Below are 53,676 nucleotides of genomic sequence, written 5' to 3'. Positions count from 1 at the left end.
CTCGGCCTGGGCGGGCTTGGCCAGCCGCTGGCTGAGCGCGGGCGCCCAGGGCCAGCGCAGCCGGAACAACGACTGCACTGCGTTCCAGGCGCCTTCGCGCTCGGGCCAATCGCCTTCGGTGACCGCCAGCAGCTTCGCCGCCGCGGCGCGCAGGAAGGGGGCGATGTCGGCGTCATTCATGGGCGCTTCGAGCCCGGAGGCGCGCGCCAGCCCCTTGGGCGTGGGCACCATGAAGCGTGCGGGATGGAGAAAGGCGAACAGCTCGAGCAGATCGAGGCCGGACAGATCGGCATAGCCGAGCCGCTGGCCGATCAGCGGGGCGTTGAGCAGGATCACCGGCGTATCGGCGGCGATGCGGATCGCCTCGCCCCGGCTGATCGCGCGGCAATCGCCATCGGGCGTCGCGATCCAGACGCCGCCATGGCTGGCGTGGAGGGCGGGATAGGGCAGGGTCATTGCGCGCCCGGCCGCAACACGGCGAGGAAGCGATCGGCATCGGGCAGGCCGCGCAGATCCTCGTGGCGCACGTCATCCCTGGTGCGGATGGTGAGCGCGACCCAGGCGCGGCGGCCTTTGCGCTCGACGATCGCGGCCTCGATCAGCTCGCCAAAGGCGAGATCGCGGTAGAAGCGCCCGGACAGGGGAACCGCCCAGGCGATGCGGCGATCGGTCACCACCACCGTGCCGAACAGGTCGAAGAACCAGGCGCGCAGCCGCTCATGAAAGACAGCGAGCACATAGAGCGCGAGATAGCCGAACAGGCAGAATGTCATGCAGGAGAAGAACAGGCCGACGATCACCATGGGCTCCGCGCTCCAGATCATCCATTGCGCGCCAAGGAAGAAGAGCAGCGGCAGGCAAACCGCGAACAGCAGGAAGGCACGGCTGGTATCGAACGAGGCGAGGCCGGGCCGCCCGCGCCATCGCACCGACTCGCCGGGGAGGAGCGTGTCGATTTCGGCGGGCTGCTCGATCGCATCGAGCGCACCGCATTCGACGCCTAGCCCGCGCAACGCGGTCAGCACCCGAGCGGCGTCGCGGCTGCCGAGCAGCATGAGAATCCGCTGCCGGTTGCTGCCGACAATGCGCACCCGGTGCCAGGCGCCATAGCCGTGCACGATGACACGGCGGATATCGGCGATCGCGATCCGATCGGTCATGCCATCGAAACGGCTTTCCGCCGCCTGCCCATCGACGCGGTAGAGCTGGTTGCCACTCCGTACGATCGTCAACAGGATCGCCCCAAGGGCAAGCCCCAGGACCAGCAGGACGAGCCCAATGGCACCCCAGCTGACCGCGGCGGCGGTTTGATCGTCGAGCGGGAAGCTTTGCCCGCCGATCTGCAACTGCGAAGTGCCGGGAATCCGCGGCATGAGCCCGGCAGCCAGCCAGCCGCCGGCGAACAGCCCCAGCGCGATGAACGGCGGCAACCAGAACGCCAGCGCGGCGCTGCGCGAGCTGTGCCCCTCCCAAAGGGCCGGCCTGGGCAGATCGTCGCCATGGCTGGCCGGAAGGGCGGGTTGCGCGGTCATGTACGCCTTTCGTTCTAGCGCCGCTTGCCCGGCAAAGTGAAGGGAGCGGAGCACATTCTTTTCACCCGCGCGCGAAGACGAGCGGGGGGCGGGGTGCGCGCGTGGGCGCATTCCAGTAAACGCCCGGATAACTTCAAATATTTCACCCGTCAGTTCCATATGGGACTGCGGGCTTGCTCCCAATTTCCTCTAGTCATCGACAGTCGCAAATCGCCGGAGATCTCGATCCCGGCAGCCCCACAAAAGAAAAGATTCAACCATCCTTTCATCGTGGAGACTTGTCATGCCTGATACACTTCCAGCATTCCCGACCATCGACAGCCTGAACTGGTCGCCGCCTTCGCAGACCGACCCCGTCGAAATGGTCCGGTCCACGCGCAACCTGATCATCTATGCAGATGCGGACAACGCCAACTACCAGGACAATGTCTGGGACCAGGAAAGCGGCGACGGCGCGCCACGGCTCAACAATTGGTGGGACGGCAGCGCGCCGGTGGCCCGCCAGTTCGTGCTGCGCAAATATTGGAAGATGGTGCCCGGCACCTTCACCCATCTCTCCCCCGGCACCCAGCTGCAGAAGAGCTGGGAATATGACCATGGCATCTCGACCACCGACACCGAATCGATCACCGCGCAGATGGGCTTTTCGGGCGGCGGGCTCAGCGCCAGCCTGAGCGCGACGCTTTCGCATTCGGTGACGATCAACGACCTGCAAAAGACCACCACCCAGTTCACCATCCAGCCGCCCGCCTCGGGCACCCGGGTGTGGCTGCTATGGGACCTGATGTACCAGTTCATGATCGTCCGCAGCGACAGCAACGACCCGATCCCGCAGGGTACCTATCGCGGCGACGTCGATTTCAGCAACGACGACCATTATTCCGGCGCCTATCTCAACTATCGCTGGACGAACCTGACCGTGTCGGCGGGCATATTGTGCCCGCAGGACCGGGTCTTCGCCTGAAGGCGCTTCCGGCCTCTTCCCTAGCGGAGAGGCCGGATTTGCAGCCTCGTGCTCCCAGGAAACTTGCAAAAACCCGCCCGTTCGCGCACGCGCGACCCATCATGACAGACGATGCTATCCTGCGCGCAGCTGCGCTCGAGTCCAAGGCCTGGCCCTACGAAGAAGCGCGCAAGCTGGTGAAACGCTATCCGCAGGGCAAGCCCGACGGTTCGCCCGTGCTGTTCGAGACCGGCTACGGCCCCTCGGGCCTGCCGCATATCGGCACCTTCCAGGAAGTGCTGCGCACCACCATGGTGCGCCACGCCTATGAGGAGATGACCGGCAACAAGACGCGGCTGATCGCGTTCAGCGACGACATGGACGGCCTGCGCAAGGTGCCGGACAATGTGCCGAACCAGGCGCTGCTCGCCGAGCATCTCGGCAAGCCGCTGTCGCGCATCCCGGATCCGTTCGAGAAGTTCGAAAGCTTCGCCGCGCACAACAACTCGATGCTGCGCGAATTCCTCGATCGCTTCGGCTTCGAGTATGAATTCGCGTCCTCGACCGACTATTATGGCTCGGGCCGCTTCGACGAGACGCTGCGCAAGGTGCTGCGCAACTACCAGGCGATCATGGACGTGATGCTGCCGACGCTGCGCGCCGAGCGCCAGGCGACCTATTCGCCGGTGCTGCCGGTGAGCCCGAAAAGCGGCGTCGTGCTGCAGGTGCCGGTGGAAGTGATCGATGCCGAGGCCGGCATCATCCGCTTCGAGGATGAAGGCGAGACGATCGAGCAGTCGATCTTCGGCGGCCAGGCCAAGCTTCAGTGGAAGCCCGACTGGGGCATGCGCTGGGCGGCTCTCGGCGTTGATTATGAGATGTACGGCAAGGATCTGATCGACAGCGGCGTGCAGAGCGGCAAGATCACCCAGGTGCTGGGCGGCAGGCGCCCCGAGGGGCTGATCTACGAGCTGTTCCTCGACGCCAAGGGCGAGAAGATCTCCAAGTCGAAGGGCAACGGTCTCTCCATTGAGGAATGGCTGACCTACGGGCCGGACGAGAGCCTGGCCTTCTACATCTATCGCGAGCCCAAGAAGGCGAAGTCGCTGCACCTGGGGCTGATCCCGCGCGCGATCGAGGAATATTGGCAGTTCCGCGCCAACTATCCGACCCAGGAGATCGCGCAGAAGCTGGGCAACCCGGTCCACCATATCCATGGAGGCAAGGTGCCGGCCGAAACGCTGCCGGTGACCTTCGGGCTGCTGCTCAACCTGGTCAGCCTGCCGGGCGTGGGCAATCGCGAGACGATCTGGGGCTTCCTGCGCCGCTATTCGCCGGACCTGTCGCCGGAGAGCCATCCCGAGCTCGACCGTATGGTCGGCTATGCGATCCGCTACGCGAAGGACTTCGTCGAGCCTACGCTGCTGCGCCGCGCGCCGAGCGAAGCCGAAGCGGGTGCGCTGCGCCAGCTCGACGCGCAGCTTGCCGAACTGCCCGAGGACGCCTCGGCCGAGGATATCCAGAACATCGTCTACGAGATCGGCAAGACCGATGCGTTCGAGAACCTCCGCGACTGGTTCAAGGCGCTCTACGAGACGCTGCTGGGCAGCGAGCAGGGGCCGCGCATGGGCAGCTTCATCGCGCTCTACGGGATCGAGAACAGCCGCAAGCTGATCACCGAGGCGCTGGACAAGGCATGATCCGCATCGCCGCCGCCACACGCGCCTTCATTGCGAGCGAGGCGGCGGGCGGCGTGGTGCTGATGGCGGCATCGGCGTGCGCGCTGATCGTCGCCAATTCGCCGCTGGCAGCGGATTATTTCCATGTGCTCCACGTGGAACTGGGGCCGCTCAGCCTGCATGGCTGGGTGAACGACGCGCTGATGGCGGTGTTCTTCCTGCTCGTTGGCCTGGAGATCAAGGCGGAGATCACTGAGGGCCAGCTCGCCAGTTGGTCACAGCGCACCCTGCCGGTGATCGCGGCGGCTAGCGGCATGGCAGTGCCGGCGCTGGTCTATATCGCCGTCACGGCCTCCACGCCCGGACTGACGCGCGGCTGGGCGATTCCGGCGGCAACCGACATCGCCTTTGCGATGGGGCTGCTCGGGCTGCTCGGCAAGCGCGCGCCGGCATCGCTCAAGCTCCTGCTCACCACCATCGCGATCGTCGACGACATGGGCGCGGTGATCATCATCGCGCTGGCCTATACCGCCAAGCTCAACCTAGTCGCGCTGGCCGGCGCGGGCGTGCTGCTGGCGGCGATGCTCGCCTGCAGCCGCATGCGGGTGACACGGCTCGGGCCCTATCTGGTGCTGGCGGTGCTGCTGTGGCTCTGCGTCTTCGCCTCCGGCGTGCATGCGACCATCGCGGGCGTGGCGGCGGCGCTGGCGATCCCCCGCGCCGCCGGACTGAAGCTCGAACATGCGCTCAACCCCTGGGTGGCGTTCGGAATCGTGCCGCTGTTCGGCTTCGCCAATGCGGGCGTGGCGCTGCCCGGATGGGAGGCACTGCTGGCGCCGCTGCCGCTCGCCGTCGCGCTCGGGCTGTTCGCCGGCAAGCAGGTCGGCGTGTTCGGAAGCATATGGCTGGCGGTGAAGGCCGGCATCGCCCCGAAGCCACATGCGCGCTGGGGGCAAATCTATGGCATGGCGCTGCTCGCCGGCATCGGCTTCACGATGAGCCTGTTCATCGGCGGGCTGGCCTTCCCGGGCAACGCCGTGCTGACCGACCAGGTGAAGATCGGCGTGCTCGCCGGATCGCTCCTGTCGGCGCTGGCCGGTTACCTGGTCCTGCGCTCGACCAGCACCGCTACCACCAGCACCATGAACCCGCCGAGCGAGAGCAGCGCACCGACCCAGCCGGTCGACGTCCAGCCATAGCCGGCGGCGATCGCAAGGCCGCCCAGCCAGGGGCCGAGCGCATTGGCGGTGTTGAAAGCGGAGTGGTTGAGCGAAGCTGCGAGCCCCTGGGCTTCGCCGGCCACGTCCATCAACCGGGTCTGCAGCACCGCGCCGAGCGCGCCGAGGAACCCGATCGCGAAGATATCGAGCGCGATGCTCCATAGCTGATGCGCGGCGAGCGGATAGAAGGCGAGCGCAACCGCGCTGCCGAGCAGCAGCACCGCGGCAGTGGGCATCAGCGCCCGGTCGGCGAACTTGGGCACGATGATGCTGCCCAGCGTCGCGCCCATGCCGAAGATCGCCAGCACCAGTGGGATCATCGCCGGCGACGCCTTGGTCACCTCGAGCATGGTCGAAGCGACATAGGTGTAGACGCAGAACATGCCGCCAAAACCGATCGCGCTGATGCCGAGCGTGAGCCACACTTGGCCATTGGCGAGCGCGCCGAGCTCCTTGAGCGGGCTCGCGCCATGCTGGGGCGGATCGCGCGGGGCGAGCGCCGCGACCAGCACCACCGTCGCCAGTGCCAGCACGCCGACCACGACAAAGCCCCAGCGCCAGCCGACTGCCTGGCCCAGCCAGTTGGCGAGCGGCACGCCGAGGATCGTCGCCACCGTGAGGCCGAGCATCATCCTGCCAACTGCCTGCGACCGCTTGTTCATCGGCACCAGCGAAGCGGCGACCAGTGCGGCGATGCCGAAATAGGCACCGTGCGGCAGGCCGGAGAGGAAGCGGAACAGCAGCAGCCAGTGATAATTGGGCGCCGCCGCGCTCAGCGTGTTGAACAGGGCGAAGGCGCCCATCAGCAGGAGCAGCGTGAAACGGCGCGACAGCTTGGCCGCACCCACCGCAATCAGCGGCGCGCCAACCACCACGCCCAGCGCATAGGCGCTGATGACATGGCCGGCCGAAGGCGCGTCGATGCCGAGCCCCTGCGCCATGTACGGCACCAGGCTCATCGTTGCGAACTCGGTGGTGCCGATGGCAAAGCCGCCCATCGCGAGCGCGAAATGGACGAGGCCGACATTATGGGTCGGTGCGCTGGTGCTGGTGGGGGCGTGCATTGGCGCCCAAGTGGCCATGCTGCACTGCAGCGTCAATGCCTGTAGGGCGCAACATACGAATGCAGAAGCTGCATTCAGCCTTTGAAGCAGTTCTCCCTGTGCCAGCCAAGGAACAAAGGATGCGGATGATCGGCCGCCCGTGCAGGCAGCCGCGCGCGCCCGGAGCGGTTGAGCAAGGCCGCGATGCTATCCCGATCGTTGACGTGACGCGAGACCAGGATCGAGAGATCGTCAGCCAGCGAAAGCAGCCCGCGATCGAACATCCAGTGCACCGTCCCGGACAAGGCGAGCCCATTGGAGACGATGTCCGGGCCATTGGCCTCGACCGGGCGAATATGTGCAGCTTCTGCTTCGGCGCGGCCGCCGCCATTGATTAGCTTCAGACCGGTCAGCGCACAGCGTGCGTCATAGGCATCGAGCACGGTACGTCGGAAAGCACGGTCCCGCAGCGGCCGCGAGACCAGTTGCTGGATCCGTTCACGCTCTTCGAAATGAAAGACCGGTCCTTCTTCGCGCACCCGATTTGCGGGCTCATCCCGGCGCGGCAGCAACGCGTCCTCGTCATGCAGCCCGAGATTGATGATCCGGATGAAATCCTGGGTCGAGATCGGACGTACCGCGGCCTGGGTTCGGCCGGAATTCTTCTGCGCATCGTTAAGCACGCCTCGCTCGACCACGACGCCATCGATCTTGAATGGCACCGGCGTGCTGAACTGTATGAAATCCCCCTCGGCGATCATCGCATAATACATGCCCGCCTGCTCGGGGTCGGGCACGATCGAGGCCACACGGGCCATCGCCCAATAGCCTCGCGTGCGCTTCACCTTCACCGGTTCGTAATAGAGGATCCAGTCGCCAATACAGGCCTGTGCCCGCCCGAGATACTGCTTGGGAAAATGATAGCGGATTGCTGGCGTGTCCCGATAATTCGAGTCTTCGCGGTGAATGAACACGCCGTTAGCCATACGTAATGACTATCGGGCCAGATCGGCCATTGGCAAGCGATCCGAAAGACTAGCTAGCCGAACATCCCCTCGCCAAGCTTGCCCTATAAGGAAGGGTAACTGCGAAAAATACAGGTGCGCCGTGCGCTTGAGAGGCGCAGGCGCGTTGGCGGACGATGACTGAAACTGGCGGCTATTCCCGTGGCACTCCCGGATACAGGCGCCTGACGCTCGCGATGCTGTTCGCCGGCTTCTCGACCTTCTCGCTGCTCTATTCCGCCCAGCCGCTGCTGCCGCTGTTCGCCAGCGAATTCCATCTGAGCGCCGAGGCCGCCAGCCTCGCCATCTCGCTCGCGACCGGACCGCTCGCGGTGGCGATCGTCGTTGCCGGCATGCTCTCCGATAAGCTCGGGCGGAGGCCGCTGATGGTAGGCGCGATGTTCGGCGCGGGGTTGCTGACCATGCTGACCGGCCTGGCGCCGGGCTGGGACGCGCTGCTGGCCTTGCGCTTCCTCACCGGTATCGCGCTGGCCGGCATGCCGGCGGTCGCCATGGCCTATGTCAGCGAGGAGATCGAGCCGCGCTCGGTGGGGCCGGCAATGGGCCTCTATATCGCGGGCAGCGGGATCGGCGGCATGGCCGGACGCCTGGGCGTGAGCCTCATCACCGAACTGGTCGACTGGCGCTGGGGGCTGATCGGAGTGGGGCTGGCCGGGCTGGCAATGGCCGAGGGCTTTCGCCGTCTCGCCCCGCGCTCCCGCCGCTTCGTGGCGCAGGAAGTCCATCCCAGCGCCGTGATCGCCGCCGGAGGTGGCCTGTTCCGCGACCGCGCCATGCCTTTGCTCTATGCCGAGGCGTTCCTGCTGATGGGCGTGTTCGTCACCATCTACAATTATGTCGGCTTCCGCCTGCTCGCGCCGCCCTTCGGGCTGAGCCATGCGGCGATCGGCGCGATCTTCCTGCTCTATCTGCTCGGCTCGGTAAGCTCGACCTGGTTCGGACATTTGGCAGAGAAGCGCGGACGCCGGCTGATCTTCTGGATCCCGACTGCGATGCTGCTGGTCGGCGTGGCGCTGACTGCCTCGACCTGGCTGGCCCTGGTGGTGGCGGGGATCGGCATCGTCACTATCGGCTTTTTCGGCGCCCATTCGATCGCCTCGAGCTGGGTCGGCAGGCGCGCGCGGGCCAGCCGGGGGCAAGCAGCGGCCTTCTACCTGTTCTTCTATTATCTGGGATCGAGCGTGCTCGGCTCGGCGGGAGGCTTTGCCTGGACCGGCTGGGGCTGGGGCGGCGTTGCCCTCTATTGCGGGGTGCTGACCGTGCTCGCGCTGGCCATTGCTGCCAAGCTCTCGACCATCCCACCGCTGCCGTTGCCCGAGGTCACGCCGCCGCGAGCGATGGGAACGGACTAGGCATCGAAATCCCCTTCCGCCTTCAACACCACCAGCGGCTCCAGGCACGCCGAAGGATTGCCGCCTTCTCGGCCGATCTCGCGCGAAAGGCAGGCACCGGCAGCCTGCACCAACCTGATCCGCTCGGCATAGCGCCGCGCCTCGCAGATCGCCGCGAAGCTGCCCGATGACGGACCATTGGCACCGGTCATGACCCCGACCAGCCCGCATTCGCGCTGGATATAGCCACGCCAGCCGGCGAGCAGCGCGGCGACGCTTTCGGCGGGAAAGGCATCGCCGTGCGAGGGCGGAAGCTGCGCGACCTGGCGCAGCAGCACGGCATCGGCGCGATCGAGTTGTTTCGCCGCCTTCACCGCCTCCATCTGGTCGCGGCGCAATTCGTCGATCGACTGGGCCCGCACCGGCAGGACCGGGAACAGCGCCAGAGCAGCAAGCAGGGGAGCAAGTCGTCCTATCATGGGGGACGACTATGCCGGGACCTGAACAAAACAAAAGGGGGCGTTCCGGCGAGGAACACCCCCTATATTGTTCGCCCGAGAAGGGATCAGAGCTTCTCGGTCAGCTCCGGGACGATCTTGAACAGGTCGCCGACCAGGCCGATGTCCGCGACCTGGAAGATCGGGGCATCCTCGTCCTTGTTGATCGCGATGATCGTCTTGGAGTCCTTCATGCCAGCGAGGTGCTGGATCGCACCCGAGATGCCGATCGCGACATAGACTTCCGGAGCGACGATCTTGCCGGTCTGGCCGACCTGATAGTCGTTCGGGGCGTAGCCCGCGTCCACCGCGGCGCGCGAGGCGCCGACGGCGGCGCCGAGCTTGTCCGCCAGCGGATCGATCTGCGCGTGGAACTGCTCCGACGAGCCGAGCGCGCGGCCGCCCGAGACGATCACCTTGGCGCTGGTCAGCTCCGGACGCTCCGACTTGGCGATCTCGGCACCCGCGAAGGTGGAGAGGCCCTTGTCGCCTTCGCCCGATACGGCTTCGATCGCGCCCGAACCGCCGGTGGCCGCCGCCTTGGGGAAGGCGGTGCCGCGCACGGTGATCACCAGCTTCTTGTCGCTGGTCTGCACGGTGGCGATCGCGTTGCCGGCATAGATCGGGCGCGTGAAGGTGTCGGCACCCTCGACCGAGAGGATATCCGAGATCTGCATCACGTCGAGCGCGGCAGCCACGCGCGGCGCGATGTTCTTGCCGGTGGTGGTCGCCGGGAAGAGGACCGCGTCGTGCGTGCCCATCAGCGACACGATCAGCGGCGCGATGTTCTCTGCCAGGAAATGCTCATAAGCCGCGTCATCGGCGACATGGACCTTGCCCACGCCTTCGATCGCCGCCGCCGCCTGGGCAACGCCATCGACGCCCTTGCCGGCGACGAGGAGATGGACTTCACCGAGCTTCGCCGCAGCGGTGACCGCCGAGAGGGTGGCGTCCTTCAGGCTCTGATTGTCGTGCTCGACCCAAACCAGCGTCTTCATTTCGCGACTCCCAGACCCTTGAGCTTTTCGACCAGCTCGTCGACCGAGCCCACCTTGATGCCGGCCGTGCGCTTGGCCGGCTCGACGACCTTGAGCGTCTTGAGGCGCGGGGTGACATCGACGCCGTAATCCGCGACGGTCTTCTTCGCGACCGGCTTGGACTTGGCCTTCATGATGTTCGGCAGCGTGGCGTAGCGCGGCTCGTTGAGGCGAAGATCGGTGGTGACGATCGCCGGCAGCTTGAGATCCACGGTCTCGAGGCCACCATCGACTTCGCGGGTGACCTGTATGCCGTTGCCGCCCAGCTCGACCTTCGAGGCGAAGGTGCCCTGGGGCCAGCCGAGCAGCGCGGCGAGCATCTGGCCGGTCTGGTTGCTGTCGTCGTCGATCGCCTGCTTGCCGAGGATGATCAGCCCGGGCTGCTCTTCTTCGGCGACCTTGGCGAGGAGCTTGGCGACGGCCAGCGGCTCGATTTCGTCATCGGTCTGGATCAGGATGCCGCGATCGGCGCCCATGGCGCGTGCGGTGAGCAGCACATCGGTCTCCGCCTTGGCGACGCCGATGGTGACGACGACCACCTCGGTCGCGGCGCCCTTTTCCTTGAGGCGCACGGCTTCCTCGATCGCGATCTCGTCGAACGGGTTCATGCTCATCTTGACGTTGGCGAGATCGACCCCCGTCCCATCCGCCTTCACGCGGGGCTTCACATTGTAGTCAAGCACGCGCTTGACCGGCACCAGAACTTTCATCGAAATCCTCTCCATCGCTGGAAGAACGGCAATGCCAACCGCTAATGCCCGAGATTCCGGCCAAGTCCACCCCAAACAGTGATAGGGCATACCCAATCATCGAAAAATCGGTGCGGATGGCCGTTTTGCCGAGGCACCGCGAGTTCACCCGAAATTCAGACGCGAACATGCAGCTTCGTGAAGAAAGGGAGAGGACAGATGGGGAAGTACCAGCTGATCATCGGAGCAGCGCTGGCCGCAAGCGTCGCCACCGCGCCCGCGCTTGCGCAGGATGCGCCGGTTTCCGCCAAGGAGAAGAAGCCGCCCGCAACCATCGCCAGGCCGGGCGGCGCGGTCTCGTCGAGCTATGCGCGCTGCGCGCCCGGCAGCCCGATCGGCGGCATCGTGGTGAAGGGCGGGGTGAACCCGACCAGGCGGGAGGGCGCGGCCGAGCCGGAATGCCAGTCCACGACGGGCGGCGAAGCGGTGGAGGGCCGAGCCTATACCGGCGGCCGGCGCAACGAGGACGCGCCCGCAGCTGCGGTTGAGGCGACGGCGGCCGGGGACATGCCTGCGCGCCTGTCGATGACGCCGACCACGGCCAAGGCGGTCACGCCATCCGCGCCGGCGGGCAAGAGCATCAGCGAGAAGGGCTTGCCCGCATCGAAGCCGCACTGAACGAAAAGGGCGGGAGAGACCCGGTCTCTCCCGCCCCTTCGATCCAGGACGACTGTCAGCCAGTCAGGTCGCTCAGGCGGCGACCTTCTTGACCTCGGCCACGATCTTCTTGGCGGCGTCGCCCAGATCGTTGGCGGGGACGATCGCAAGGCCCGAATTGGCCAGGATGTCCTTGCCCTGCTGGACGTTGGTGCCCTCGAGGCGCACGACCAGCGGTACCGAGAGGTTCACTTCCTTCGCCGCGGCGACAATGCCCTCGGCGATGATGTCGCAGCGCATGATGCCGCCGAAGATGTTGACCAGGATGCCCTTCACCGCCGGATCGCTCAGGATGATCTTGAACGCCGCGGTGACCTTCTCCTTGTTGGCGCCACCGCCCACGTCGAGGAAGTTGGCCGGGAACATGCCGTTGAGCTTGATGATGTCCATCGTGGCCATCGCCAGGCCAGCGCCGTTGACCATGCAGCCGATGTCGCCGTCGAGCTTGATGTAGGCGAGGTCGTACTTCGACGCCTCGAGCTCCATCGGATCCTCTTCCGACTCGTCGCGCAGCTCGGCGAGGTCCTTGTGGCGGAACATCGCGTTCGAATCGAAGCCGACCTTGGCGTCGAGGACGAGGAGGTTGCCCTGCTCGGTCAGCGCGAGCGGGTTGACTTCGATCTGCGCGGCATCGGTCGCCAGGAAGGCGGCGAACAGCGACGACGCGACCTTGGCGGCCTGCTTGCCCTGATCGCCGGTCAGGCCCAGCGCGGCAGCGACGGCGCGGCCGTGGTGCGGCATGAAGCCGGTCGCGGGATCGACGTCGAAAGTGTGGATCTTCTCGGGAGTCGAATGCGCGACTTCCTCGATGTCCATGCCGCCCTCGGTCGAGACGACAAAGGCGACGCGGCCGGTGACGCGGTCGACGAGGAGCGCGAGGTAGAACTCCTTCGCGATGTCGGCGCCGTCGGTGATGTAGAGGCGGTTGACCTGCTTGCCATGCTCACCGGTCTGGATCGTCACCAGCGTGTTGCCGAGCATGTCGGTCGCGTGGGCACGGACCTCGTCCAGCGAGAAGGCGAGGCGGACGCCGCCCTTCGCATCGGGGCCGAGCTCCTTGAACTTGCCCTTGCCGCGGCCGCCGGCATGGATCTGCGACTTCACGACGAAGAGCGGTCCGGGCAGCTTCTTGGCGGCCTCGACGGCCTCCTCGACGGTGAACGCGGCGAAGCCGGCAGCGATCGGCGCGCCATACTTGGCGAGCAGTTCCTTGGCCTGATATTCATGGATGTTCATGGGACGCGCCCTCGTCTTTTGTGGCGGGAAGGAGTTTGCGGGTGCCTTAAGCACGGCGCGCGCGCGAATCCAAATCTTTTCGCAGTAAATGCGATTGCGACAAACTTGCAATAAGTCGTCGTAAAGCCGGTATGGCGGGAAGTGCCGCCCACCGCTAGGGAATCGCCATGACCCTCGTCCTTGCCGCCGCACTGCTGTCTCGCCCTCTGCCGAACCTGGTGTTGCCCATCAGGCGCTCGACCGGCTCATCGGGTGCTGGGACGCGCCGGGCGAAGTGATGGGCAAGCGCGTCGCGACTCGGGTGCGGGCCGCGTGGCGGCTGGGCGGGCGCTACCTGCTGCTGGAATCGCACGGCCTCGATCCGGCCGATCCCTATGACGCGGCGATCATGATCGGTGACCATGACGGGGACAGGCTAAGCGCGTGGTGGATGGACAGTTTCGGCGCGGGCTACAGCGCCGCCGGCAAGGGCCAGGCCGACAAGGCCGGCGCCATCGCGATCGACTATGCCTATCCCGATGCGCTCTACGCCAATCGGCTGACGCCGCAGGGCAAGGGCTGGCGCTGGACGATCACCGAGCGCAAGCTCGACGGCAGCGAGAAGCCCTTTGCCAGCTATACGCTGAGCCCGGCCAAATGCGACGGCACGGCCTTCGCCTTCTGAGCCGGAACGCCTATCTAATGCTCATGTCGCCCTGGATCGGCCTTGCCCTGTTCCTTGCCACGCTCGCCGGGATGGAGCTGTTCGCCTGGGCGATGCACCGCTGGGTGATGCACGGGCCGGGCTGGTTCCTGCACGAGAGCCACCACCGTGCCCGCACCGGCTGGTTCGAGTGGAACGACCTCTACGCGGTGATCTTCGCGGTGCCCTCGATCATCCTGATCTATGGCGGCGTACAGGCGGGCTGGTGGCTTGGTTCCACGTGGATCGGTGCCGGAATCGCCGGCTATGGCGCGATCTATTTCGGCTTCCACGACGTGATCGTCCACCAGCGGGTGCGCCATCGCTATGTCCCGCGCTCGCGCTACATGAAGCGGATCGTCCAGGCGCACCGACTGCATCACGCGGTCGAATCCAGGCAAGGCGCGGTCAGCTTCGGCTTCCTCTGGGCCGCGCCCGCCGACGAGCTGAAGCGCCAGCTCAAGGCTCGTGGCAGTTCGGCCCGCATCCGCACGAACCCGGATTGACGACTCATCCAGTGCCGGACACATGCTTGTGTCCATGGAGCATCTGAACCTCCCCGAGTCCGAATGGCGCAAGCGCCTCAACCCGGAACAGTTTCACGTGCTGCGAGAGGCCGGGACCGAACCCGCCTTTTCCGGCCGCTTTACCGACAACAAGGCCGATGGCCTGTATCTCTGTGCCGGCTGCAAGCTCGAGTTGTTCGACAGCGCCGACAAATATGATTCGGGATCGGGCTGGCCCAGCTTCACCCGGCCGCTCGATTCGGAGAACGTCACCGAGCATGCCGATGTCAGCCATGGCATGCGCCGCGTCGAACTGCGCTGCGCCCGTTGCGACGGGCATCAGGGCCATGTCTTTCCCGACGGGCCGCCGCCGACCGGCCTGCGCTACTGCATCAACTCGGCCAGCCTCGATTTTCGTTCACGTGGTGGCAACCACAATGCCGCTAGCGACCGGGCTTGAGCGCCTGATCCTTGTGAGCGGGCCGAATAGGGCTTAATCGCACTCCCCCGATGCCATCGAAAAACCTGCCAGCCGTGATCCGCACGCCCAAATGGCGTGACCTTGCCTTCTGGAAGCGCCTTGCCTTCTGGACTCTGATCAGCGGGGGCAGCCTGGCGCTGCTTGCATTCATCGCGCTGCTGATCGCGGTCTATTCGACCAAGTCGACGCTGCCGAGCTTCGACGAACTCAAGTCGTCGCCCAACGGCCAGATGATCCGCGTCCATGCCGCGGACGGCACCGTGCTAGTCTCGCTCGGGCCGAGCTATGGCGAGTGGATCAAGTACGACCAGATCCCGCAGGTGATGAAGGACGCGATCATCGCCACCGAGGATCGCCGCTTCGAATCGCACTGGGGCGTCGATCCGGTCGGTGTCGCCCGCATGTTCTGGCGCGCCAAGCAGCTGCATGACGAAGGCCGGCGCCTCCAGGGCGGCTCGACCATCACCCAGCAGGTGGCACGCACCATCTTCCTGTCGAACAAGTACGACCTCGGCCGCAAGGTGCGCGAAGGCATCATCGCGCTGTCGATGGAGCGCAAGTTCACCAAGAACGAGATTCTCGAGCTCTATCTCAACAAGGTCTATTTCGGCGGCGGCGCCTATGGGATCGACGCGGCGAGCCGGAAGTTCTTCGGCCATCCGGCGACGAATCTGAGCCTGGCCGAGGCGGCGGTGATCGCCGGCCTGGTCAAGGCGCCGTCGCATTATTCGCCCACCGCCGACGCCGACGCTGCGATCGGCCGCGCCAGCGTAGTGCTCGACCTGATGGCCGAGACCGGCAAGATCACCGAGGCGCAGGCCAAGGGCACCGATCCGCGCACCGTGGCACTTGCGCCCGAACCCAAGCAGAACAGCGTACGCTACTTCACCGACTGGGCGCTGCCCCAGCTCGAAGTGCTGATCGACGAGACCGAAGCGCCGCTCGAGGTGTGGACCACGCTCGACCTGGGCATGCAGCGCGCCGCCGATGACGCGATCCGCGCCAATGCCCCGAAGAACGCGCAGGGTGCGCTGGTCAGCCTCGACCGCGACGGCGCCGTCCGCGCAATGGTCGGCGGCAAGGACTATGTCGCCTCGATCTACAACCGCGCGACCCAGGCGACGCGCCAGCCGGGCTCGGCGTTCAAGCTGTTCGTCTATCTCGCCGCGCTGGAATCGGGCCACAAGCCCGACGACCTGGTGGTCGACGAGCCGGTGACGATCAATGGCTGGAGCCCCCGCAACAGCTCGGGCGCGTTCCGCGGCGAGATGAACATCCGCACCGCCTTCGCCTATTCGGTCAATACGATCGCGGCGAAGCTCGGCCAGGAGGTCGGCTTCGGCGCGATCGCCGACATGGCGCGCCGCTTCGGCATCACCACGCCGGTGGACACGCATCCGGCGATGGTGCTCGGCACTTCGGACGTGCGCCTGATCGACATGACCCGCGCCTTCGCCTCGGTGGCGAACAAGGGCGTGGCGGTGACGCCCTATGGCATCACTCGGGTGACTGCGAACGGCGCGGTGATCTACCAGCACGAGGTGGACACCAGCCATGTGCTCGTCGCGCCTTATGTCGCGGCGCAAATGACCGACCTGATGCAGACCGCGGTCGCCACCGGCACCGGCCGCGCCGCGCAGATCGGCCGCCCGGTCGCAGGCAAGACCGGCACCACCACTTCGAACAAGGACGGCTGGTTCGTCGGCTTCTCCTCGGGCCTTACCACGGGCGTTTGGATGGGCCGCGACGATGCCAGGGTCGTCCCCGGCCTGCAGGGCGGCACCGCCCCGGCGCGTGCCTTCCATGACTTCATGATCAAGGCCGTAGCCAAGCGCCCGGTCGAGCAGTTCGACACCCAGGTGACCCTGCCCGAGTACCAGCTCGACGAAGAGAACGCCGCCTATGGCGAGCCCGACAATGGCGTGTTCGTCGATGAGGACGGCAATCCGGTGCCCGAAGACCAGCAGCCGCGCGGCGACGGCACCGAACAGGTCCAGCCGATTCCCGGCCAGCAGGGCGGCCAGGGCGACGAGCAGCTCGACCAGGACTGGATCGACCGGATGACCGGCCGCCGTCCCTCGGCGCCTGCGCAGCCACAGCGCGATCCCCGGGACACACCGCGCGACGCGCCGCGGCAGCAAGCGCCCCAGCCGCGGGACGCGGCGCCTCGCGGCGAACAGCAATAACACTTTGTGAGCCCCCTCCCGGAAGGGAGGGGAAGTATCACCGCCCGTACCAGTGCAGCCCGGCGCCGTTGCGCTTGAGCCAGGCCCGGGCCCGCTCGGGATCGCCCTCGTAGAGCTCGGCCACCACCCGGTGGAACGCCGGCGAATGGTTCATATGGATGCGGTGCGCCACTTCATGCGCCACCGTGGAGCGGCGGACGAAACTCGGGGCGAGCAGCAGCCGCCAGCTGTAGCGAATCTGGCCCGACGAAGCGCAGCTGCCCCAGCGGCCGCGCGGATCGCCGATCGATACCTTGGTGACCGTCACCCCGGCACGCTCGGCATATTCGGCGGTTTCCTCGCTCAGCAGATCGAGCGCCGCCTGGCGGAGCCAGCGCTCGATGCGCTTCTCCAACCCCTCGCGCGGGCCACCGCAGAGCAGCTGGTCGCCGATCAGGCGCGGGGTGCGGCCGGCACCGGTCGCGGGCCAGACGATCTCCACTTCTGCATCGCCGATCGGAATCCGCGCGCCCGGCTCGAATGGCCGTGCCTCGGGCATCTTGGCCTGCTGCGCCGCAATCCAGCCCTGATGCTCACGCGCCCAGTCCATCGCCTTCTTGAGCGAAGCGCGCGGGGGCAGAGTGAGCTTTATCCGGCCACTGCGCGGATCGACCGAGAGCCGCATCCGCCGCGAGCGGGCGTTGCGGACTACCTCGATCTCGGGGTCGCTCAAAGTTCGCGGTCCACCAGGTGATGCTCGAAATCGATCACGTCGTCCTCGCTGACCGTCCAGCCGCGAGTCGATTCACCGGCCTTGTGGACCGCTTCGGGATCGCCGCTCACCAGATAATGCCAGTCGGGCAGCGGCTTGCCCTCGCTGCGCAGGCGATAGGCACAGGTGGAGGGAAGCCACTCGATCTCGGGCACGTTGCGCACCGTCAGCCGCACGCATTCGGGGACATAGGCGTGGCGGTGCTTGTAGTCCGAACAGCGCCCCATCCGCCGATCGAGCAGGCGGCAGGCGACGTTGGTGGCGTGCAGCTCACCCGTCTCCTCATCCTCCAGCTTGTGGATGCAGCATTTGCCGCAGCCGTCGCAAAGGGCTTCCCATTGCGCACGGTCGAGCTTTTCCAGCGGCAGGTCTTCCCAGAATTTCCCGGTCATTTCACCCAGTGTTCGAGCTCCGCCACAAGGGCCGGAGCATCCTTCTCGATCGGCAGCGACGTGATTGGCTTGCCGTCCCGGTCCATAAGATAGGCAATCTGGCTGTGTCCTACCAGATAGGCGCCGCCCGGACCGGGTGCTTCCTTCTTGGCATAGACCGCATATTGCCTGGTAACCGCCTGGATCGCCGCCGGAGTGCCGGTGAGCCCGACGATCCGGTCGTCGAAATTGCGGACGAACTCGCCGACCACCTTGGGCGTGTCGCGCTCGGGATCGACGGTGATGAAGATCGGCACGATCGCCTTCGCCTTGTCCGGCGCCTGCTTGTCGAGCGTCTTCATCGCCTGGCCGATCTTGAGCATGTCGTTCGGGCAGATGTCCGGGCACCAGGTGTACCCGAAATAGACGATGCGATATTTGCCGGCGAAATCGCCGTCGCGAACCGTCTTGCCCGCGGGATCGGTGAGCGCGAACGGCCCGCCGATCCGCGCCCCGGCCAGCGGGGGCTCATCGGCCGCGCCGCCGCTGCAGCCTGAGACGATCAGTAGCAAAGGCGCAAAGGCCTGAAATATCCTGCTCATGGTATCGCCAGCCATGATCTGATAGTTCGGGGCTTGCAAGCACTGCCGCTATGGGGTTTGGGCAAACACATGATCGTACGCGTAATGGGCGCCGCCGGCGCCGCCCTGCTGATGCTCGCCGCCGTGCCGGCATCGGCCCAGCAATTCTCGGACAGCTACAACTTCCTCAACGCCATCCGCGAGACGGACGGCGCCAAGGTGAACAAGTATCTCGAGAACAAGTCGCTCCGCATCGTCAACGCGAAGGATCGCACGACCGGCGAGGGCGCGCTGCACATCGTGACCAAGCGCAATGACGCGACCTATCTGCGCGTGCTGCTCCAGCAGGACGATATCAACGCCAACCTGCCGGACGGCCGCGGCAACACCGCGCTGATCATCGCCGCGGAGCGGGGTTGGGGCGAGGGCGTGCAGATCCTGATCAAGTACGGCGCCAATGTGAACATGGCGAACAGCAGCGGCGAGACCCCGCTGATCCGCGCCGTGCAGGTCCATGACATCGACGTGGTCCGGCAGCTGCTCGATGCCGGCGCCAATCCGGACCGCACCGACAATGTCACCGGCAAGTCCGCCCGCGACTATGCCCATGACGAGACCCGCTACCCGCAGATCGCCAAGCTGCTCAACGAAGCACCCAAGGGCGGCAAGAGCAGCGGCGCTGCCGCGCCGGCAGGCCCGAAGCTCTAAGCCCCGGCACGGAAGCCGGGCCCTTCCCGGCTTCCCCCCTCGAACATCGAAGCTGCGGCCGGGCGCCAAAGTACACGAAGTACAGGCCAAGAGCGGGTTTGTGCGCGCCTTTCGACGGCCCGGCACCGGCCGGAAGCGCGCCCCAAGCAGCCCTATTGCGCGCGCGGGATCCTATTCTTCCAACAGGCCTAGAACGCCGCCTCCGCATCGGGATCCAGCATCTGGATCACCCGGCGCGCGGCGCGGCGGGCGAAGGCGAGCGTAGTCTTCTTGCGGGTGGGTGCCGGCAGCGGCACCGTCGCCGCTTCACGCATCACCGCCGCATCATAGCGATCGGCGACGATCAGCCCGGCGCGCGCCGGCAGGAAGCCTTCCTGCTCGAAGGGCCGCAGGTCGAAGCCTTCCGGCACCGCCCAGAAGAAACGGTCGCAATGCGCGAGATAATCGGTCCATTTGCCGTCACCGAGCAGATCGGCGCGCGAGACCTTGATCTCGACGATGACGATGTTGCCGCGGGAATCGATCGCCATCAGATCGGCGCGACGGCCGCCCTCGAGCGGCACTTCGGCCAGCGCGACGCAATCATGGCGCAGCAGCAGGCGCGTTACCCCGCGCGCCACATCGGCGGCGATCAGGGGGCCATCTGGCAGCGGGTCTTCCGAAAGCGAAACGGCCGGGGAGGTCATCCCCGGCCGTTTAGAACATTAAGCGAACGCGGGGAACCCCGCGACTCGGCTCAACGATAGAAAACATGGTTGCCGACCGAGCCGACACGGGCGCGCTTCCAGCTCGGCTTCACGTAGCGGGCATGGAAATACAGCGCTTCCGGCACCGGCGAATCCCACTGGTCCTTCATTGCGACCTGGGCGACCGCGAGCGCCTTCTTCCACTGGCCGTTCGACGGCGGGGTCGGCAGCTTGCCGCCGCGCACGAAGGAGAACTGGCCGCGCTGGGTGACGACGCCGCACACCGAAGTGGGGAAACGGCCCGACTCGGTGCGGTTGAGGATCACATCGGCAACCGCGAGCTGGCCCGAAAGGGGCTCGCCCTTGGCTTCGTAATAGATGCTGACGGCAAGGCAGTTGAGCTCGCGGTCGAGCGACGCGGGCGCATCCTGCGCAGCCACGGCATCAGACAGCGAAGCGAAATCTTCGTCCGCATCGACATTGGGGATCGGCTGGACGATTTCCGTCTTTTCCTGGACCGGAGTCGGCGCGGCCTGGGGGGCCGGCGCGGGAACCTGCTGGAGGTTCTGGACGTTGACCTGATGAACCGGCGCATCCTGCACGGTGTTGGTCACGTCGAGCGTGGCGGCATTCGCAAGTGCGCCAGCGCAAAAAGTCACGGCCGCGAAACCCGCGGCGCGATGGATGAACTTCATTAGGGTTCGTTACTGTGCGGTTGGTGCGCGGCCGGCCCTGTTTCTCATATGGGCCGCCGGGCTTCCCCCCCGACTGCGTAACCGACCGACTTCACACCCCGGCAGGCACAACGCGATTGAAAGTGGTCGGCCCTTTCGCCGCGCGCGAGGCTTATGTCAATTCAATGTCATCGTTTCAGCGGCGAACCGTTCGCCGTCTGCGATATCCAGTTCAATCACCCAAAGATCTGAATCGCGCGCTCGACGCCGCTGCCAATAGGCGGTGACTTCGCCGTCGTCGGCAAATAACTGGGGTCCCGAGCGAATTAGGGCGGCGCCCCCATCAGGACCAAGGCCACGCTCGAAGAAGCGCGGATTGGCGCCGCGTTCGACTAGCAGCAACAGCACCGCTCCGGCCGTCGCGTCCCCCTTGGCCAGCACCATCGCGCTGCCGCCGGCACCCTCGGCACGGCGGATCAGCGCGTTGACCAGCACGCCGGTGGCGAGCCGCGCCATCAGCCCTGCGCGTAGCCGGGAAGCGTGGCGAGCGGGATACGCGAGCGCATGAAGGTGCCGGTGCCGCGCGCCGCTTCCTCGCCGGTCGCATCGATCAGCCGCGCCTCGCCCACGAACACGCGACGCTGCCCGCTAACCCAGCGCCCCTCCGCCACCACAGGGCCAGGCCCCAGAGGCTTGGTGAGCAGCAGGTTGAACTGGGTGGTCAGCACGAAGCGATCGGTGACCAGGCTGTTCACCGCGTAAAAGGCGGCGTCATCGAGCATCTTGAAATAGCTCGTGCCATGCGCCGCGCCGGCGGCGTGGAAATAGCGTTCGTCGATATTGAAGCGGATGCGCGCGACGCCGGGTTCCGGGATCTCGAGCACGGACTCGAACAGCCGGTTGATCGGCGCCGCGGCATAAAGGGATTCGAGCGCACGGAAATGCGCCTCCGCCCCCGTGGGAGACTCAGGCTGCGTCACGCGTCTCCACGCCAGCGAGCAGGGCATAGAGCGCATCGCGCGAGCCCGCGCCGCGCAGCTTGGCGGCGATGGTCTTGTCGCGCAGCAGCCGCGAGACACAGGCCAGCGCCTTGAGATGCTCGGCACCCGCGCCGACCGGCGAGAGCAGCATGAACACCAGGTCGACCGGCAGTTCGTCCACCGCGCCGAAATCGACGGGTTTGTCGAGCCGGACGAATATGCCGCAGACGCGGCGGATGGATTCGAGCTTGCCGTGCGGGATGGCGATACCGGCGCCAAAACCGGTCGAACCGAGCTTCTCGCGCTCGGAAAGCGTTTCGGCCACACCGCGGGCGTCGAGGCCGTAAGCCTCGGCCGCCGCGGCCCCCAGCGCCGCGAACAGCGCCTTCTTGCTGGCAACACTCACGCCGGAGAGCACTGCCTCCGGCACGAGCAAATCACTGATCGTCGTCATCGAAATTCCAGTTGAGGTCCGCCCCCCGGGGCCTGCCTAATACTCAGGCGGCGCGATTGGGTTCCACCCATCCGATCGTCCCGTCGCCGCGCCGATACACCATGTTATGGGCGCCCGTCGCGCTGTTTTTGAACAGCAGCGCGTTGGTATTCCGCAGGTCGAGCATCATAACTGCGTCCGAAACGGTGGCATCCGGCACGTCGACACGGGTCTCCGCGATGATCAGCGGCGCATCCGAGGCCTCGTCCTCATCCACGCTTTCCTGGAACAGCGTGTAGCCGGCATTGTTGTCATAGGATCCGTTGTCATAGGCGCCATTCTCGGCGAAGGCGTTGACCACGCCATTCTGCCGATCCTTGAGCCGGCGGGTATAGCGGCGAAGCTGCTTGTCGATCCGGTCGGCCGCGCCGTCGAACGCGCCATGTGCCTCCATGCCCTTGTTGGTCGCCTTGAGGACCAGGCCCTGCATCACGTGCATCACGATGTCGCAGGTGAAGCCGTTATCGTGCGGACCCTTGCCGAAGGTCGCCTGGGAGGAGAGGGCGCGCGAGAAATATTTGTCGGCGATCCCCTGGAGTCGTTCGGTCACCTGCTCCTTGAGCGCGGCGCCAGTCTCGACCTGATGCCCAGAAACCCGAATGTCCATCGTTCACCTCCACTTTTATGAGGACCCTAGCTGGGGCGGGGTCCGGACCGATTGACCGCGGTCAACTACCGGGATCAACTGGTCGGGGCGGTGCCCCAGAGCGGCTCCTCCATCTTGGAAAGAAAGGCTGCGTGGCGTTCGAGTTCCGCCGGACTCGCAGCAAATTGTCGTGCGGGACGCACATGTACCCGTGTCGGCGCTTCGGCGGCGGTCTCGCGGACCACCGGCGCGTCCACCGCCAGGCCAAGCGTGATCTGCCGGCCGCCGGTCAGCTCGACATAGACCTGCGCCAGCAGCGAGGCGTCGATCAGCGCGCCGTGCAGCGTGCGCTGGGTCAGATCGATGCCATAGCGCGAGCAGAGCGCATCGAGCGTATGCTTGGCGCCGGGATGCTTCACCCGCGCGATCGCCAGCGTATCGACCATGCGGCTGAGGTCGACGATGGGCCGGCCGCTGCGGATCAGCTCGCCATTGATGAAGCCGAAGTCGAAATTGGCGTTGTGCGCGATCATCGGGCTGTCGCCGATGAACTCGAGCATGTCCTCGACCACATCCTCGAACAGCGGCTTGTCCGAGAGGAACACGTCCGACAGGCCGTGGACGTTGAACGCCTCGATCGGCATCGGCCGCTGGGGATTGATATAGACGTGGAAATTGCGCCCGGTGAGCACGCGATTGACCAGCTCGACACAGCCGATCTCGACCAGCCGGTCGCCACCAGAGAAGCTGAGCCCGGTGGTTTCGGTGTCGAACACGATTTCACGCATTGCGACCTTATCCTCCCGCGCGGCCCGCTAGGCAAGCGATGACATTACGTACCACCGCGCGCGTCTCCCCGATCGTCCCGCCGGTGGGGACGACGAAGTCCGCGCGGTCGCGCTTTTCCGAGTCGGGCAGCTGGCGGGCGAGGATCGCTTCGAATCGCGCCTCGGTCATGCCCGGCCGGGCCAGCACGCGCTCGCGCTGCACTTCGGGGGGTGCGGAGACCACGGCGATCTTGTCGACATGGCGCCAGCCGCCCGCTTCGAACAGCAAGGGTATGTCGAGCACCACCAGCGGCGCATCGCGATTCGCCTGGAGAAAGGCCTCGCGCTTGTCGGCGACAGCGGGGTGGAGGATCGCTTCCAGCCGGGCAAAGGCAGTGGGATCGGCCATCACCGCCTCGCGCAGCAGCGTGCGGTTCACCCCGAGTTCGCTGGTGGTGTCGGGAAACTCGGCCTCGATCGCGGCGACGGCTTCGCCGTCCGGGCCCTGGAGCCTGTGGACCTCGGCATCGGCATCGAACACCGGCACGCCGTCTTCGGCGAACATCGCCGCCACGGTCGACTTGCCCATGCCGATCGACCCGGTGAGGCCCAGGGTGACCGGACGATCGCTCATTTCAGCAGCAGCGCGCGCAGTTCGTCGTCGCGGTCGCGCGGAGGCTCGGCGCCGAAGAACAGCTCGAAGGCGAGCGCGGCCTGGCCGACCAGCATCTCGAGCCCATCTACCGTATCGAGATCGCGGTCGCGCGCCTGGGCGAGCAGCTCGGTCTCGAGCGGGGCATAGACCGCGTCATAGACCACCGCATCCTCGGGCAGCGGCGACAGGTCGATCTCGAGCGGCGGCTGGCCGACCATGCCGAGCGCACTGGCATTCACCAGCAGCGCGGCCGGGGGCAGCTTGGCGGTGAGCGGCAGCGCATCGCCCCTGATCCCGAAGCCGGAGAGCAGCGCTGCGCCCTTCAGCACATTGCGGTTGAGCAGGGTGACCTTGCCGACGCCGACACGGGACAGCGCGAACAGGATCGCGCGCGCCGCACCGCCGGCGCCGATGACCACGACATGCCGGCCCTCGAGGTCGAGCCCGGCGATCGGCGCATAGAAGCCGCCGGCATCGGTGTTGGTGCCGATCAGCGCACCATCCTCGGCGCGTACCACCGTGTTGATCGCGCCGATCGAATCGCGGACGCCGCCGCGATCCTCGACGAACTCGAGCGACGCCTGCTTATGGGGCAGGGTTATGTTGCAGCCGCGCCAGTCCGGATCCGCCTTCCGCGACTCGAAATAGCCGGCAAGCTCCTCGGGCTTCACATGCGCGCGGCGATATTCGGCTTCGATGCCGAGCTGCTCCAGCCAGAAGCCATGAATCAGCGGCGACTTGGACTGGGCGATGGGGTCGCCGATCACCTCGGCATATGCAGTCATGACGTCAGAACCCCGCGGGTGCGCAGATAGGAAAGGATCGGCAGCAACGGCATGCCGAGGATGGTGAACTGGCTGCCGTCGGTGCGGCTGAACAGCTGGACGCCCGGCCCCTCGATCCGGAAGCAGCCGACGCACCCGGCGATCGCAGGCCATTCGACATCGAGATATTCCTCGATGAATTCCTCGGACAGCGGCCGGACATGGAGCTTGGCGCGATCGACAAACCGCCACACTGCGCGGCCACCCTCGGCGATCACCGCGGCGCTGTAGATGTCGTGCGTCTTGCCCGACATGCGGCGGAGATGGTCGGCGGCCTGCTCGCGGCTCTCCGGCTTGTCGAGCAGCGAGCCGTCGTCGAGCGCGACCAGCGAGTCGCCGCCGAGTACCAGCGCCGTGGGGACAAGGCCGGAGACCTTGAGCGCCTTCAGCTCGGCCAGCGCATCCGCCAGGTCGCGCGGCGCGATGCCGCTCGCGAGCAAAGATTCCTTGGCCGAGGCTTCGTCGACCTGTGCCGTCACGGCTTCATGCGGCACGCCGGCATCGTTGAGCATCGCGCGGCGCGAGGCGCTTTGCGAAGCGAGTACGAGTTTCATGCTTTTCCTTTTTCGAGCGTCCGCTCGTTGCACAGCTGGATGATCGCCGCCGCGGTTTCCTCGATCGAACGCCTTGTGACGTCGATCACCGGCCAGCCATTGTCGGCGAACATCCGCCGCGCATAGGCGACTTCGCGGGTCACCGCATCCTGCTCGACATAGCTCGTCTCGGTGGCCTGGTTGAGCGAGAGCAGGCGGTTGCGACGGATCTGGATCAGCCGGTCGGCGCTGGTGGTGAGGCCGACGATCAGCGGATGCTTGAGCTTGTAGAGCTCGGGCGGCGGCGGCGATTCCACCACGATCGGGATGTTAGCGGTCTTGTAGCCGCGGTTCGCCAGGTAGATCGAAGTCGGCGTCTTGGACGAACGCGAGACGCCGGCGAGGAGGATGTCCGCCTCTTCCCAATCCTCGGCGAGCAGCCCGTCATCATGCGCGATGGTGAACTGGATCGCATCGACACGGGCGAAATAGGCGGCATCCAGCGTATGTTGCCGGCCCGGCCGCGCCTTGGCTTCCTGGCCGAGCAGGTTGGACAGTGCGTGGTTGACCGGATCGAGCGGCGCGATCGCCGGCAGGCCCATCGCGCGGCAGCGGCTCTCCAGCGTGCGGCGGATCTCCGGGTTCACCAGCGTGTAGAGCACCAGCCCCGGATTCTGGGCGATCTCCTGGAGGATCCGCTCGAGATGCGCTTCGCTGCGCACCATCGGCCAGAAGTGGCGGAGCGTTTCGACATCGTCATATTGGGCGAGTGCCGCCTTGGCGATGTTCTCCAGCGTCTCGCCGGTGGAATCGGAGAGGAGGTGGAGGTGAAGCCGCATCAGTGACCCTTGTGGAAGGCGCGGAGCGCCGCTGGGTGTGAATCTGTGGATAACATGGCTGACAGCCACTAGCGCAACCCGGCGGATGAACCAATCGGGTCAGTTTGGTGACTCCCACTGGTGATTCGTCCACAGCCGCGTCCCCAACTTGTGATTCCAATCCACAGCCTGTTGAAAACGGGGACGGCGTGCGCGAATCCGAGGACTCCCGAGGGGCCGCCAGAGTCAAACTGTTGGCAACTCGCGGACGAGTGCATAAGCCCCGGCTTTCACGCGCCAACAGACTCCAACAATCTCTAGATTCATTCTTTATTGTTTTAGGAACGAGGCCCTGACCGACTCCCATTCCAAGCCGCTGCTCGAGACGCTCCAGGGTGTTCGACAGGAGACTCCGCCCGTCTGGCTGATGCGTCAGGCCGGTCGCTATCTGCCCGAATATCGCGCGCTCCGGGCCGAGAAGGGCGGATTCCTCGAACTCGCGCTCGACCCTGAAGCCGCGGCCGAGATCACCCTCCAGCCGATCCGCCGCTTCGGCATGGACGGCGCGATCCTGTTCTCCGACATCCTGATGGTGCCGATGGCGCTGGGCCAGAAACTCTGGTTCGAAACCGGCGAAGGTCCCCGCCTCGCGCCGACCGTGACGGCCCGTCAGATCCTGGATGGCCTTGAATCGCGTCCTGAGGCCCTGCAGCCGGTCTATGAGACCGTTCGGCAGGTACGGGCCGCCCTCGACCCGCGAACCACCTTCCTGGGCTTCGCAGGCAGCCCCTGGACCGTTGCCACCTATATGATCGCCGGACAGGGGAGTCGCGAGCAGGCCGAGGCGCGCAGACTCGCTTATGGCGATCCCGGACTCATGCAGGCGCTGGTCGATCGCATCGCCGACTGCACGATCGACTATCTGGCGGCACAGATCGATGCCGGCGTCGAAGCCGTACAACTGTTCGACAGCTGGGCCGGCAGCCTTTCGCCCGAGCAGTTCGAGCGCTGGGTGATCGCGCCGACCGCCCGCATCGCCGCGGCGGTGAAGGGCAAGGCACCGGTGATCGGATTCCCCAAGGGCGCCGGTGGCAAGCTGCCCGCCTATGCGCGCGAGACCGGCGTCGATGCGATCGGACTCGACGAGACGGTCGATCCGGCCTGGGCCGACGCCGTGCTGCCGGAAGGGCTGCCGGTGCAGGGCAATCTCGATCCGCTCGCGCTGATCGCCGGCGGCGATACGCTCGATCGCGCGGTCGACCGGATCCTTTCGGCCTTCCCAACCCGTCCGCATGTGTTCAATCTCGGGCACGGCATCCAGCAGGACACGCCAATCGAGCATGTCGAGCGGCTGCTGGCGCGGATCAGGGGGTAGAGATGGCGGGATTCCTCGGTGGGGCGTATCTTTGGGTCAAGGCGTTCCACATCATCTTCGTGATCTTCTGGATGGCCGGCCTGTTCCTGCTGCCGCGCTATCTCGTCCATCACCAGGAAGCGCTGGGCACGCCCGAGGCAGCCGCCTGGGAAAAGCGCGAGGCGCTGCTCCGTCGAATGATCCTCACGCCCTCGATCGGGATCGTCTGGCTGCTCGGCCTGATGCTCGCCGCCAATCTCGGCTTGTTCGAAAGCGGAGCAGGGCTCGGCTGGCTCCATGCCAAGCTGCTGATCGTGTTCCTGCTTTCCGGCTATCACGGCTGGGCGGTAGGCTATTCGAAGAAGCTGGCGAAGGGGCAGGGTGCGATCGCGCCGCGGACGCTGCGGCTGGTCGGCGAAGTGCCGGCGCTGGCGGTGATCCTCATCGTGATCCTCGCGGTGGTGAAGCCCTTCTGAGCGTTGGCGCAATTTAGTTGCGCCATTTCGGTTTGTCGCCGCAACTTACCGCTTGCCGCAAAAGCGCATACCAGACCGCGGAGACCGGTTGACTTGGGGGTAGGCCACTCCTAATTCGGCGCTGTGGACCGGGTCACCGGGCCATCCCTCCTCCAAGCATCGTTATTCGCGCGCGACTCTACCCGCCGACCGACGCTCCCCCCAGCATCCAAGCACCCGGACTCCCAATGCATCTCAAGGACCTCAAGAAGAAAGCCCCCGCCGAACTGGTCTCGATGGCCGAGGAGCTCGGCGTGGAGAGCGCTTCGACGCTGCGCAAGCAGGACCTGCTGTTCGGCATCCTCAAGGCAGAGGCCGAGAATGGCGAGCAGATCCTGGGCCTGGGCACGATCGAGGTGCTGCCGGACGGCTTCGGCTTCCTGCGCAGCCCCGAGGCGAACTATCTCGCCGGCCCGGACGACATCTATGTCTCGCCCAACCAGGTCCGCAAGTTCGGCCTGCGCACCGGCGATACGGTGGAAGGCGAGATTCGCGCGCCCAAGGATGGCGAGCGCTATTTCGCCCTGGTCCGCCTGGTCTCGGTCAATTTCGATGATCCCGACGCGGTCCGTCACCGCGTCAACTTCGACAACCTCACCCCGCTCTATCCCGAGAGCAAGCTGACGCTCGACCAGCTCGACCCGACCCAGAAGGACAAGTCGGCCCGCGTCATCGACATCGTCTCGCCGCAGGGCAAGGGCCAGCGCACGCTGATCGTCGCGCCGCCGCGCGTCGGCAAGACGGTGATGCTGCAGAACATCGCCAAGGCGATCACCGACAACCATCCCGAAGTCTTCCTGATCGTGCTGCTCATCGACGAGCGCCCCGAGGAAGTCACCGACATGCAGCGCTCGGTGAAGGGCGAGGTGATCTCCTCGACCTTCGACGAGCCGGCCCAGCGCCACGTGCAAGTCTCTGAAATGGTTATCGAAAAGGCAAAGCGCCTGGTCGAGCACAAGAAGGATGTGGTCATCCTGCTCGATTCGATCACTCGTCTTGGCCGCGCCTACAACACCGTGGTGCCTTCGTCGGGCAAGGTGCTGACCGGCGGTGTCGACGCCAACGCCCTGCAGCGCCCGAAGCGCTTCTTCGGCGCCGCGCGCAACATCGAAGAGGGCGGTTCGCTCTCGATCATCGCCACCGCGCTGATCGACACTGGCAGCCGCATGGACGAAGTCATCTTCGAAGAGTTCAAGGGCACCGGTAACTCGGAAATCGTCCTCGACCGCAAGGTGGCGGACAAGCGCATCTTCCCGGCGCTCGACGTCGGCAAGTCGGGCACCCGCAAGGAAGAGCTGCTGGTCGACAAGGCCAAGCTCACCAAGATGTGGGTGCTGCGCCGCATCCTCATGCAGATGGGCACCGTCGATGCGATGGAGTTCCTGCTCGACAAGATGAAGGACTCGAAGACCAACGAGGATTTCTTCGACTCGATGAACCAGTAAGCTGTCCCACGCTCCACGTGGAACAGGACGAAAAGGCCGGGCCCAGCGCCCGGCCTTTTTCGTTTTGATGCTGGACGCGCCCGACGCTTGCATGCCGCTGCAAGCGCGTTAGGGCTTAGCCGATGCTCGACATGCTCCTCAGCGCCGCCGCAGCCGGAATCGGCTCTCCTGCCGATATCTGGCAGCATATCCTCGCCGATTTCTCGAACTTGGGCGATCCGTCCGCGCTCGCCGCATTCGGCTCGGTGCTGATGATCGACCTGGTGCTGGCGGGCGACAATGCGATCGTCGTCGGTGCGCTTGCCGCGGGGCTCCCCGCCGAGCAGCGCAAGAAGGTCATCCTGATCGGCATCGGCGCCGCGCTGGTCCTGCGCATCGCCTTTGCGCTGATCGTCAGCTGGCTGATGGGCATTGTCGGCCTGATCTTCGCCGGTGGCCTGCTGCTGCTCTGGGTGAGCTGGAAGTTCTGGCGCGAGATCCGCGAGGGCGGCCCGCACGCCGATGAGGTGGAATCGGGCCTGAAGCCCGCCAGGAGCTTCGCCGCGGCCGCCTGGGCGGTTGCGGTCGCCGACGTCTCGATGAGCCTCGACAATGTCCTGGCGGTCGCCGGCGCGGCCCGCGAGCATCCCGGTATCCTCGTCGTCGGGCTGCTGCTCTCGGTGGCGCTGATGGGCATCGCGGCAAACCTGATCGCCAAGCTGATCAACCGCTATCCCTGGATCGCCTATATCGGCCTGATCGTGATCGTCTTCGTGGCGTTCCGCATGATCTATGAAGGCTGGGTGGGCACGCACGAGACGCCGGGGATCACCAGCTTCTTCTGAAGATGATTACCAGGTCTCCCGTGCTTGCGGGAGGAGAGGGAAGGCCGGGCATTGCCCGGCCTTTTCCGTTTCACAGGCTGGTGCGACCTAATGCGCCACTGCCTTGGAAAACAGGTTCATCACCACCACACCGGCGATGATCAGTCCCAGCCCAAGCATTGCCGGCATATCGAGCTTCTGCCCCTGGAAAATCCAGGCGATCGCCGTGATCAACACGATCCCCACGCCGGACCAGATCGCATAGGCGATTCCCGTCGGGATCGTCCGCAGGGTGAGCGACAGGCAGTAAAAGGCAGCCGCATAGGCAATGACCGTGACCAGGCTCGGCACCAGGCGGGTGAAGCCTTCGGACTGTTTCATGAAGCTGGTGCCGAGTACTTCGGCAGCGATGGCGATACTCAGGAAGAGATAGTTCATGGCGGACTCCGATTGGGTTCGGAGCCGCAGGCCATGCGTCGCGCCGAACCGGGTTCGTTGGACGCCGAGGCTGAGAAGAACCCGCGTGCGGGCGCAGGAGCCACCACCCTGCTGCTCTATTTTCGACGGCTCGAACTCTAGGCTGATGCGATCCGCCTGTCACGTCGCCGGCAGGAGCGAAAGGCGGTGCGCTCACAGGAACACGCCGCCTTCAAAACAACTTATCCCAGGTTCTTCGCAAAGAACTCGGCAGTGCGAGCGTCGGCCAGCCTGGCAGCTTCATCCGAGCGGCGCTTGCCGAAGGTGTCGGCGAAGCCGTGATCCTCGCCGGCATAGTCGTACAGCGTGACCTTGGGGTGATCGTCCAGGCCGGCATGCATCGCCGCCTGGGCTTCCGGGGTCACGAAGTGATCGGCTTGGGGAATATGCATGAGCACCGGGCGCGAGATGCCGTGCTTCTCGCCGAGCAGATTGTCGATGCCCACGCCATAATAGCCGACGCTTGCATCGCTGTCGGTCCGGGTCGCGCTCATGAATGCCAGGCGTCCACCCAGGCAGAAACCGACCACGCCGACCTTGCCGCCCTCGCCGAGCTGGGCACGCGCCGCGCGGATCGTTGCCTCGATATCGCGGATCCCGGCGTCCTGGTTGAACTTGCCCATCAGCGCGAGCGCCTGCTGGAACTGCTCGGGCACATCGGCATCGAGCTGGATGCCCGGCTCGAGGCGCCAGAACAGATCGGGCGCGAGGCTGAGATAGCCCTTCGCCGCCCAGTCGTCGCACTTTTGGCGGATGCCCGGGTTCACGCCGAAGATCTCCTGGATCACGATCACCGCTGCCTTGGGCGTGCCCTCGGGCCGGGCGACATAGGCCTGGAAGCTGCCGCTGCCGTCGATCGTATCGATGCTGATCATTTCGCTCACAATAGAGTCCTTCCGGAATGAAGCCGCTCATGTTCGAGCAGCCAGGATTTGGTCTTGGGTCCGTCGCCGCCCGAATAATTGCCGAGGCGGCCGCCATCGGCGAGCACGCGGTGGCAGGGGACGAGGATGGGAAAGGGGTTGCGCGAGCAGAGCTGGCCGATGGCGCGGGCGCTGGAGCCGGTCTGGCGGGCGAGTTCGCCGTAGCTCAGCGTCTCGCCATAGCCGATGCCGATCATCGCGGCGCGCAGCTCTGTTCCACGTGAAGTCGGCAGCGGCTCGAGCGGCAGGTCGAAGTCACGGCGATCACCCGCGAACCAGGATTCGAGTTGCTCGAGCGCGGCGCGGACGGCAGTGGCGCGGGCAGGGCGGGGCGCGTCGATGCCACCGATCGTCACGGAAACCAGCATGTCTTCGCTACCTTCGACCCGCACCGGACCGATGGGCGTTGCGATCACACCATGGTCGCGCGCATACATGCAGCCGAACTAGCAGCCGCACCGCGGCGCGCGCAACGGAGATGGCCATGAAGATCAATGTCGAGGTGGATTGCACGCCCGAGGAAGCGCGCCGGGCGATGGGCCTGCCCGACCTGGGGCCGGTCCATGAGCGTTATGTCTCGATGATGGTCGATGCGATCAACAAGCATGGCAGCCCCGAAGCCTTCCAGCAGATGCTGCAGAGCTGGTCGCCGATGGGCGAGGCCGGCATGGGCTTCTGGCGGGCGATGTTCGATGCCGGCACCGGGAGCAAGACCGACAAGTAATGGATACGATCTACGCGGTTTCCAGCGGCGCTCCGCCCGCCGCGATCGCGGTGCTGCGGGTGAGCGGTCCGCATGCTTTTGAAATGGTGCGGGCTTTCGCCGGCGATCTGCCGAAGCCGCGCCGCGCTGCGGTGCGCGCGTTGCGGGATCCCGCGGATGGCGCGCTGCTCGATCGTGCGATCGTGCTCTGCTTTCCGGGGCCGAACACCGCGACGGGCGAGGACCTGGCCGAATTCCATCTCCATGGTGGCCGCGCCGTGGTCCGCGCGGTCGAGGCGGCGCTGGCTGCCCGGCCGGGGCTCCGGTCGGCCGAGCCGGGCGAGTTCACCCGGCGCGCGCTGATCCATGGCCGGATCGACCTGAGCGAAGCCGAGGGGCTGGGCGACCTGCTGATGGCCGAAACCGAGGCCCAGCGCCGGTCGGCGATCCGGTCGGCGGAAGGCGCGGTGCGTCGCGCCGTCGAGGATTGGACGGATCGGTTGCTCGGGCTTGCCGCCCGGGTCGAGGCCGAGCTCGATCATAGCGATGAGGATGACGTCGCCGACGCAGCGCTGCTCCCGGTGATCCGATCGGGTGCGGCTTCCCTGGCGGCGGATATCGAAGCGATTGCCGATCGCCCGCCGGTCGAGCGGTTGCGCGACGGCATAAGGGTCGTGCTCGCCGGACCGCCCAATGCCGGCAAGTCGTCGTTGCTCAATGCGATGGCGGGTCGTGATGCGGCGATCGTCTCGCCGATCTCGGGTACCACGCGCGATCGGATCGAGGCGCCCGTGGTGCGTGGCGGGATCGCCTGGCTGCTGATCGACACTGCCGGCCTGGCGGCGCTGCCCGGCGACGAGATCGAAGCGATCGGCATCGCCCGCGCCCAGGCAGCCCAGGCGGAGGCAGACATCCTGCTCTGGCTTGGCGACGAGACCCCGCCCGCGCACGATCATCTGCTTTGGCTCAATCCTCGCGCCGATCTGCCGGGGCGGGGAGCAAGCGAGGGGCGGCTATCGCTGTCCTCGCGAACGGGCGAGGGTATAGATGCGCTCTGGCAGGCCCTGGCGAGGCTTGCGGGCGATCTGCTGCCACCACCCGATCAGATGGCACTCAATGCGCGTCAACGGGAGCTGTCCCAGGGCGCGGCCGCAGCGTTGCGGGCGATTGAGCGCGAAAATGACCTGCTGCTGATCGCGGAGCATCTCCGCTCCGCCATGCGCGCCTTCGACGCGATCACGGGCCGGGCGGGGGTGGAGGCGATGCTCGATGCGCTGTTCGGGCGTTTCTGCATAGGTAAATAGATGTTCCACGTGGAACGCTTTTGACGCGGCGCGTGCGATTCTGTAGCGCGCGGGCAATGGATTTCGACGTCATCGTCATTGGCGGCGGGCACGCCGGCACCGAAGCGGCTGCCGCCTCGGCCCGCCGCGGCGCGCGCACCGCCCTGCTCAGCTTCGACCTGTCCAAGCTCGGGGCGATGTCGTGCAACCCGGCGATCGGCGGCTTGGGCAAGGGACATCTGGTTCGCGAAGTCGATGCATTCGACGGGCTGATGGGTCGCGCGACCGATGCCGCCGGCATCCATTACCGGATGCTCAACCGGTCCAAGGGCACTGCCGTCCAGGGACCACGCGTCCAGGCGGACCGCGTCCGCTATGCCGCCGCGATCCAGAAGATGCTCGGCGAGCAGCCCAACCTGCATCTTGTCGCAGGCGAGGCCGAGGCGCTGGAGCTGGCCAACGGTGCGGTCGCCGGCGTCCGCCTCGCCGATGGCAGCCTGCTCGAATGCCGCGCCGTGGTCCTCGCCACCGGCACCTTTCTCGGCGGCCGCATCTTCCGCGGCGAGGAGCGCGAGACTGGCGGCCGCGTCGGCGAGGGCTCGGCCATCCGCCTGGCCGGGCAGCTTCGCCAACTGAACCTGCCGATGGCGCGTCTCAAGACCGGCACCCCGCCGCGTCTCGACGGCCGTACGATCGACTGGGCGCGGATCGAGGAGCAGCCTTCCGACGGCGATCCCTGGACCATGTCGCCGCTCACCCCGGGCCGCGTCCTGCCCCAGCTCCATTGCGGCGTCACCCGCACCACCCAGGTCACGCATGACGCGATCCGCTCGGGTCTCGATCGCTCGCCGCTGTTCACCGGCGCGATCGATGCGCAGGGGCCGCGCTATTGCCCGTCGATCGAGGACAAGATCCACCGCTTCGGCGATCGCGACGGCCACCAGATCTTCCTCGAGCCCGAGGGCTTGGACACCCATCTGATCTACCCGAACGGCATGTCGACTTCGCTGCCGGTCGATATCCAGGTGGCGATGGTCAATTCGATCCCGGGGCTGGAGCGGACGGAGATCGTCACGCCCGGCTATGCGGTCGAGTATGACCATATCGATCCGCGCGCGCTCGATGCCACGCTGGGGCTTCCCGCGATTCCGGGTGTCTGGTGCGCCGGGCAGATCAACGGCACTACCGGCTATGAGGAGGCAGCGGGGCAGGGGCTTGTCGCGGGCCTCAACGCCGCCGCCTATGCCTGCGATCTCGCGCCGCTGATCCTTGATCGTGCGACGTCCTACCTCGGCGTGATGGTCGACGACCTGGTGCTGCAGGGCGTCACCGAGCCCTATCGCATGCTGACCGCCCGTGCCGAGTTCCGCCTCCGCCTGCGCGCCGACAATGCCGGCACCCGGCTGGGCCCGATCGCGGCCGAACAGGGTTGCCTCGGCGCCCAGCGTCTCGCCTGGCTCGTGGCGCGGGCAGAGGGCAGGGCAGCGCTCGACCAGGTTTTTACCGCCGAACGTACCGCCAGCGCCCTGGCAGCTCGTGGCGCTTCGGTCGCCCAGGACGGCGCCAGGCGTCCCGCCCGCGAATGGCTGCGCTTCCCCGGGATCGAGCTGCACCATCTCGACCTCCATCCGAACACCGATCCGGACCTGCTCGCCGAGTATGTCGAGGACGCCCGCTACGCGCCCTATCTCGAGCGCCAGGAAGCCGAAGTTGCCCAGCTCCGCGCCAATGACGCGGTCAAGCTCCCCGCGACCATGGACTTCGCCGCAATCGCCGGGCTCTCCAACGAGATGATCGAGAAGCTCTCCGCCTCGCGCCCCGAGACGATCGGCGCCGCGGCACGCATCCGCGGCATCACGCCGGCGGCATTGTCCGCCATCCTCCTTCACGCGAAACGGCGCGCCGCATGACCGAAGACGAAGCACGCGACTGGATCCGTGCACATTTCAATGTTTCACGTGAAACGCAGCTACAGCGCTTCGGCGAGATCCTGCGCGAAGAGTCCGCGCGGCAGAACCTGATCTCGTCCGCATCGTTCGACGAGCTCTGGACCCGCCACTTCGTCGATTCCGCCCAGTTGATCCCGCTGGCGGCGGAGGCCGGGGAGGGCGCCTGGGTCGATGTCGGCACGGGTGCCGGCATGCCCGGGCTGGTCGTCGCGATCCTGATCGATCGCCCGGTGGTGATGGTCGAGCCGCGCATCCGCCGGGTGGAGTTCCTCCGCGCTGCGGCGGAGCAGCTGGGCATCACCGACCGCGCCACCGTCGTCCATGGCAAGATCGAAAGCTATCAGCCGGAGCAGAAAGCGGCGATCGTCTCGGCCCGGGCCGTTGCCGCTTTGCCCGATTTGTTCAAGACAACCGCGCATTGCACCGACTCTTCCACAATATGGTTGCTCCCAAAGGGCCGAAGCGTGCAATCGGAGGTGGAAGCGGCGCGCGCGAAATGGCAGGGTGCGTTTCACGTGGAACCCAGCATCACGTCGCCGGAATCGGGGATCGTGGTCGCGCGAAAGGTACGCCCCAAATGATCTGCATCGCTATCGCCAATCAGAAGGGCGGGGTGGGTAAGACCACCACGGCGATCAATGTCGGCACCGCGCTTGCGGCGACTGGCCAGCGCGTCCTGCTGATCGATCTCGATCCGCAGGGCAATGCCTCGACCGGCCTCGGCATCAGCCGGGCCGAGCGCGAGCATTCGAGCTATGACCTGCTCGTTACCGATGTCGACCTGGTCGATGTCGCAACGCCGACCAAGGTCCCCGGGCTCGATATCGTCCCGGCAACGCAGGACCTGTCGGGCGCCGAGATCGAGCTGATCGAGTTCGATGCGCGCACCCACCGGCTCGACAGCGCGATCGCGCGCCATCATGCCCAGCGCTGGGACGTGATCCTGATCGATTGCCCGCCCTCGCTCGGCCTGCTGACGGTCAATGCGATGGTCGCCGCGCACGCGCTGCTGGTGCCGCTCCAGTGCGAATTCTTCGCGCTGGAAGGCCTTGGTCAGCTGCTCAATACGGTCGAGCGCATTCGTGGCCGGTTCAACCCAGGCCTGTCGATCCTCGGCGTGGTGCTCACCATGTATGATCGCCGCAATCGCCTGACCGACCAGGTTTCGGACGATGTCCGCGCGGTGCTCGGCCGGGTCGTGTTCGACACCGTCATCCCGCGCAACGTGCGTCTCTCCGAAGCGCCCAGCCACGGCCTGCCGGCGCTGATCTACGATCATCGCTGCCCGGGCTCCGAAGCCTATATCGCGCTCGCACGTGAAGTGATCGATCGCCTGCCCAAGCTCAAGAAAGCCGCATGACCGAACCCACCCGCAAGCCTCGCCCCGGCCTTGGCCGCGGGCTGTCCTCGCTGCTCGGCGAAAATGTTCCCGAAGCACCGGTCTCCGGCACGCCTGATGTCGCCTCGGGCCTGCGCATGCTGCCGGTCAGCTCGCTGGTGCCCCACCCGGACCAGCCGCGCCGCCATTTCGACGAGGAGGCGCTGGAAGAACTGGCCCAGTCGCTCAAGCTGCGCGGGCTGATCCAACCGATCGTCGTCCGCCCGACCGGCCATAATTACCAGATCGTCGCCGGCGAGCGCCGCTGGCGCGCGGCGCAGCGCGCCCGGCTGCACGAGGTCCCGGTCATCGTCCGCGACTTCAACGAAGCCGAGACGATGGAAATCGCGCTGGTCGAGAATATCCAGCGCCAGGACCTCAACGCGATCGAAGAGGCCGAGGCCTATGCCCGGCTGATCCGCGAGTTCGGCCATAGCCAGGAAGCGCTGGGCAAGCTCGTTCACAAGTCGCGCAGCCATATCGCCAACCTGCTCCGCCTGCTCGATCTGCCCGAGGGCGTGCGCAACATGGTGGTGGTCGGCGAGCTCGACATGGGCCATGCCCGCGCGTTGATCGGCGCGCCGGAGGCGGAGAGGCTCGCGCGCGAAGTTGCGACCAAGGGGCTTTCGGTGCGCGAGACCGAGAAGCTCGCCCGCCACGCCAAGCCCAACAGCAAGCGCAAGCCCGAGCCGAAGATCCGCGACGCCGATATCTCGGCGCTCGAGCATCAGCTGGGCGACGTACTGGGCCTCAACGTCCGCATCGCCCACGGTGCCAAGGGCGGCACGCTGACGCTTTCCTATTCGACGCTCGATCAGCTCGACATGGTCTGCCAGCGGCTGAGCGGCGAGCGGATCTGACGACCTAGCCTAGCGAGAAGCAACGCATTGCGCTTTCCCGGCGAAAGCCGGGGCCCAGGGTTTCTATGCGGTCCCGCTTGTGACTCTGGGCCCCCGGCAGGCCGTGGCCTCAGCCCTTCGCCCGTGCCGCCTGGCGGGCGATCGTCACCGCCTCGGCTTCCGCCAGAACTTCCCCCGCGCTGCCCGAATGCATCATCGCCCGCTCGGCCGCGCGCACCCGGTCGATCGCGCGAATCAACTGGGCGCCATTCCAGCGGCGCAGGGCGCGGCCGGTAGCGGCCTTCTCGCGGAAAAAAACGCGATGCTTTTCAAGTACTTCGTCCATATCGCCGCCGCGGTCCAGGTCGATCCGCATCTCGGCCATCGCCTGTAGCCGCCGGGCGAGCTGGCGCATCAGCGGCACGCCGATGCCTTCGCCCAGCCGAGCCAGCTCGAATCCAACATCGCCAACCCGGCCATCGACCACGGCGGTGATCGCATCGCTCAGGTCCGAATCCCCCAGGTCCGCGCCGATCGCGTCCAAAGCGGCGCTGTCGGCGTCCCTGGGGCGATCCGGCGCCGCATCGAGGAAAAGGGCCAGCTTCTCGATTTCGCGCGCCAGGATGGCCCTGTCGCCGCCCGTAGCGGCTGCCAGGCGCTGGGGCACGTCGCCCATCAGCCGCAGGCCATGCTCGCGTGCGACATTGGAGGCGAGCCGGGTCGCATCCACGCCCTCGGGCACGTAGCAGGCATGGGCATAGGCGTTCTGCGCGGCGATCACCGACTTCACCAGCTTGCCGCTCGCCTTGAGCCCCGGGCCGATCGCCACCACCGGGTTGCCGGCCTTTTCGGCGGTCAGCAACAGCCCGATCGCCTCGGCCGCGCCTTCCTCGACGCCGAGCACGCGGACATAGCGGGTGCCGCCGAACAGCGAGAGCGAGGCCGCTTCATCGGCGAGCCGGCCCGGCTGCTCGCGCAGGGCCTTCATGTCGAGGTCGATGCGTTCCGCCTCGGGGCCCAGCGTCTTGCCGAGCTTCGATGCCAGGTCCGCGGCACCCGCTTCGTCGGGGCCGTGGAACAGATAGAGCCGCGTATCGGGGTTGAGCTTCTCGATCGCGGCGCGGATCTGCGTCGCGTTGGCCTTCACTGGCCGCCCGCCCCGGGCGCGGTCTGCGCATAGCGGGCGACGCGCGCGACGATCTGGTCGGCGACGATGCCCGAAAGCCGCTCGAGCGCGCTCTTCTCGGCCGCGATCGTCGCATATTCGCTGCCGACCACGTCGATACCGGCATCGGAGCCGGCAGTGGCGTCGAGCACGACATTGCCGTTGCTCAGGTCGATCAGCTGGTATCGGGCGCGCAACGTGCGGCGCTCACGCGCCACCGAATCGTCGCGCTTCACGCCCAGGCCCGAGATCTGGTCGTCCAGCTTCACTTCCAGCCGGAAGCGGGCAGGCACGTCATTATGGTCGAGCCGGTCCTTGAGCGCATTGGCCACCAGCCAGCCCGACTGGCCCTGGATCGGCGCGACTTCGACCGCGGAAAGCGTGGAGCGCACCGCGCCGTCCGGCCCGCCGCCATAGAGCGGACGCAGGCCACAGCCCGACAAGGAGCCGGAAAGCGCCAGGGCGCCGGCGACGAGGAGCGCGACATGCTTCATGCGACGATGTTCACCAGACGATCGGGCACCACGATCACCTTCTTCGGTTGCTTGCCTTCGAGCGATCGAACGATCTTGTCGCTGGCAAGTGCCGCGGCCTCGACGATATCCTTGGCCGCGCCCTTCGGCATTAGCAGCGTATCGCGCAGCTTGCCATTCACCTGGACGGCGATGGTGACCTCGTCATCGACGAGCAGCGCGCTGTCCACGGCGGGCCATTCGGCGTCGGCGATCAGCCCGCTTTGGCCCATATCGGCCCAGGCCTGCTCGGCGATATGCGGCACCATCGGCGCGACGACGCGCGCAAGCGTGCGGATTGCATTCGTTCTGGACGCGGAAGGTTGCGCCTTCTCGATCGCGCCGACCAGTTCGTAGAGCTTGGCGACCGACTTGTTGAAGGTCAGCGCTTCGATATCTTCTGCCACGCCGGCGATCGTGCGGTGCAGGCGCTTGTCGAGGTCGCGATCCTCGCCGGTGCCAGCTTCGCCATCCGCAACGCTATGGAACAGCCTCCAGAGGCGGTTCACGAAGCGCCAGGCGCCCTCGATGCCATTCTCGCTCCACTCCAGGTCGCGCTCGGGGGGGCTGTCGGAGAGCATGAACCAGCGCACCGCGTCGGCGCCATACTGGTCTACGATCGGCTCGGGATCGACCGTGTTCTTCTTCGACTTGGACATCTTCTCGATGCGGCCGATCTCGATCGGCTCGCCCGAGGCGAGTTCCACCGCGCCGGCGCTGTCCTTGCGGATTTCCTGCGGGGAGAGCCAGCGGCCGTCGAGGCTCTTGTAGGTCTCGTGCGTCACCATGCCCTGGGTGAACAGGCCCTGGAAAGGCTCGGCCACGTCGAGCTTGCCGATATGGCGCAGCGCCCGGGTGAAGAAGCGGGCATAGAGCAGGTGCAGGATCGCATGCTCGACGCCGCCGATATACTGGCCGACCGGCAGCCACTGCTCGGCCACTGCCTTGTCGAACGGCTTGTCCGTGGGCTGGCTGGCGAAGCGGATGAAATACCAGGAGGAATCGACGAAGGTGTCGAGCGTGTCGGTCTCGCGACGCGCGGGCGAGCCGCACTTCGGGCAATCGACATGCTTCCAGCTCGGGTGCCGGTCGAGCGGGTTGCCGGGCACGTCGAAGCTGACGTCCTCGGGCAGCACCACCGGCAGCTGGTCGCGCGGCACCGGCTGGGCGCCGCAGCTCTCGCAATGGATGATCGGGATCGGCGTGCCCCAATAGCGCTGGCGGCTGACGCCCCAGTCGCGCAGGCGCCACACCGTCTGGCCCTTGCCCCAGCCGCCTTCCTCGGCGCGCTGGATGACGGCGCGCTTGGCGTCGGCCACGTCCATCCCGTCGAGGAAGTGCGAGTTCACCAGCGTGCCCGGGCCGGTATAGGCCTCGGCATCGTGGAATTCGGGCGCGGTCTTGTCGCCTTCGGAGACGACGCGACGGATCGGAAGCGAATATTTGCTTGCGAACTCGAAGTCGCGCTGGTCGTGCGCCGGCACGCCGAACACGGCGCCGGTGCCATAGTCCATCAGCACGAAATTGGCGATGTAGACCGGAACTTGCCAGGCGTTATCAAAGGGATGCGTCGCGGTGAGGCCGGTGTCGAAGCCCAGCTTCTCCTGCGTCTCCAGTTCGGCCGCGGTGGTGCCGCCCTGCTTGCACAGCTCGATGAACGCGCCAACTTCCGCGTTCGAAGCGGCCAGTTTCTGCGCGATCGGGTGATCCGCCGCCACCGCGATGAAGCTCGCCCCGAAGATCGTGTCCGGCCGGGTCGTGTAGACTTCGATGCTTTCGCCGTCTGAAAGCGTCCAGTTGAACTGCAGGCCCTCGGACTTGCCGATCCAGTTCTCCTGCATCAGCTTGACCTTGTCGGGCCAGTGCTCGAGGCCCTGGACGCCGGTCAGCAGGTCGTCGGCGAATTCGGTGATCTTGAGGAACCACTGGCTCAGCTTGCGCCGCTCGACCAGCGCGCCCGAGCGCCAGCCGCGACCGTCGATCACCTGCTCATTGGCGAGCACGGTCATGTCGACCGGGTCCCAGTTGACCGCCGATTCCTTGCGGTAGACCAGGCCATTCTCGAAGAAATCGAGGAAGATAGCCTGTTCGTGGCCATAATAGTCCGGCTCGCAGGTGGCGAGCTCGCGGGTCCAGTCGAGCGCGAAGCCGAGCCGCTTCAGCTGCGCTTTCATCGTCGCGATATTGGCGCGGGTCCAGCTGCCCGGATGGACCTTCTTCTCCATCGCGGCATTCTCGGCCGGCATGCCGAACGCGTCCCAGCCCATCGGGTGGAGCACTTCCATGCCCTTCATCCGCCGGAAGCGCGCGAGCACGTCGCCCATCGTGTAGTTGCGGACATGCCCCATATGGATGCGCCCCGAGGGATAGGGGAACATCTCGAGGACGAAGCTCTTGGGCTTGGGCGAATCGTCACGCGCGGCGAAAGTGCGGTTCTCTTCCCACACCTTCTGCCACGCGGCGTCCGCCTTCAACGGGTTGAAGCGAGACAAAGTCAGTTCCTGCAATCTTCTCGCGGCTCCGGCCTGCTTCGCCGGGCGGAGGAGCAGGCTGGAACCGACACTAGGGGATTAGTCGTTGGTCACCGCAGCACGGCGAAGGTCGCGGGCGCGGGTGAGGATGATGTCCTCGAGCTTCTGCACCGTCGCGGCCTGCACGGGTGCTGCGACCCAGGCGCCGTTGCGATTGACTTCGCGCAGCGCGGCGACACGCAGCGCATCGGCGCGCAGATCCTGGTCGAGGATCGTCACGGTCACCTTCATGCGCTCGGTCTGCACGTTCGGGTTCACATACCAGTCGGTGACGATGACGCCGCCGTTGGAGTCCGTCTGCAGCAGCGGCATGAAGCTCAGCGTGTCGAGGCTGGCGCGCCACAGATAGGAGTTCACGCCGATCGTGGTGATCTTCGACGCCGCGAGATCCGCCTCGGGGCGCTTGTTGTGACCGCCGCACGCGGTGATCGAAAGAGCAAGCGACCCCAGGATCGCAGTGCGCAACAGGCGGTTCATCGTCACATTCCTAGCAGGCGAGAAAAGTCGGGGAGCATCTATAGTGGCGCATGTGGCGGGAGCAAGGCGGGAAGCCATGCCCCGATTCGCACGATTGAAACACTTCTCGTTAATGGCCCCGCAAGCAGATTCTGTGGGTCTGATGCAACACCGTCACGAAATTTGTGCCACCGGTGGAACCTCGCTTCGGAATCATGGTAGTCGGACCTATCTAGGGAATCATGACGATGCGAGTCGGACGGATCAGGACGGGAATTGCACTGGGGGCGCTTGGCGCTGCCGGTCTCCTGCTTGCGCCGTCGATTCAGGCCCAGACCAGCAAGGCCGAGCGCGTTGCGGCGGCCAAGCGCGCGGCGATGCCGGCGCGCGGTGGCATGGGCATCTTCACCCCTGCCGCGGCGGATCCCAAGCTCGCCGCCGTACTCGCCCGTTCGGGCCTGCCCGAGGGCAGCTTCCGCTTCACCCCGGCCGAATCGCGCGGCAATGCCCGCGGTGTGACGGTCGCGGTCCGTGCCAGCTCGAGCCGCGCGTTGCGCAGCCGCGACGTGACGCGGGACGTCGCTGCGGCGGCTACCCCGGTCAGCCTGGCCCCGATCTCGTACAATCTCGGCGTCTCGGTCGGCTGGAAGCGTCTTGCCGTCTCGGGTGACGTCACCCGCGTCGAGCTGGTCGACCAGCCGGGCAGCCGCGAGCGCGCCGATATCGGTGTCAGCTACACCGGCAAGCGCCTGAGCGGCCGCGTCACCGCCACCTCGGATCGTCCGCTGAACAACACCCCGGTGCTGATCGGCGACAAGCCGAGCTACTCGATCGACGTCGGCGGCAGCTATTCGCTGACCCGCAACCTCGATGTGACTGCCGGCGTGCGCTATCGCAGCGAGGAAGATCGCCTGCCCAAGCTCAACGAGAGCCGCCGCGAGAGCCAGGCGGTCTATGTGGGTACCGCCTTCCGCTTCTGACGGTGCAGCCGTCATCCCGATGAAAGTCGGGATCTCGGGCAGTTAGTCCTTCGCCTTCGTCCACGCGTCGATTGCCGCCCATCCATATATCCCGAACGGCCTGAGGCTCGCCGCCTTGCGCGCGTCCATGCCGCCCAGCGCGATCACCGGCACGCCAAGCCCGCGCACCAGCATTCCGAAGCGGGCCCGTCCCAATGCCCGCGCGCCAGGGTGCGAGCGGGTAGGGAAGGCGGGCGAGACGAACAGCGCATCGGCACCGGCCCGGATTGCGGCGACCGCTTCGCGTCGATCATGCGCCGGCGCGGTGCGGAGCCCGTGGCCGCGCCGGCCATGTACGCCCGCCTCGCCACGCATCGGTTCGATTCCGGCTCGGACCAGCACCAGCCCCCGCCGCCGCGCTACCTTCCGCACCCGGGCAAACAGCGCCCGGCGCTCGGCCACCGGCAGGCCATAGTGCCGGAACACCACGCCCGATCCCCACGGCAGCCGCTCCAGCGCCTCCCAAAGCGCATCGCCCACGCGCTCGTCGGTCATCAGCCAAAGGCGCGGGAGGGGGTGGCGGCGGCGCATTGCCCTGCCTATAGCGCGCTTCATGCCGATAGACGAAGCCAGCCAGCGCCTTGCCGATGTGCGCGCCCGGATCGTGCGTTCCGCCAAGATCGCAGGCCGCAAGCCCGACAGCATCACCCTGATCGCCATCTCCAAGACGCAGGATGCCGAGGCGATCGCCCCGCTGATCGCCGCCGGCCAGCGCGTGTTCGGCGAGAACCGTGTCCAGGAAGCCGAGGCCAAATGGCCGAAGTTGCGCGAGACGACTCCCGATATCGCGCTCCACCTCGTCGGCCAGCTCCAGTCGAACAAGGCCGAGGATGCGGTCGCGCTGTTCGATGCGATCCATTCGGTCGACCGCCCCTCGCTGGTGGGCGCACTGGCCAAGGCGATGGACAAGGCCGGCAGGCGCCCCGCCTGCTTCCTCCAGGTCAATATCGGCGACGAGGAGCAGAAGGGCGGCTGCCCGGTGCTCGAGCTGCCGGCGCTGCTCAGGGAAGCACAAGCGGCTGACTTGCCGGTCCAGGGCCTGATGTGCGTGCCGCCGCTTGAGCTGGAGCCGGCGCCCTATTTCGCGCTGCTCGCCAAGATCGCCCGCGATCACGGGCTCGAGGGCCTGTCGATGGGCATGTCTGGCGATTTCGAAACCGCCGTGACGATCGGCGCCACCCATGTCCGCGTCGGTACCGCGCTGTTCGGCGCCCGCGCATGAAGTACGACGCCATATTGTTCGACTTCGACGGCGTGCTGCTGGAGAGCGAAGCGGCCGGCAATCGCCAGATCGCCGCCTATCTCACCAGCATCGGCCACCCGACTTCGCCTGAGGATTCGATGGCGAACTTCATGGGCCTGGCCGGTGCCGATTTCCTGGGCGCGATCGAGAACTGGATCGGCCGGGCAATCCCCGACGACTTCCACGCCGTGCGGGCGGAGGAAGACGCGCGCGTACTCGAAGAGGGGCTTCCAGCCGTGGCCGGGGCCATACGCTTCGTCGAGGACCTGCCCAGGTCGCTGCCCCGCGCGATCGCCTCGTCCAGCCGCACCGAATGGATCGACCGGCATCTGCGCCATCTCGGCATCCGCGATTGCTTCGGTGACCATATCTATAGCGGCCGCGAGCATGTGACGCGCGGCAAGCCGGCGCCGGACCTCTATCTCCATGCGGCTGCGGCGATCGGCGTGCCGATCGAACGCTGCGTGATCCTCGAGGATTCGCCGGTGGGGGTAACCGGCGCGGTTGCCTCGGGCGCAGACGTCATCGGCCTGTGCGCCGGCTCGCACTGCGCGCCCGACCATGCCGAGCGCCTCCGCGCGCTGGGCGTGAAGCTCATCGCCCACGATTTCGACGAAGTGGCCCGGCTGGTCGCCTGACTCTTCCTTCTTCGTCATCCCCGCGAAGGCGAGGATCCAGAGTTGCGAAGGACTTGGCGCCATTACCATGGATCGCCGCCTTCGCGGGATAGCGGGAGGGGCCTAGAACCCTCGCGCTTCCCTCGCGAGCAGGTATTCCCGCAACGCCATGGCGTCACTCAGCGCATTGTGCGGCCGCCGGCTCAGCGCCGCGCTGTCGAAGCCGAAGGCGTCGCACAGCTCGAAGCGGATGCGGTCGATCGGATAGCGGTGCCCCGGCGCGACGATCAGCAGCTGCGCGGCATGGGCGATGTCCTCGGGCCAGTCGGCGACCAGCACGGGATCGGGATCATTGCCCAGATAGGCGGCAAAGCCATGCCCCATCGCCGCGCGGCTGATCGGCGCCACATCGAGCGCCGGCAGGATATGCTCCGCCACCCAGGGCGTCGGATCGGGGCAGGGGAGCGCGGCGTAGAAGGGCGCGCCGCTATCCTCCGGCACCAGCGCCAGCGAGATCAGCGGCCCGCCGAACCCGTTGAACTCGGTGTCGAGGAAATACCTCAGAGCTGGTGCCCCGTCCGGTCGCGCTTGGTCGCGAGATAGCGTTCGTTGTGCGGGTTGGGCGGCAGGAAGTGGGGGACGCGTTCGGTCACCGTCACACCTGCGGCTTCGAGTGCCGCTACCTTGTCGGGATTGTTGGTGAGCAGCCGGATGCGGTGCTGGCCGAGCAGCGACAGCATCTTCGCCGCCGTGGCGAAGTTGCGCGCGTCCACCGCGAAGCCCAGCCGGGTGTTGGCATCGACCGTGTCGAAGCCCTGGTCCTGCAGCGCATAGGCGCGCAGCTTGTTGATCAACCCGATCCCGCGCCCTTCCTGGCGGAGGTAGAGCAATATGCCCCAGCCGCTTTCCCGGATCGCCCGGATCGCCGCCTGAAGCTGCGGTCCGCAATCGCATTTGAGCGAGCCCAGTACGTCGCCGGTCAGGCATTCGCTGTGCAGGCGAACGAGCGGCGGATTGCCGTTGGGCTCGCCGATCAGCAGCGCGACATGCTCGCCGGGCATCTCGTCGGTGCGAAACGCGACGATCTCGCTGTCCTCGGCGTCGAGCACGGGGAGGCGCGCGCGGGCGACGATGCGCAGGCGATCGGCATCCTCATGCGCGTCGATATCGGTGGCGGTGATCGTCTGCTCGCCGGCAGCCTTGCGGACGAAGAAGGCCGGCAGCAGCCCCGCCACCCGGGCAAGGCGCAGCGCGGCGGCGGAAAGCGCGGGCTCGGCCAGTGGGATCGCCCGGAAGGGGCCCTTGAGCGGCGTGGCGAGGTCGAATTGCGGGTCGGCAAGCGCGGTCGCGGTGTCGAAATCGAGCCAGGGCGCGCGCTGGACCAGCACCGGGGCGTCGGGCGTCGCGGCATCGCGCTGGTTGGCAAGCTTCAGCGTCGCCGCGCGGCCGGCGGAGAGCAGCAGATCGGCCTCGCCGCCCGCGTCGAACGCCGCCAGTCGCGGCGCGTCGGCGGTCTCAACCGCGAGCAGCGCCAGGTCGCCGATCGCGATCGGCCATCCCCGGCGCAGCGCGTCGACCGCGCGAGCAGCGTCATGCGCGCTCAAAAGTCGAACTCCGTGATGATCGGCACATGGTCCGAAGGCTTGAGCCAGGAGCGGCAGGGCTCGCACACCTTGTGGCTGGTCGCCTTCGCGGCGACGTCTGGGCTTGCCCACATATGGTCGAGCCGGCGCCCGCGATCCGATGCGGCCCAGTCCTTCGCGCGGTAGCTCCACCAGCTGTAGTAGCGCGCCGGGGCAGGCACGAAGTGGCGGCCAAGATCGACCCAGTCGTTCGCCGCCTGCAGTCGGCCGAGCGTCTCGACTTCGATCGGGGTGTGGCTGACCACGTCGAGCAGCTGCTTGTGGCTCCACACATCGCTTTCCAGCGGTGCGACGTTGAAGTCGCCGGTCAGGATCGAGGGGACGCTGAGGTCCTTGGACCAGGCGATCATCCGCTCGAGAAAGTCGAGCTTCTGGCCGAACTTGGGGTTGAGCTCGCGGTTCGGAATGTCGCCGCCGGCGGGCACATAGACATTCTCGAGCCGCACGCCGCCCGGCAGCCGCACGCCGACATGGCGCGCCTCGCCATTGGCCTGCCAGTCGAACCGGTCGTCCTCGACCACCGGTACCCTGGCAATGATCGCCACGCCGTGGTGCATGCGCTGGCCGTGCTTGATGATGTGGTCATAGCCGAGCGCGCGGAAGGCGCCTTCGGGGAAGTCGCCGTCGATGACCTTGGTTTCCTGCAGGCAGAGCACGTCGGGCGCTTCCTCGCGCAGGAACTGCTCGACGATCTCGATGCGGAAGCGGACGGAGTTGATGTTCCAGGAGGCGATCTTCATCGCGCCGGATTTAGGGAGTGTTTCGGCTCCGCACCAGTGGGGAGCGCCAGACATGGAAAGGCCCTCGTCCCGGGGGCAATGGAACGAGGGCCGACCTAGCGTTCGTCACGCAGGCGGGAAGTGGAAATCCCGGGTAACAGGGGGAAAATCCCGGGTACGCCCCACATCCGCAAGACTGGTTCTAGGGCAGGCAACCTGTCGCCAGCATGAACGATGTTCAGCTTCAGCGCGGGCCCTGGCGCCGCGGGTCGTTCCAGCGGAACGTTCCGTCGCTCACATTGGTGTTGAACTGCTGGTTCGACAGCCGGATCGAGGTCCGGTTGTTCTGCGAATCCAGCGCCACCCAGCCCTGGAGCATCAGCCCGGCCGGGGCCGAGGCGTTCTTCTGGAAGATCAAGGTGATCCGGCCATATTCAGGGTGCTTCGAATCATAGACCTCGACCGAGACGACCTGGTCGCTTCCGGTCGGGATTACCTTGGCGAAACCGGCGATGTCCTTTTTCGGGTTGAGCAGCACGGCAAGCGGCGAGTTGCCGATCGGCCAGCGCTCGACCTGGCGGACCTGGTAGTCGATGAAATAGAGGCTGCGCCCGTCCGCGACGATCAGCTGGGGTACGCCCTTCTGATACTGGAAACGGATCTTGCCCGGGCGCTTGAGCGTCATCGTGCCGGTCAGCGTGCGGCCGTTGCGATCGGTCTGCGCGAAGCCGGCGACCATCGAGTTCACCGCCTGGAGATGCTGCTGCACCTGGGCGAGTTCATTGGCCGGGGCGGGCGCCGCGGCCGAGACCAGCGCCGGCGCCGTAGCCGAGATCAGCGCTGGCGCGCCAAGGGCGAGGCTGAGAGCGAGGGGCCGTGCAAACACGTGTCGTTTCTCCAAATTGCGGGGAAATGCCCTGGAGGGCGGGGCTTGAATGTCCCCTGAACCCCCAGGCCCTGCGATTCGATCCCGTTACAATTGCCGGCCGTCGGTATCCATCAGCACTTCGCGGCGGCCGACATGGTCGGGGCGCGAGACCAGCTCGTCCTTCTCCATCCGCTCGATCAGCCGCGCGGCGGAGTTGTAGCCCACGCGCAGCTGGCGCTGCAGCCACGAGGTCGATGCCTTCTGGCTCTCCGCCACCAGCTGGATCGCGCGGCGATAGAGCTGGTCCTCCGGCGAATCGTCGCCCTCGGGCGCGCCGTCGAGGCTGAATCCGCCATCTTCGGGCTCCTCGGTGACCGCCGAGATATAGTCCGGCGTCCCCTGCGAGCGCCAGAAATCGGCGACGCCCTGCACTTCGTCGTCGCTGACGAAGGGCCCGTGCACGCGGACCAGCTGCTTGCCGCCCGGCATGTAGAGCATGTCGCCCTTGCCCAGCAGCTGCTCGGCGCCCTGCTCGCCCAGGATGGTGCGCGAATCGATCTTGCTGGCGACGTAGAAGGACAGGCGGGTCGGCAGGTTCGCCTTGATCACGCCGGTGATGACGTCGACCGAGGGGCGCTGCGTCGCCATGATCAGGTGGATGCCCGCGGCGCGCGCCTTCTGCGCCAGCCGCTGGATCAGGAATTCGACTTCCTTGCCCGCAGTCATCATCAGGTCGGCGAGCTCGTCGACGATCACCACGATCTGCGGCAGCGGCTGCAGCTCGAGCGCTTCCTCCTCGTACATCGGCTTGCCGGTGTCGGGGTCATAGCCCACCTGCACCTTGCGCCCGAGCTTCTGGCCCTTCGCCTTGGCCTGGCGCACCTTGTCGTTGAACGAGGCGAGGCTGCGGACATTGGCATGCGCCATCATCCGGTAGCGGTCTTCCATCTGCTCCACCGCCCATTTGAGCGCGCGCACCGCCTTGGCTGGCTCGGTGACGACGTCGGCGAGCAGGTGGGGGATGTCCTTGTACATGCTCAGCTCGAGCATCTTCGGATCGATCATGATCATCCGGCACTGCTCGGGCGTCAGCCGGTAGAGCAGCGACAGGATCATGCAGTTGAGGCCGACCGACTTGCCCGAGCCGGTGGTACCCGCGACGAGCAAATGCGGCATCGGCGCCAGGTCGGCGATCACCGCGTCGCCGGCGATGTTCTTGCCGAGCACCAGCGGCAGCGTCGCGCCCTGGTCCTCGAAGCTCTGGCTGCCGATCAGCTCGTGCAGATTGACCGATTCGCGCACCGCATTGGGCAGCTCGATGCCGATCACGCTGCGCCCCGGGATCGTCGCGATGCGCGCCGAGGTGGCGGACATGTTGCGCGCCACGTCGTCGGCGAGCTGGATCACGCGGCTCGCCTTGATGCCGGCGGCCGGCTCGAACTCGTACATGGTGACGACCGGACCCGGCCGTACCTCGACGATCTGGCCCTTCACGTTGAAATCGTCGAGCACGCTCTCCAGCAGCCGGGCGTTGCGCTCCAGCGCTGCCTTGTCGATTCCCGCATTCTTGTTAACCGGCGGCGCCTTGAGCAGGTCGATCGAGGGCAGCTGGTAGCTGTCCTTGAAGTCGAGGCTGGTCTGGGTCGGCGGCTTGGTCCGCGCCGGCGAGGGCGTGACGTTGCGGTCGGCGATCACCGGGCCCGGGCGATTGTCGGGCACCACCGTCTTGCGCGGCTCGCGGCCGTCGCGGATCTTCGGCTCGGCGAATTCGCGGTCGTCGAACACTTCCTTCTGCGGCGCGCCGAGCAAAGGCGCCTTGGCCGGGCCCTTCAGGTTCGGGATGCTCGGCAGAATCACCCGCTCGGGCAGCGAGAAGTCGAGGCTGCGCCACCAGATGAACAGGCCGATCAGCCCGCAGACCAGGCCGAGCCCGCGCGCCGCCCACCAGCTGATCGCCGGATCCCCGGTGAAGCCGATCAGCCAGTTGAAGAAGCTGGCGATGCTCAGGCCGACCACACCGCCCCAGCCGCCGGTAAGCGACAGCAGCGCATCGCTGGAGAAAAAGGCGAGGGCGGTGGCGATGAACACCACGCCGATCGCGACGCCGCGCGTCATCGGCCCCCAATTGCCGACGGGCCGGTCCTTGAGCAGCCGCATCGCGACGATCAGCCCTACCGGCAGGAACAGCCACACCGCGGGGCCGAGCAGCGCATAGAGCAGGTCGGCGATCCACGCGCCGGGATCGCCCATCCAGTTGCGCGCGGGCCCTGCCGCGGCAGTGTTCATCGACGGATCGGTCGGGTGATAGCTGCCCAGCGCCACGCCGAGCGCCAGCACGCCCAGGAACAGGGCTGCTCCGCCGATAACCGCGCCGCTGCGGCGCGCGCCGGCCTTCATGGTTTCGCGCCAAAGCGGCGCTTGTGCCCGGGACGCCATGCCCAGCCTCCAGATTTTCAGGGGTGCGAACCGGTTAATCGCGCGAGCGGACTCCGCCGTCAAGCGTTCCCGCCACGTTCCGCCGCATTGGGGTACGCCCTCGCCCCTTCATTCTTCCCGTCATCCCCGCCTTCGCGGGGATGACGGGAAGGAGTGGGGATGACGGGAGGAAAGCGAGGCGCTACGGCACGCCAATGGATCGCGCAGATGTCCTCATTCTCGGCGGCGGGCTGGTCGGCTCGGCGCTGGCCACCGCGCTCGATGCGCATGGCATTTCCTCGATCGTGGTCGATCCGGCCGATCCGGAGCAGATCCTCGCCGCCCGGCATGACGGCCGCGCCTCTGCGATCGCCAGCGCGCCGATGCGCATGTTCGAAGCGATCGGTGTGGCCGATCGGCTGGCGGGAAAGGGTTGCCCGATCCAGGGCATCCGCGTCTCGGACGGGCTCGAACCCGGCAAGCTCGATTTCGCCCCCGGCGAAGGCGACGGCGCGCTCGGCCACATGTTCGAGAACCGCATCCTGCGCACCGCGCTTTACGAGGCCGCGGTCGCCGCGCCGCTCGCGGATGTCCGCATGCAGACCCGCGCGCTTCACGTGGAACGTGGCGAATTCGGCGTCACCGCGACGCTCAGCGACGGCAAGCAGGTTTCCGCCCAGCTGCTGATCGGTGCCGAGGGCCGCAACTCGCCCACCCGCGAGGCCGCCGGGCTCAACACGGCGCGCTGGAGCTATGACCATGCCGCCATGGTCGCCACGCTCGGCCACGAGCACAGCCACGAGAATATCGCCTTCGAGATCTTCTATCCCGAGGGTCCCTTCGCGATCCTGCCGCTGCTCGACGACGAGAACGGCCATCGCTCGGCGGTGGTGTGGACGGTCAATGCGCGCGACGCTGCGGGCATGATGAAGATTTCCGAGCGCGCCTATCTCGCCGAGGCGGAGAAGCGGATGGGCGGCTTCCTGGGCAAGCTCGGGCCGCTCACCGCGCGCTTCAGCCACCCGCTCGGCTTCCACCACGCCGCCTGGATCACCAGCGACCGGCTTGCGCTGGTCGGCGACGCCGCGCACGGCATCCATCCGATCGCGGGGCAGGGCGTCAATGTCGGCTTCCGCGATGTCGCCACGCTGGTCGAGGTGCTGGTCGACGGCAAGCGTCTCGGGCTCGACATGGGCGATCCCCAGCTGCTCGCGCGCTACCAGCGCTGGCGCGGGCTCGACACCTTCATGGTCGCCGCCGCCACCGATGGGCTCACCCGGCTGTTCGGCATCCCCGGCAGGACCGCGAGCGCGGTTCGTCGCTTCGGTCTTTCCGCGGTCGACCGCCTGCCGCCATTGAAGCACTGGTTCATGGCCGAGGCGCGCGGCGAAAGCGGCGATGTGCCGAAGCTGCTGCAGGGAATCACGGCTTAGAATTCGCACTTGCTCCCCGGCGAAGGCCGGGGCCCAGTTGCAATGTCATTCGAGAGTTCCCTGCGCCGTCGACAGTGCGCGGAGCCTGGGCCCCGGCCTTCGCCGGGAAGGAGCTGAAAGGGACCCATATGCCGGTGCTGCCGTTCGCATTGCTGTTGCTGCTCCAGGACGCTCCCGCGCCGATCGCCGCCGAACTGGTCGAAGTCGCCCCCGGCCCGAAGCGCTATTTCCACGCCGGCGATGAGCGGGAAGGGTGCCCGGCACCCAGCGCCGCCTGCCGCCGCAAGGGCTATGTCGTCGCCGGAGACAGGCTGGTCGCCTGGGAAGCCAGCGGAGCGCTCACTCGCGTCACCTATCTTGCCCCAGGCAGCACCCGTCCGAGTGAAGGCTGGGTCGAGACTGCCGCGCTGCGCCGGGTGGCGCCGGCCCCGCCGAAAGCCAGTGACTGGATCGGCGGCTGGAGCGGCTGGGAATCGGAGATCGACATCACCCGGGGGGCGAAACCCGGCACTTTCCATCTCGGCGGCAACGCCACCTGGGGGGCGCATGATCCCGAGCGGGTGAAGCGCGGGGGTGTGAACTCCGGCATGTTCAGCGCCGATCTGCCCGAACCCAAGGGCGGCAGCCTCGCATTCGCCGATTCGGAAGAGCCCGCTTGCCGCATCACCCTCCGCCTGCTTGGTCCCTATCTGCTCGCTGGCGACAATGGCCAGTGCGGCGGGATGAATGTGACCTTCAGCGGCATCTACCGGAAATGAGCGATCGGCTCATCGCCCTGCCGAACTGGCAGTTCGCCCTGCTGCCCGCGGCACAACTCCTGGTCTGCCTGTTTGGCTGGCAGCTCCTGCTCGGCTCGCTGCTGTGCAACAGCTCACCCTGGACGTCGCTCAGCGTGGCGGCGGGCCTTCTCTGGTGCCTGGCCGCGGCGTCGTTGCCGCTCGGCTTTGTCGCGATCGGGCTGCGCCAGTTCCGGCTGAGCTATCTGGTGCTGGTCGTGCTGGGAACGGTGACGCTGGCGGCACAGCAGCTGCTGATCGGCCAGGGCCTGCTGCGCTGCAACTGGTTCTAGCGCGCCGGAGAATGCCGCGGCGTGCCGTTGCGCACCATGCGCAGGGGATCGCAGCCGCTTCCCGACCTTCGCTGATTATTGCAGCG

62 protein-coding genes (2 of these 62 cut by a window edge) are annotated in these 53,676 nt (G+C 66.6%); 26 read left to right on the top strand and 36 right to left on the bottom strand.

The features are described 5' to 3' along the window. On the bottom strand, nt 1-456 hold the beginning of the coding sequence (locus O3305_RS15530) for an ATP-dependent DNA helicase (protein ID WP_269573354.1). 2,247 nt of this gene lie to the left of the window's left edge; 456 of the gene's 2,703 nt are visible here — the first part of the coding sequence; the start codon lies at nt 454-456; its stop codon lies beyond the left edge, outside the window. Then, on the bottom strand, nt 453-1,532 hold the full coding sequence (locus tag O3305_RS15525) for a hypothetical protein (RefSeq protein ID WP_269573353.1): 1,080 nt from the start codon (nt 1,530-1,532) through the stop codon (nt 453-455). Before O3305_RS15525 ends, O3305_RS15530 begins: the two co-directional genes overlap by 4 nt. A gap of 283 nt (nt 1,533-1,815) precedes the next feature. Between O3305_RS15525 and O3305_RS15520 the strand changes: the two genes are divergently transcribed. From O3305_RS15520 to nhaA, 3 genes are all read left to right on the top strand, one after another. After that, complete coding sequence (locus O3305_RS15520; protein WP_269573352.1) at nt 1,816-2,496, top strand: hypothetical protein; 681 nt, start codon at nt 1,816-1,818, stop codon at nt 2,494-2,496. A gap of 101 nt (nt 2,497-2,597) precedes the next feature. After that, a complete protein-coding gene (locus O3305_RS15515) occupies nt 2,598-4,175 on the top strand; it encodes a lysine--tRNA ligase (protein WP_269573351.1) in 1,578 nt (525 codons plus the stop codon). Continuing rightward, nucleotides 4,172-5,353, top strand: coding sequence for a Na+/H+ antiporter NhaA (gene nhaA / locus O3305_RS15510; RefSeq protein WP_269573350.1), 1,182 nt, complete (start codon nt 4,172-4,174; stop codon nt 5,351-5,353). Before O3305_RS15515 ends, nhaA begins: the two co-directional genes overlap by 4 nt. On the opposite strand, the gene O3305_RS15505 is transcribed toward nhaA, so the two are convergent. Together O3305_RS15505 and O3305_RS15500 are read right to left on the bottom strand one after the other, a co-directional pair. Next, nucleotides 5,254-6,438: an MFS transporter gene (locus O3305_RS15505; RefSeq protein ID WP_269573349.1), complete on the bottom strand. Its 1,185-nt coding sequence runs from the start codon at nt 6,436-6,438 to the stop codon at nt 5,254-5,256. The genes nhaA and O3305_RS15505 overlap by 100 nt on opposite strands. A gap of 74 nt (nt 6,439-6,512) precedes the next feature. Continuing rightward, nucleotides 6,513-7,403 carry an HNH endonuclease gene (locus O3305_RS15500; protein ID WP_269573348.1) on the bottom strand — a complete coding sequence of 297 codons (891 nt, stop codon included), beginning with the start codon at nt 7,401-7,403 and terminating at the stop codon, nt 6,513-6,515. Between the two features lie 155 nt (nt 7,404-7,558). Here O3305_RS15500 and O3305_RS15495 point away from each other — a divergent pair, with 155 nt between their 5' ends. Continuing rightward, nucleotides 7,559-8,794 carry an MFS transporter gene (locus O3305_RS15495; RefSeq protein ID WP_269573347.1) on the top strand — a complete coding sequence of 412 codons (1,236 nt, stop codon included), beginning with the start codon at nt 7,559-7,561 and terminating at the stop codon, nt 8,792-8,794. On the opposite strand, the gene O3305_RS15490 is transcribed toward O3305_RS15495, so the two are convergent. The 3 genes from O3305_RS15490 to O3305_RS15480 all read right to left on the bottom strand — a co-directional run bounded on the left by O3305_RS15490 (nt 8,791) and on the right by O3305_RS15480 (nt 11,017). Next, nucleotides 8,791-9,252, bottom strand: a complete 462-nt coding sequence (locus O3305_RS15490; RefSeq protein WP_269573346.1) for a hypothetical protein — start codon at nt 9,250-9,252, stop codon at nt 8,791-8,793. The genes O3305_RS15495 and O3305_RS15490 overlap by 4 nt on opposite strands. Before the next feature lie 86 nt (nt 9,253-9,338). Continuing rightward, nucleotides 9,339-10,268 (bottom strand): electron transfer flavoprotein subunit alpha/FixB family protein, encoded by a 930-nt coding sequence (locus O3305_RS15485; RefSeq protein ID WP_269573345.1) that lies wholly within the window; start codon nt 10,266-10,268, stop codon nt 9,339-9,341. Next, nucleotides 10,265-11,017 carry an electron transfer flavoprotein subunit beta/FixA family protein gene (locus O3305_RS15480; RefSeq protein WP_269573344.1) on the bottom strand — a complete coding sequence of 251 codons (753 nt, stop codon included), beginning with the start codon at nt 11,015-11,017 and terminating at the stop codon, nt 10,265-10,267. The genes O3305_RS15485 and O3305_RS15480 overlap by 4 nt, the downstream gene beginning before the upstream one ends. A 198-nt stretch (nt 11,018-11,215) precedes the next feature. Between O3305_RS15480 and O3305_RS15475 the strand changes: the two genes are divergently transcribed. Continuing rightward, nucleotides 11,216-11,674 (top strand): hypothetical protein, encoded by a 459-nt coding sequence (locus O3305_RS15475; protein WP_269573343.1) that lies wholly within the window; start codon nt 11,216-11,218, stop codon nt 11,672-11,674. Nucleotides 11,675-11,746: 72 nt separating this feature from the next. Here the strand turns inward: O3305_RS15475 and sucC are convergent, their stop codons facing one another. Next, a complete protein-coding gene (sucC, locus tag O3305_RS15470; protein WP_269573342.1) occupies nt 11,747-12,949 on the bottom strand; it encodes an ADP-forming succinate--CoA ligase subunit beta in 1,203 nt (400 codons plus the stop codon). A gap of 277 nt (nt 12,950-13,226) precedes the next feature. Between sucC and O3305_RS15465 the strand changes: the two genes are divergently transcribed. Genes O3305_RS15465 through O3305_RS15450 form a run of 4 tightly spaced genes read left to right on the top strand, consistent with a single transcriptional unit; the run spans nt 13,227 to nt 16,804 of the window. Next, nucleotides 13,227-13,613 carry a hypothetical protein gene (locus tag O3305_RS15465; RefSeq protein ID WP_269573341.1) on the top strand — a complete coding sequence of 129 codons (387 nt, stop codon included), beginning with the start codon at nt 13,227-13,229 and terminating at the stop codon, nt 13,611-13,613. 23 nt (nt 13,614-13,636) lie between these two features. Beyond that, nucleotides 13,637-14,137 (top strand): sterol desaturase family protein, encoded by a 501-nt coding sequence (locus O3305_RS15460; protein ID WP_269573340.1) that lies wholly within the window; start codon nt 13,637-13,639, stop codon nt 14,135-14,137. 34 nt (nt 14,138-14,171) lie between these two features. After that, nucleotides 14,172-14,597 (top strand): peptide-methionine (R)-S-oxide reductase MsrB, encoded by a 426-nt coding sequence (gene msrB, locus O3305_RS15455; RefSeq protein ID WP_184163282.1) that lies wholly within the window; start codon nt 14,172-14,174, stop codon nt 14,595-14,597. 50 nt (nt 14,598-14,647) lie between these two features. Then, a complete protein-coding gene (locus O3305_RS15450; protein ID WP_269573339.1) occupies nt 14,648-16,804 on the top strand; it encodes a transglycosylase domain-containing protein in 2,157 nt (718 codons plus the stop codon). A gap of 37 nt (nt 16,805-16,841) precedes the next feature. On the opposite strand, the gene O3305_RS15445 is transcribed toward O3305_RS15450, so the two are convergent. From O3305_RS15445 to O3305_RS15435, 3 genes are read right to left on the bottom strand one after another with little or no spacing between them, the layout of a single operon-like run. Continuing rightward, complete coding sequence (locus tag O3305_RS15445; RefSeq protein WP_446745955.1) at nt 16,842-17,468, bottom strand: M48 family metallopeptidase; 627 nt, start codon at nt 17,466-17,468, stop codon at nt 16,842-16,844. A gap of 44 nt (nt 17,469-17,512) precedes the next feature. Continuing rightward, complete coding sequence (locus O3305_RS15440) at nt 17,513-17,947, bottom strand: YcgN family cysteine cluster protein (protein ID WP_184163288.1); 435 nt, start codon at nt 17,945-17,947, stop codon at nt 17,513-17,515. Then, nucleotides 17,944-18,528 (bottom strand): SCO family protein, encoded by a 585-nt coding sequence (locus O3305_RS15435; RefSeq protein WP_269573337.1) that lies wholly within the window; start codon nt 18,526-18,528, stop codon nt 17,944-17,946. The genes O3305_RS15440 and O3305_RS15435 overlap by 4 nt, the downstream gene beginning before the upstream one ends. A gap of 69 nt (nt 18,529-18,597) precedes the next feature. On the opposite strand from O3305_RS15435, the gene O3305_RS15430 reads away from it, so the two are divergent. Then, nucleotides 18,598-19,215, top strand: a complete 618-nt coding sequence (locus O3305_RS15430) for an ankyrin repeat domain-containing protein (protein WP_269573336.1) — start codon at nt 18,598-18,600, stop codon at nt 19,213-19,215. Nucleotides 19,216-19,403: 188 nt separating this feature from the next. Here O3305_RS15430 and O3305_RS15425 read toward each other — a convergent pair whose 3' ends face one another. The 11 genes from O3305_RS15425 to O3305_RS15375 form a co-directional block, all read right to left on the bottom strand. Continuing rightward, nucleotides 19,404-19,901, bottom strand: a complete 498-nt coding sequence (locus O3305_RS15425; protein WP_269573335.1) for an MmcB family DNA repair protein — start codon at nt 19,899-19,901, stop codon at nt 19,404-19,406. A gap of 50 nt (nt 19,902-19,951) precedes the next feature. Continuing rightward, nucleotides 19,952-20,560, bottom strand: a complete 609-nt coding sequence (locus O3305_RS15420) for a cell wall hydrolase (protein WP_269573334.1) — start codon at nt 20,558-20,560, stop codon at nt 19,952-19,954. 192 nt (nt 20,561-20,752) lie between these two features. Beyond that, nucleotides 20,753-21,091 (bottom strand): DUF1491 family protein, encoded by a 339-nt coding sequence (locus O3305_RS15415; protein ID WP_446745953.1) that lies wholly within the window; start codon nt 21,089-21,091, stop codon nt 20,753-20,755. Further along, nucleotides 21,091-21,582 (bottom strand): PaaI family thioesterase, encoded by a 492-nt coding sequence (locus O3305_RS15410; protein ID WP_269576531.1) that lies wholly within the window; start codon nt 21,580-21,582, stop codon nt 21,091-21,093. The genes O3305_RS15415 and O3305_RS15410 overlap by 1 nt, the downstream gene beginning before the upstream one ends. Beyond that, complete coding sequence (locus O3305_RS15405; RefSeq protein ID WP_184163303.1) at nt 21,542-22,009, bottom strand: PTS sugar transporter subunit IIA; 468 nt, start codon at nt 22,007-22,009, stop codon at nt 21,542-21,544. Before O3305_RS15405 ends, O3305_RS15410 begins: the two co-directional genes overlap by 41 nt. Nucleotides 22,010-22,052: 43 nt before the next feature. Beyond that, the gene (hpf, locus tag O3305_RS15400; protein WP_184163307.1) at nt 22,053-22,655 is read right to left on the bottom strand and encodes a ribosome hibernation-promoting factor, HPF/YfiA family; all 603 of its coding nucleotides are present in this window, start codon (nt 22,653-22,655) and stop codon (nt 22,053-22,055) included. A 74-nt stretch (nt 22,656-22,729) separates the two neighbouring features. Further along, the gene (dnaQ, locus tag O3305_RS15395; RefSeq protein ID WP_269573333.1) at nt 22,730-23,422 is read right to left on the bottom strand and encodes a DNA polymerase III subunit epsilon; all 693 of its coding nucleotides are present in this window, start codon (nt 23,420-23,422) and stop codon (nt 22,730-22,732) included. Between the two features lie 7 nt (nt 23,423-23,429). Continuing rightward, complete coding sequence (gene coaE, locus O3305_RS15390) at nt 23,430-24,035, bottom strand: dephospho-CoA kinase (RefSeq protein ID WP_269573332.1); 606 nt, start codon at nt 24,033-24,035, stop codon at nt 23,430-23,432. Further along, nucleotides 24,032-24,841, bottom strand: a complete 810-nt coding sequence (gene aroE, locus O3305_RS15385; RefSeq protein ID WP_269573331.1) for a shikimate dehydrogenase — start codon at nt 24,839-24,841, stop codon at nt 24,032-24,034. Before aroE ends, coaE begins: the two co-directional genes overlap by 4 nt. Then, nucleotides 24,838-25,392, bottom strand: a complete 555-nt coding sequence (locus O3305_RS15380) for a Maf family protein (protein ID WP_269576530.1) — start codon at nt 25,390-25,392, stop codon at nt 24,838-24,840. Before O3305_RS15380 ends, aroE begins: the two co-directional genes overlap by 4 nt. Before the next feature lie 38 nt (nt 25,393-25,430). Beyond that, nucleotides 25,431-26,255, bottom strand: coding sequence for a pyruvate, water dikinase regulatory protein (locus O3305_RS15375; protein WP_269576529.1), 825 nt, complete (start codon nt 26,253-26,255; stop codon nt 25,431-25,433). A 403-nt stretch (nt 26,256-26,658) separates the two neighbouring features. On the opposite strand from O3305_RS15375, the gene hemE reads away from it, so the two are divergent. The 4 genes from hemE to O3305_RS15355 all read left to right on the top strand — a co-directional run bounded on the left by hemE (nt 26,659) and on the right by O3305_RS15355 (nt 30,369). Beyond that, nucleotides 26,659-27,606, top strand: coding sequence for a uroporphyrinogen decarboxylase (hemE, locus tag O3305_RS15370; RefSeq protein ID WP_269573330.1), 948 nt, complete (start codon nt 26,659-26,661; stop codon nt 27,604-27,606). A 2-nt stretch (nt 27,607-27,608) separates the two neighbouring features. After that, a complete protein-coding gene (locus O3305_RS15365; RefSeq protein ID WP_269573329.1) occupies nt 27,609-28,061 on the top strand; it encodes a CopD family protein in 453 nt (150 codons plus the stop codon). 227 nt (nt 28,062-28,288) lie between these two features. Further along, nucleotides 28,289-29,545 (top strand): transcription termination factor Rho, encoded by a 1,257-nt coding sequence (gene rho, locus O3305_RS15360; protein ID WP_184163328.1) that lies wholly within the window; start codon nt 28,289-28,291, stop codon nt 29,543-29,545. A 122-nt stretch (nt 29,546-29,667) separates the two neighbouring features. Next, nucleotides 29,668-30,369, top strand: a complete 702-nt coding sequence (locus O3305_RS15355) for a TerC family protein (protein WP_269573328.1) — start codon at nt 29,668-29,670, stop codon at nt 30,367-30,369. 87 nt (nt 30,370-30,456) lie between these two features. Here O3305_RS15355 and O3305_RS15350 read toward each other — a convergent pair whose 3' ends face one another. The 3 genes from O3305_RS15350 to O3305_RS15340 all read right to left on the bottom strand — a co-directional run bounded on the left by O3305_RS15350 (nt 30,457) and on the right by O3305_RS15340 (nt 32,185). Continuing rightward, the gene (locus tag O3305_RS15350) at nt 30,457-30,786 is read right to left on the bottom strand and encodes an SMR family transporter (protein ID WP_269573327.1); all 330 of its coding nucleotides are present in this window, start codon (nt 30,784-30,786) and stop codon (nt 30,457-30,459) included. Nucleotides 30,787-31,007: 221 nt separating this feature from the next. Further along, nucleotides 31,008-31,709, bottom strand: a complete 702-nt coding sequence (locus O3305_RS15345; RefSeq protein WP_269573326.1) for a dienelactone hydrolase family protein — start codon at nt 31,707-31,709, stop codon at nt 31,008-31,010. Next, complete coding sequence (locus O3305_RS15340) at nt 31,706-32,185, bottom strand: methylated-DNA--[protein]-cysteine S-methyltransferase (RefSeq protein WP_269573325.1); 480 nt, start codon at nt 32,183-32,185, stop codon at nt 31,706-31,708. The genes O3305_RS15345 and O3305_RS15340 overlap by 4 nt, the downstream gene beginning before the upstream one ends. 47 nt (nt 32,186-32,232) lie before the next feature. Here O3305_RS15340 and O3305_RS15335 point away from each other — a divergent pair, with 47 nt between their 5' ends. From O3305_RS15335 to O3305_RS15310, 6 genes are read left to right on the top strand one after another with little or no spacing between them, the layout of a single operon-like run. Next, complete coding sequence (locus O3305_RS15335) at nt 32,233-32,472, top strand: DUF6489 family protein (RefSeq protein WP_184163342.1); 240 nt, start codon at nt 32,233-32,235, stop codon at nt 32,470-32,472. Beyond that, entirely contained in the window at nt 32,472-33,755 is a 1,284-nt protein-coding gene (gene mnmE, locus O3305_RS15330) for a tRNA uridine-5-carboxymethylaminomethyl(34) synthesis GTPase MnmE (protein WP_269573324.1), read from the top strand. Before O3305_RS15335 ends, mnmE begins: the two co-directional genes overlap by 1 nt. A 56-nt stretch (nt 33,756-33,811) precedes the next feature. Next, nucleotides 33,812-35,644 carry a tRNA uridine-5-carboxymethylaminomethyl(34) synthesis enzyme MnmG gene (gene mnmG / locus O3305_RS15325; protein WP_269573323.1) on the top strand — a complete coding sequence of 611 codons (1,833 nt, stop codon included), beginning with the start codon at nt 33,812-33,814 and terminating at the stop codon, nt 35,642-35,644. Continuing rightward, complete coding sequence (rsmG, locus tag O3305_RS15320) at nt 35,641-36,264, top strand: 16S rRNA (guanine(527)-N(7))-methyltransferase RsmG (RefSeq protein ID WP_269573322.1); 624 nt, start codon at nt 35,641-35,643, stop codon at nt 36,262-36,264. Before mnmG ends, rsmG begins: the two co-directional genes overlap by 4 nt. Beyond that, nucleotides 36,261-37,043: a ParA family protein gene (locus O3305_RS15315; protein WP_269573321.1), complete on the top strand. Its 783-nt coding sequence runs from the start codon at nt 36,261-36,263 to the stop codon at nt 37,041-37,043. The genes rsmG and O3305_RS15315 overlap by 4 nt, the downstream gene beginning before the upstream one ends. Continuing rightward, entirely contained in the window at nt 37,040-37,921 is an 882-nt protein-coding gene (locus O3305_RS15310; protein WP_269573320.1) for a ParB/RepB/Spo0J family partition protein, read from the top strand. The genes O3305_RS15315 and O3305_RS15310 overlap by 4 nt, the downstream gene beginning before the upstream one ends. A 109-nt stretch (nt 37,922-38,030) precedes the next feature. Here the strand turns inward: O3305_RS15310 and holA are convergent, their stop codons facing one another. The 4 genes from holA to O3305_RS15290 form a co-directional block, all read right to left on the bottom strand. Then, on the bottom strand, nt 38,031-39,047 hold the full coding sequence (holA, locus tag O3305_RS15305; protein ID WP_269573319.1) for a DNA polymerase III subunit delta: 1,017 nt from the start codon (nt 39,045-39,047) through the stop codon (nt 38,031-38,033). Then, a complete protein-coding gene (lptE, locus tag O3305_RS15300; protein WP_269573318.1) occupies nt 39,044-39,559 on the bottom strand; it encodes an LPS assembly lipoprotein LptE in 516 nt (171 codons plus the stop codon). The genes holA and lptE overlap by 4 nt, the downstream gene beginning before the upstream one ends. Continuing rightward, entirely contained in the window at nt 39,556-42,069 is a 2,514-nt protein-coding gene (gene leuS, locus O3305_RS15295) for a leucine--tRNA ligase (RefSeq protein WP_269573317.1), read from the bottom strand. The genes lptE and leuS overlap by 4 nt, the downstream gene beginning before the upstream one ends. Nucleotides 42,070-42,147: 78 nt before the next feature. Beyond that, nucleotides 42,148-42,585 (bottom strand): DUF3576 domain-containing protein, encoded by a 438-nt coding sequence (locus tag O3305_RS15290; protein ID WP_184163369.1) that lies wholly within the window; start codon nt 42,583-42,585, stop codon nt 42,148-42,150. 221 nt (nt 42,586-42,806) lie between these two features. Here O3305_RS15290 and O3305_RS15285 point away from each other — a divergent pair, with 221 nt between their 5' ends. Continuing rightward, nucleotides 42,807-43,544, top strand: coding sequence for a hypothetical protein (locus tag O3305_RS15285; RefSeq protein ID WP_269573316.1), 738 nt, complete (start codon nt 42,807-42,809; stop codon nt 43,542-43,544). A 42-nt stretch (nt 43,545-43,586) separates the two neighbouring features. On the opposite strand, the gene O3305_RS15280 is transcribed toward O3305_RS15285, so the two are convergent. Continuing rightward, nucleotides 43,587-44,114, bottom strand: a complete 528-nt coding sequence (locus O3305_RS15280) for a thiamine phosphate synthase (protein WP_269573315.1) — start codon at nt 44,112-44,114, stop codon at nt 43,587-43,589. A gap of 22 nt (nt 44,115-44,136) precedes the next feature. Between O3305_RS15280 and O3305_RS15275 the strand changes: the two genes are divergently transcribed. Beyond that, on the top strand, nt 44,137-44,805 hold the full coding sequence (locus O3305_RS15275; protein WP_269573314.1) for a YggS family pyridoxal phosphate-dependent enzyme: 669 nt from the start codon (nt 44,137-44,139) through the stop codon (nt 44,803-44,805). Beyond that, nucleotides 44,802-45,464 (top strand): HAD family hydrolase, encoded by a 663-nt coding sequence (locus O3305_RS15270; protein WP_269573313.1) that lies wholly within the window; start codon nt 44,802-44,804, stop codon nt 45,462-45,464. Before O3305_RS15275 ends, O3305_RS15270 begins: the two co-directional genes overlap by 4 nt. Before the next feature lie 102 nt (nt 45,465-45,566). Here the strand turns inward: O3305_RS15270 and O3305_RS15265 are convergent, their stop codons facing one another. From O3305_RS15265 to O3305_RS15245, 5 genes are all read right to left on the bottom strand, one after another. Beyond that, nucleotides 45,567-45,944 (bottom strand): hypothetical protein, encoded by a 378-nt coding sequence (locus O3305_RS15265; protein ID WP_342249263.1) that lies wholly within the window; start codon nt 45,942-45,944, stop codon nt 45,567-45,569. A gap of 59 nt (nt 45,945-46,003) precedes the next feature. Next, nucleotides 46,004-47,047, bottom strand: coding sequence for a GTP cyclohydrolase II (gene ribA, locus O3305_RS15260; RefSeq protein ID WP_269573312.1), 1,044 nt, complete (start codon nt 47,045-47,047; stop codon nt 46,004-46,006). After that, the gene (locus O3305_RS15255; RefSeq protein ID WP_184163387.1) at nt 47,044-47,826 is read right to left on the bottom strand and encodes an exodeoxyribonuclease III; all 783 of its coding nucleotides are present in this window, start codon (nt 47,824-47,826) and stop codon (nt 47,044-47,046) included. Before O3305_RS15255 ends, ribA begins: the two co-directional genes overlap by 4 nt. 223 nt (nt 47,827-48,049) lie before the next feature. Continuing rightward, the gene (locus O3305_RS15250; protein WP_269573311.1) at nt 48,050-48,691 is read right to left on the bottom strand and encodes a LolA family protein; all 642 of its coding nucleotides are present in this window, start codon (nt 48,689-48,691) and stop codon (nt 48,050-48,052) included. Nucleotides 48,692-48,778: 87 nt separating this feature from the next. Continuing rightward, nucleotides 48,779-51,109, bottom strand: a complete 2,331-nt coding sequence (locus tag O3305_RS15245) for a DNA translocase FtsK (RefSeq protein WP_269573310.1) — start codon at nt 51,107-51,109, stop codon at nt 48,779-48,781. Nucleotides 51,110-51,303: 194 nt separating this feature from the next. Between O3305_RS15245 and O3305_RS15240 the strand changes: the two genes are divergently transcribed. The 3 genes from O3305_RS15240 to O3305_RS15230 all read left to right on the top strand — a co-directional run bounded on the left by O3305_RS15240 (nt 51,304) and on the right by O3305_RS15230 (nt 53,590). Continuing rightward, a complete protein-coding gene (locus O3305_RS15240) occupies nt 51,304-52,521 on the top strand; it encodes a UbiH/UbiF/VisC/COQ6 family ubiquinone biosynthesis hydroxylase (RefSeq protein ID WP_269573309.1) in 1,218 nt (405 codons plus the stop codon). Nucleotides 52,522-52,649: 128 nt separating this feature from the next. Further along, nucleotides 52,650-53,279: a hypothetical protein gene (locus O3305_RS15235; RefSeq protein ID WP_269573308.1), complete on the top strand. Its 630-nt coding sequence runs from the start codon at nt 52,650-52,652 to the stop codon at nt 53,277-53,279. Next, complete coding sequence (locus O3305_RS15230) at nt 53,276-53,590, top strand: hypothetical protein (protein ID WP_269573307.1); 315 nt, start codon at nt 53,276-53,278, stop codon at nt 53,588-53,590. The genes O3305_RS15235 and O3305_RS15230 overlap by 4 nt, the downstream gene beginning before the upstream one ends. Before the next feature lie 75 nt (nt 53,591-53,665). On the opposite strand, the gene O3305_RS15225 is transcribed toward O3305_RS15230, so the two are convergent. Further along, nucleotides 53,666-53,676: the end of an LON peptidase substrate-binding domain-containing protein gene (locus O3305_RS15225; RefSeq protein ID WP_269573306.1), read on the bottom strand. 613 nt of this gene lie beyond the right edge of the window; 11 of the gene's 624 nt are visible here — the last part of the coding sequence; its start codon lies off the right edge, out of view — the gene reads right to left on this strand; its stop codon occupies nt 53,666-53,668.

Origin of the sequence: Sphingomonas sp. NIBR02145 (assembly GCF_027359115.1) — a bacterium.
GTDB lineage: Bacteria > Pseudomonadota > Alphaproteobacteria > Sphingomonadales > Sphingomonadaceae > Sphingomonas > Sphingomonas kyeonggiensis_A.
This window is presented reverse-complemented; position numbering and strand designations above follow the sequence as displayed.

Excerpts from the sequence above, each read along its gene's own strand:
- O3305_RS15525 (WP_269573353.1), bottom strand. The coding sequence starts at position 1,532 with ATGACCGCGCAACCCGCCCTTCCGGCCAGCCATGGCGACGATCTGCCC.
- O3305_RS15520 (WP_269573352.1), top strand. The coding sequence starts at position 1,816 with ATGCCTGATACACTTCCAGCATTCCCGACCATCGACAGCCTGAACTGG.
- O3305_RS15515 (WP_269573351.1), top strand. The coding sequence starts at position 2,598 with ATGACAGACGATGCTATCCTGCGCGCAGCTGCGCTCGAGTCCAAGGCC.
- nhaA (WP_269573350.1), top strand. The coding sequence starts at position 4,172 with ATGATCCGCATCGCCGCCGCCACACGCGCCTTCATTGCGAGCGAGGCG.
- O3305_RS15505 (WP_269573349.1), bottom strand. The coding sequence starts at position 6,438 with ATGCACGCCCCCACCAGCACCAGCGCACCGACCCATAATGTCGGCCTC.
- O3305_RS15500 (WP_269573348.1), bottom strand. The coding sequence starts at position 7,403 with ATGGCTAACGGCGTGTTCATTCACCGCGAAGACTCGAATTATCGGGAC.
- O3305_RS15495 (WP_269573347.1), top strand. The coding sequence starts at position 7,559 with ATGACTGAAACTGGCGGCTATTCCCGTGGCACTCCCGGATACAGGCGC.
- O3305_RS15490 (WP_269573346.1), bottom strand. The coding sequence starts at position 9,252 with ATGATAGGACGACTTGCTCCCCTGCTTGCTGCTCTGGCGCTGTTCCCG.
- O3305_RS15485 (WP_269573345.1), bottom strand. The coding sequence starts at position 10,268 with ATGAAGACGCTGGTTTGGGTCGAGCACGACAATCAGAGCCTGAAGGAC.
- O3305_RS15480 (WP_269573344.1), bottom strand. The coding sequence starts at position 11,017 with ATGAAAGTTCTGGTGCCGGTCAAGCGCGTGCTTGACTACAATGTGAAG.
- O3305_RS15475 (WP_269573343.1), top strand. The coding sequence starts at position 11,216 with ATGGGGAAGTACCAGCTGATCATCGGAGCAGCGCTGGCCGCAAGCGTC.
- sucC (WP_269573342.1), bottom strand. The coding sequence starts at position 12,949 with ATGAACATCCATGAATATCAGGCCAAGGAACTGCTCGCCAAGTATGGC.
- O3305_RS15465 (WP_269573341.1), top strand. The coding sequence starts at position 13,227 with ATGGGCAAGCGCGTCGCGACTCGGGTGCGGGCCGCGTGGCGGCTGGGC.
- O3305_RS15460 (WP_269573340.1), top strand. The coding sequence starts at position 13,637 with ATGTCGCCCTGGATCGGCCTTGCCCTGTTCCTTGCCACGCTCGCCGGG.
- msrB (WP_184163282.1), top strand. The coding sequence starts at position 14,172 with ATGGAGCATCTGAACCTCCCCGAGTCCGAATGGCGCAAGCGCCTCAAC.
- O3305_RS15450 (WP_269573339.1), top strand. The coding sequence starts at position 14,648 with ATGCCATCGAAAAACCTGCCAGCCGTGATCCGCACGCCCAAATGGCGT.
- O3305_RS15445 (WP_446745955.1), bottom strand. The coding sequence starts at position 17,468 with ATGCGGCTCTCGGTCGATCCGCGCAGTGGCCGGATAAAGCTCACTCTG.
- O3305_RS15440 (WP_184163288.1), bottom strand. The coding sequence starts at position 17,947 with ATGACCGGGAAATTCTGGGAAGACCTGCCGCTGGAAAAGCTCGACCGT.
- O3305_RS15435 (WP_269573337.1), bottom strand. The coding sequence starts at position 18,528 with ATGAGCAGGATATTTCAGGCCTTTGCGCCTTTGCTACTGATCGTCTCA.
- O3305_RS15430 (WP_269573336.1), top strand. The coding sequence starts at position 18,598 with ATGATCGTACGCGTAATGGGCGCCGCCGGCGCCGCCCTGCTGATGCTC.
- O3305_RS15425 (WP_269573335.1), bottom strand. The coding sequence starts at position 19,901 with ATGACCTCCCCGGCCGTTTCGCTTTCGGAAGACCCGCTGCCAGATGGC.
- O3305_RS15415 (WP_446745953.1), bottom strand. The coding sequence starts at position 21,091 with ATGGCGCGGCTCGCCACCGGCGTGCTGGTCAACGCGCTGATCCGCCGT.
- O3305_RS15410 (WP_269576531.1), bottom strand. The coding sequence starts at position 21,582 with ATGCCCTGCTCGCTGGCGTGGAGACGCGTGACGCAGCCTGAGTCTCCC.
- O3305_RS15405 (WP_184163303.1), bottom strand. The coding sequence starts at position 22,009 with ATGACGACGATCAGTGATTTGCTCGTGCCGGAGGCAGTGCTCTCCGGC.
- hpf (WP_184163307.1), bottom strand. The coding sequence starts at position 22,655 with ATGGACATTCGGGTTTCTGGGCATCAGGTCGAGACTGGCGCCGCGCTC.
- dnaQ (WP_269573333.1), bottom strand. The coding sequence starts at position 23,422 with ATGCGTGAAATCGTGTTCGACACCGAAACCACCGGGCTCAGCTTCTCT.
- coaE (WP_269573332.1), bottom strand. The coding sequence starts at position 24,035 with ATGAGCGATCGTCCGGTCACCCTGGGCCTCACCGGGTCGATCGGCATG.
- aroE (WP_269573331.1), bottom strand. The coding sequence starts at position 24,841 with ATGACTGCATATGCCGAGGTGATCGGCGACCCCATCGCCCAGTCCAAG.
- O3305_RS15380 (WP_269576530.1), bottom strand. The coding sequence starts at position 25,392 with ATGCTCAACGATGCCGGCGTGCCGCATGAAGCCGTGACGGCACAGGTC.
- hemE (WP_269573330.1), top strand. The coding sequence starts at position 26,659 with ATGCGTCAGGCCGGTCGCTATCTGCCCGAATATCGCGCGCTCCGGGCC.
- O3305_RS15365 (WP_269573329.1), top strand. The coding sequence starts at position 27,609 with ATGGCGGGATTCCTCGGTGGGGCGTATCTTTGGGTCAAGGCGTTCCAC.
- rho (WP_184163328.1), top strand. The coding sequence starts at position 28,289 with ATGCATCTCAAGGACCTCAAGAAGAAAGCCCCCGCCGAACTGGTCTCG.
- O3305_RS15355 (WP_269573328.1), top strand. The coding sequence starts at position 29,668 with ATGCTCGACATGCTCCTCAGCGCCGCCGCAGCCGGAATCGGCTCTCCT.
- O3305_RS15350 (WP_269573327.1), bottom strand. The coding sequence starts at position 30,786 with ATGAACTATCTCTTCCTGAGTATCGCCATCGCTGCCGAAGTACTCGGC.
- O3305_RS15340 (WP_269573325.1), bottom strand. The coding sequence starts at position 32,185 with ATGTATGCGCGCGACCATGGTGTGATCGCAACGCCCATCGGTCCGGTG.
- O3305_RS15335 (WP_184163342.1), top strand. The coding sequence starts at position 32,233 with ATGAAGATCAATGTCGAGGTGGATTGCACGCCCGAGGAAGCGCGCCGG.
- mnmE (WP_269573324.1), top strand. The coding sequence starts at position 32,472 with ATGGATACGATCTACGCGGTTTCCAGCGGCGCTCCGCCCGCCGCGATC.
- mnmG (WP_269573323.1), top strand. The coding sequence starts at position 33,812 with ATGGATTTCGACGTCATCGTCATTGGCGGCGGGCACGCCGGCACCGAA.
- rsmG (WP_269573322.1), top strand. The coding sequence starts at position 35,641 with ATGACCGAAGACGAAGCACGCGACTGGATCCGTGCACATTTCAATGTT.
- O3305_RS15315 (WP_269573321.1), top strand. The coding sequence starts at position 36,261 with ATGATCTGCATCGCTATCGCCAATCAGAAGGGCGGGGTGGGTAAGACC.
- O3305_RS15310 (WP_269573320.1), top strand. The coding sequence starts at position 37,040 with ATGACCGAACCCACCCGCAAGCCTCGCCCCGGCCTTGGCCGCGGGCTG.
- lptE (WP_269573318.1), bottom strand. The coding sequence starts at position 39,559 with ATGAAGCATGTCGCGCTCCTCGTCGCCGGCGCCCTGGCGCTTTCCGGC.
- O3305_RS15290 (WP_184163369.1), bottom strand. The coding sequence starts at position 42,585 with ATGAACCGCCTGTTGCGCACTGCGATCCTGGGGTCGCTTGCTCTTTCG.
- O3305_RS15285 (WP_269573316.1), top strand. The coding sequence starts at position 42,807 with ATGACGATGCGAGTCGGACGGATCAGGACGGGAATTGCACTGGGGGCG.
- O3305_RS15280 (WP_269573315.1), bottom strand. The coding sequence starts at position 44,114 with ATGCGCCGCCGCCACCCCCTCCCGCGCCTTTGGCTGATGACCGACGAG.
- O3305_RS15275 (WP_269573314.1), top strand. The coding sequence starts at position 44,137 with ATGCCGATAGACGAAGCCAGCCAGCGCCTTGCCGATGTGCGCGCCCGG.
- O3305_RS15270 (WP_269573313.1), top strand. The coding sequence starts at position 44,802 with ATGAAGTACGACGCCATATTGTTCGACTTCGACGGCGTGCTGCTGGAG.
- O3305_RS15255 (WP_184163387.1), bottom strand. The coding sequence starts at position 47,826 with ATGAAGATCGCCTCCTGGAACATCAACTCCGTCCGCTTCCGCATCGAG.
- O3305_RS15245 (WP_269573310.1), bottom strand. The coding sequence starts at position 51,109 with ATGGCGTCCCGGGCACAAGCGCCGCTTTGGCGCGAAACCATGAAGGCC.
- O3305_RS15240 (WP_269573309.1), top strand. The coding sequence starts at position 51,304 with ATGGATCGCGCAGATGTCCTCATTCTCGGCGGCGGGCTGGTCGGCTCG.
- O3305_RS15235 (WP_269573308.1), top strand. The coding sequence starts at position 52,650 with ATGCCGGTGCTGCCGTTCGCATTGCTGTTGCTGCTCCAGGACGCTCCC.
- O3305_RS15230 (WP_269573307.1), top strand. The coding sequence starts at position 53,276 with ATGAGCGATCGGCTCATCGCCCTGCCGAACTGGCAGTTCGCCCTGCTG.